The organism is Paenibacillus sp. FSL R5-0914, from assembly GCF_038004525.1.
Classification (GTDB): domain Bacteria; phylum Bacillota; class Bacilli; order Paenibacillales; family Paenibacillaceae; genus Paenibacillus_AQ.
Genome location: NZ_JBBORH010000003.1, coordinates 807,401 through 865,071, shown reverse-complemented (window position 1 = coordinate 865,071; position 57,671 = coordinate 807,401). Strand labels below are relative to the sequence as shown.

The 57,671-nt window shown below is 44.0% G+C and carries 47 protein-coding genes (1 of these 47 cut by a window edge); 9 read left to right on the top strand and 38 right to left on the bottom strand.

The features are described 5' to 3' along the window. The 9 genes from MKX60_RS27165 to alaS form a co-directional block, all read right to left on the bottom strand. Positions 1–1,315 carry the 5' portion of a methyl-accepting chemotaxis protein gene (locus tag MKX60_RS27165; RefSeq protein ID WP_076284267.1) on the bottom strand. 863 nt of this gene lie to the left of the window's left edge, so only the first 1,315 of its 2,178 coding nucleotides appear in the window; it begins with the start codon at positions 1,313–1,315; its stop codon lies beyond the left edge, outside the window. Positions 1,316–1,631: 316 nt separating this feature from the next. Further along, the gene (locus MKX60_RS27160) at positions 1,632–2,963 is read right to left on the bottom strand and encodes a peptidase U32 family protein (protein WP_339801835.1); all 1,332 of its coding nucleotides are present in this window, start codon (positions 2,961–2,963) and stop codon (positions 1,632–1,634) included. A 97-nt stretch (positions 2,964–3,060) separates the two neighbouring features. Continuing rightward, entirely contained in the window at positions 3,061–3,993 is a 933-nt protein-coding gene (locus tag MKX60_RS27155) for a peptidase U32 family protein (RefSeq protein ID WP_341061521.1), read from the bottom strand. 56 nt (positions 3,994–4,049) lie between these two features. Then, on the bottom strand, positions 4,050–5,099 hold the full coding sequence (gene mltG / locus MKX60_RS27150) for an endolytic transglycosylase MltG (RefSeq protein ID WP_341061519.1): 1,050 nt from the start codon (positions 5,097–5,099) through the stop codon (positions 4,050–4,052). A 176-nt stretch (positions 5,100–5,275) separates the two neighbouring features. Continuing rightward, the gene (locus MKX60_RS27145) at positions 5,276–5,584 is read right to left on the bottom strand and encodes a DUF1292 domain-containing protein (protein ID WP_076300046.1); all 309 of its coding nucleotides are present in this window, start codon (positions 5,582–5,584) and stop codon (positions 5,276–5,278) included. Next, a complete protein-coding gene (locus MKX60_RS27140; RefSeq protein ID WP_038569507.1) occupies positions 5,577–5,885 on the bottom strand; it encodes a DUF1292 domain-containing protein in 309 nt (102 codons plus the stop codon). Before MKX60_RS27140 ends, MKX60_RS27145 begins: the two co-directional genes overlap by 8 nt. 13 nt (positions 5,886–5,898) lie before the next feature. Further along, positions 5,899–6,315, bottom strand: a complete 417-nt coding sequence (gene ruvX, locus MKX60_RS27135; RefSeq protein WP_042193474.1) for a Holliday junction resolvase RuvX — start codon at positions 6,313–6,315, stop codon at positions 5,899–5,901. Next, on the bottom strand, positions 6,315–6,590 hold the full coding sequence (locus MKX60_RS27130; RefSeq protein WP_042125473.1) for an IreB family regulatory phosphoprotein: 276 nt from the start codon (positions 6,588–6,590) through the stop codon (positions 6,315–6,317). Before MKX60_RS27130 ends, ruvX begins: the two co-directional genes overlap by 1 nt. Positions 6,591–6,906: 316 nt before the next feature. Next, a complete protein-coding gene (alaS, locus tag MKX60_RS27125; protein ID WP_076284271.1) occupies positions 6,907–9,540 on the bottom strand; it encodes an alanine--tRNA ligase in 2,634 nt (877 codons plus the stop codon). A gap of 567 nt (positions 9,541–10,107) precedes the next feature. Here alaS and MKX60_RS27120 point away from each other — a divergent pair. Then, positions 10,108–10,971, top strand: coding sequence for a CPBP family intramembrane glutamic endopeptidase (locus MKX60_RS27120; RefSeq protein ID WP_341061518.1), 864 nt, complete (start codon positions 10,108–10,110; stop codon positions 10,969–10,971). 210 nt (positions 10,972–11,181) lie between these two features. Here the strand turns inward: MKX60_RS27120 and MKX60_RS27115 are convergent, their stop codons facing one another. From MKX60_RS27115 to MKX60_RS27090, 6 genes are all read right to left on the bottom strand, one after another. Beyond that, positions 11,182–12,567: an MATE family efflux transporter gene (locus MKX60_RS27115; protein ID WP_076284273.1), complete on the bottom strand. Its 1,386-nt coding sequence runs from the start codon at positions 12,565–12,567 to the stop codon at positions 11,182–11,184. A 1,279-nt stretch (positions 12,568–13,846) separates the two neighbouring features. Next, a complete protein-coding gene (locus tag MKX60_RS27110; RefSeq protein WP_076300049.1) occupies positions 13,847–14,764 on the bottom strand; it encodes a DUF5692 family protein in 918 nt (305 codons plus the stop codon). Positions 14,765–15,141: 377 nt separating this feature from the next. Beyond that, a complete protein-coding gene (locus MKX60_RS27105; protein WP_076300050.1) occupies positions 15,142–16,404 on the bottom strand; it encodes an FAD-dependent oxidoreductase in 1,263 nt (420 codons plus the stop codon). A gap of 3 nt (positions 16,405–16,407) precedes the next feature. Next, positions 16,408–17,445: a helix-turn-helix domain-containing protein gene (locus tag MKX60_RS27100; RefSeq protein ID WP_076284276.1), complete on the bottom strand. Its 1,038-nt coding sequence runs from the start codon at positions 17,443–17,445 to the stop codon at positions 16,408–16,410. A gap of 117 nt (positions 17,446–17,562) precedes the next feature. Next, a complete protein-coding gene (locus MKX60_RS27095; RefSeq protein WP_256721616.1) occupies positions 17,563–18,330 on the bottom strand; it encodes a metallophosphoesterase family protein in 768 nt (255 codons plus the stop codon). A 149-nt stretch (positions 18,331–18,479) separates the two neighbouring features. After that, positions 18,480–19,001, bottom strand: coding sequence for a MarR family winged helix-turn-helix transcriptional regulator (locus MKX60_RS27090; RefSeq protein WP_076284277.1), 522 nt, complete (start codon positions 18,999–19,001; stop codon positions 18,480–18,482). Positions 19,002–19,218: 217 nt separating this feature from the next. On the opposite strand from MKX60_RS27090, the gene MKX60_RS27085 reads away from it, so the two are divergent. Continuing rightward, complete coding sequence (locus tag MKX60_RS27085) at positions 19,219–20,850, top strand: MDR family MFS transporter (protein WP_076284278.1); 1,632 nt, start codon at positions 19,219–19,221, stop codon at positions 20,848–20,850. Positions 20,851–20,924: 74 nt separating this feature from the next. Here the strand turns inward: MKX60_RS27085 and MKX60_RS27080 are convergent, their stop codons facing one another. After that, the gene (locus MKX60_RS27080; RefSeq protein ID WP_042186061.1) at positions 20,925–21,392 is read right to left on the bottom strand and encodes a MarR family winged helix-turn-helix transcriptional regulator; all 468 of its coding nucleotides are present in this window, start codon (positions 21,390–21,392) and stop codon (positions 20,925–20,927) included. Positions 21,393–21,608: 216 nt separating this feature from the next. Here MKX60_RS27080 and MKX60_RS27075 point away from each other — a divergent pair, with 216 nt between their 5' ends. Then, positions 21,609–23,105, top strand: a complete 1,497-nt coding sequence (locus tag MKX60_RS27075) for an amidase (RefSeq protein WP_341061515.1) — start codon at positions 21,609–21,611, stop codon at positions 23,103–23,105. A gap of 1,378 nt (positions 23,106–24,483) precedes the next feature. Here the strand turns inward: MKX60_RS27075 and MKX60_RS27070 are convergent. Continuing rightward, the gene (locus MKX60_RS27070) at positions 24,484–24,696 is read right to left on the bottom strand and encodes a hypothetical protein (protein WP_076284280.1); all 213 of its coding nucleotides are present in this window, start codon (positions 24,694–24,696) and stop codon (positions 24,484–24,486) included. A 341-nt stretch (positions 24,697–25,037) separates the two neighbouring features. Between MKX60_RS27070 and MKX60_RS27065 the strand changes: the two genes are divergently transcribed. Beyond that, positions 25,038–25,238: a hypothetical protein gene (locus MKX60_RS27065; RefSeq protein WP_341061514.1), complete on the top strand. Its 201-nt coding sequence runs from the start codon at positions 25,038–25,040 to the stop codon at positions 25,236–25,238. A gap of 123 nt (positions 25,239–25,361) precedes the next feature. Here the strand turns inward: MKX60_RS27065 and MKX60_RS27060 are convergent, their stop codons facing one another. The 5 genes from MKX60_RS27060 to MKX60_RS27040 all read right to left on the bottom strand — a co-directional run bounded on the left by MKX60_RS27060 (position 25,362) and on the right by MKX60_RS27040 (position 29,762). Next, positions 25,362–26,246, bottom strand: coding sequence for a DUF4179 domain-containing protein (locus MKX60_RS27060; protein ID WP_341061726.1), 885 nt, complete (start codon positions 26,244–26,246; stop codon positions 25,362–25,364). 105 nt (positions 26,247–26,351) lie between these two features. Further along, complete coding sequence (locus tag MKX60_RS27055) at positions 26,352–27,491, bottom strand: DUF4179 domain-containing protein (RefSeq protein ID WP_341061513.1); 1,140 nt, start codon at positions 27,489–27,491, stop codon at positions 26,352–26,354. Beyond that, positions 27,457–28,050: an RNA polymerase sigma factor gene (locus MKX60_RS27050; protein ID WP_042186048.1), complete on the bottom strand. Its 594-nt coding sequence runs from the start codon at positions 28,048–28,050 to the stop codon at positions 27,457–27,459. The genes MKX60_RS27055 and MKX60_RS27050 overlap by 35 nt, the downstream gene beginning before the upstream one ends. Before the next feature lie 296 nt (positions 28,051–28,346). After that, positions 28,347–28,847 carry a transposase gene (locus tag MKX60_RS27045; protein ID WP_076284284.1) on the bottom strand — a complete coding sequence of 167 codons (501 nt, stop codon included), beginning with the start codon at positions 28,845–28,847 and terminating at the stop codon, positions 28,347–28,349. Positions 28,848–29,162: 315 nt separating this feature from the next. Then, the gene (locus MKX60_RS27040) at positions 29,163–29,762 is read right to left on the bottom strand and encodes a TetR/AcrR family transcriptional regulator (RefSeq protein WP_076284285.1); all 600 of its coding nucleotides are present in this window, start codon (positions 29,760–29,762) and stop codon (positions 29,163–29,165) included. A gap of 166 nt (positions 29,763–29,928) precedes the next feature. Between MKX60_RS27040 and MKX60_RS27035 the strand changes: the two genes are divergently transcribed. Continuing rightward, a complete protein-coding gene (locus tag MKX60_RS27035) occupies positions 29,929–30,816 on the top strand; it encodes an ABC transporter ATP-binding protein (RefSeq protein ID WP_076284286.1) in 888 nt (295 codons plus the stop codon). After that, complete coding sequence (locus MKX60_RS27030; RefSeq protein ID WP_341061512.1) at positions 30,813–31,625, top strand: ABC transporter permease subunit; 813 nt, start codon at positions 30,813–30,815, stop codon at positions 31,623–31,625. The genes MKX60_RS27035 and MKX60_RS27030 overlap by 4 nt, the downstream gene beginning before the upstream one ends. A gap of 95 nt (positions 31,626–31,720) precedes the next feature. Here the strand turns inward: MKX60_RS27030 and MKX60_RS27025 are convergent, their stop codons facing one another. The 4 genes from MKX60_RS27025 to MKX60_RS27010 all read right to left on the bottom strand — a co-directional run bounded on the left by MKX60_RS27025 (position 31,721) and on the right by MKX60_RS27010 (position 35,955). Then, entirely contained in the window at positions 31,721–32,683 is a 963-nt protein-coding gene (locus MKX60_RS27025) for a glycoside hydrolase family 43 protein (protein ID WP_076284288.1), read from the bottom strand. A gap of 103 nt (positions 32,684–32,786) precedes the next feature. Then, positions 32,787–33,698, bottom strand: coding sequence for a carbohydrate ABC transporter permease (locus tag MKX60_RS27020; RefSeq protein WP_042186041.1), 912 nt, complete (start codon positions 33,696–33,698; stop codon positions 32,787–32,789). A 54-nt stretch (positions 33,699–33,752) separates the two neighbouring features. Then, positions 33,753–34,631, bottom strand: a complete 879-nt coding sequence (locus MKX60_RS27015) for a carbohydrate ABC transporter permease (RefSeq protein WP_042186039.1) — start codon at positions 34,629–34,631, stop codon at positions 33,753–33,755. 79 nt (positions 34,632–34,710) lie between these two features. Continuing rightward, on the bottom strand, positions 34,711–35,955 hold the full coding sequence (locus tag MKX60_RS27010; RefSeq protein WP_042186037.1) for an extracellular solute-binding protein: 1,245 nt from the start codon (positions 35,953–35,955) through the stop codon (positions 34,711–34,713). A 275-nt stretch (positions 35,956–36,230) separates the two neighbouring features. On the opposite strand from MKX60_RS27010, the gene MKX60_RS27005 reads away from it, so the two are divergent. From MKX60_RS27005 to MKX60_RS26995, 3 genes are all read left to right on the top strand, one after another. Continuing rightward, the gene (locus MKX60_RS27005) at positions 36,231–37,136 is read left to right on the top strand and encodes an ArsR/SmtB family transcription factor (protein WP_042186035.1); all 906 of its coding nucleotides are present in this window, start codon (positions 36,231–36,233) and stop codon (positions 37,134–37,136) included. A gap of 460 nt (positions 37,137–37,596) precedes the next feature. Then, the gene (locus MKX60_RS27000) at positions 37,597–42,360 is read left to right on the top strand and encodes a LamG-like jellyroll fold domain-containing protein (protein WP_341061511.1); all 4,764 of its coding nucleotides are present in this window, start codon (positions 37,597–37,599) and stop codon (positions 42,358–42,360) included. A gap of 172 nt (positions 42,361–42,532) precedes the next feature. Then, positions 42,533–43,447 (top strand): ArsR/SmtB family transcription factor, encoded by a 915-nt coding sequence (locus MKX60_RS26995; RefSeq protein ID WP_042186033.1) that lies wholly within the window; start codon positions 42,533–42,535, stop codon positions 43,445–43,447. A gap of 44 nt (positions 43,448–43,491) precedes the next feature. On the opposite strand, the gene MKX60_RS26990 is transcribed toward MKX60_RS26995, so the two are convergent. The 12 genes from MKX60_RS26990 to MKX60_RS26935 all read right to left on the bottom strand — a co-directional run bounded on the left by MKX60_RS26990 (position 43,492) and on the right by MKX60_RS26935 (position 57,637). After that, on the bottom strand, positions 43,492–43,779 hold the full coding sequence (locus MKX60_RS26990; RefSeq protein ID WP_042186032.1) for a hypothetical protein: 288 nt from the start codon (positions 43,777–43,779) through the stop codon (positions 43,492–43,494). Positions 43,780–43,791: 12 nt separating this feature from the next. Beyond that, positions 43,792–45,288, bottom strand: a complete 1,497-nt coding sequence (locus MKX60_RS26985; protein WP_341061510.1) for an alpha-N-arabinofuranosidase — start codon at positions 45,286–45,288, stop codon at positions 43,792–43,794. A gap of 107 nt (positions 45,289–45,395) precedes the next feature. Next, positions 45,396–46,103 carry a DUF421 domain-containing protein gene (locus MKX60_RS26980; protein WP_341061508.1) on the bottom strand — a complete coding sequence of 236 codons (708 nt, stop codon included), beginning with the start codon at positions 46,101–46,103 and terminating at the stop codon, positions 45,396–45,398. A 525-nt stretch (positions 46,104–46,628) separates the two neighbouring features. After that, entirely contained in the window at positions 46,629–48,146 is a 1,518-nt protein-coding gene (locus MKX60_RS26975; protein WP_341061507.1) for a sensor histidine kinase, read from the bottom strand. Next, positions 48,077–48,763: a response regulator transcription factor gene (locus MKX60_RS26970; protein WP_076284294.1), complete on the bottom strand. Its 687-nt coding sequence runs from the start codon at positions 48,761–48,763 to the stop codon at positions 48,077–48,079. Before MKX60_RS26970 ends, MKX60_RS26975 begins: the two co-directional genes overlap by 70 nt. 138 nt (positions 48,764–48,901) lie before the next feature. Then, positions 48,902–50,257: an erythromycin esterase family protein gene (locus MKX60_RS26965; protein ID WP_076284295.1), complete on the bottom strand. Its 1,356-nt coding sequence runs from the start codon at positions 50,255–50,257 to the stop codon at positions 48,902–48,904. A gap of 108 nt (positions 50,258–50,365) precedes the next feature. Further along, positions 50,366–50,809 (bottom strand): signal peptidase II, encoded by a 444-nt coding sequence (lspA, locus tag MKX60_RS26960; RefSeq protein ID WP_256721618.1) that lies wholly within the window; start codon positions 50,807–50,809, stop codon positions 50,366–50,368. A gap of 253 nt (positions 50,810–51,062) precedes the next feature. Continuing rightward, entirely contained in the window at positions 51,063–52,895 is a 1,833-nt protein-coding gene (locus MKX60_RS26955; protein ID WP_076284297.1) for a glycoside hydrolase family 35 protein, read from the bottom strand. Between the two features lie 24 nt (positions 52,896–52,919). After that, positions 52,920–54,197, bottom strand: coding sequence for an alpha-L-fucosidase (locus MKX60_RS26950; RefSeq protein ID WP_256721619.1), 1,278 nt, complete (start codon positions 54,195–54,197; stop codon positions 52,920–52,922). A gap of 117 nt (positions 54,198–54,314) precedes the next feature. Beyond that, the gene (locus MKX60_RS26945) at positions 54,315–55,712 is read right to left on the bottom strand and encodes an ABC transporter substrate-binding protein (protein WP_341061506.1); all 1,398 of its coding nucleotides are present in this window, start codon (positions 55,710–55,712) and stop codon (positions 54,315–54,317) included. Between the two features lie 143 nt (positions 55,713–55,855). Next, positions 55,856–56,692, bottom strand: a complete 837-nt coding sequence (locus MKX60_RS26940) for a carbohydrate ABC transporter permease (protein WP_042186014.1) — start codon at positions 56,690–56,692, stop codon at positions 55,856–55,858. 15 nt (positions 56,693–56,707) lie between these two features. Beyond that, entirely contained in the window at positions 56,708–57,637 is a 930-nt protein-coding gene (locus MKX60_RS26935) for a carbohydrate ABC transporter permease (protein ID WP_042125419.1), read from the bottom strand. Positions 57,638–57,671: the final 34 nt, after the last annotated feature.

Below are 57,671 nucleotides of genomic sequence, written 5' to 3'. Positions count from 1 at the left end.
AAGCTTCTCCAAGCTCGCCAGCGGTCTCTAGCACATCTCGTGCAGTTTCTCTAGTTTGCGATACAAGCTCAGTAATACGCTCCATCATCAAGTTAAAGGAGGCTGATAGTTGTCCAATCTCATCCTTAGACACATATTCTGTACGTACACTTAAATCTCCGCTTGCACCTTGAACCATAAGATCCTTCAATCGTGCCAGAGGGCGAGCAATCATACGAACCATCCAAATCCCAATAAATATCGCAAGCAATGCCGCACCGGCAGCCGTAATGAACGTCGTCAACAGAATCGGACGGGCTTCCTTCACTAGTTCTTCTGTAGGAACTACACCTGCGAGCTTCCAATCTGCCCGCATCATCGGATTAAAGACCGCCAGAATTTCTTTTCCGTTTGGATCTTTAGCTTCTAGGCTATTATTATTTTTCTTACTCTCTTTGATAAAAGAAAACTCCGATGACTTTCCATCGTCTAGCGGATTAGAAGAAGCCACTACTGTACCTTGCGGAGACACAAGTTGAATACGGGAGCCGTCTCCCAGCTTCACACTTGCGAAAGATTCTTCCAGCAGTGTATTCTTCAACACAAGCATAATCATGTATCCTTTATCTGCTCCCAGACTTTTAAGAGATCTTACCAAAGCAATATCTTTTTCTTCCGCTCCTTGAAGAGAGGTTGAAAACCAAATATTTTTAGAGTCGTTATTGTTAGCGTCTGAATAATAAGAATTATATTCTTTAGAATCGGCCACAATTTTCTTGAACCATTCTTGTTCTCGTAATCCATCAAAATAAATGCCACCACTGCCAGATGTAACAATTTCCTGTTCAAGTGACTCGGGAATCAATGCGACACTGAGAATATTAGAATCTGTTGTAGTCTGATTGGACAATTTCTTACTTATTGAGCTTGTTGCTTCAAATTTCTCGTAAGCAGTTTGTGCAGTAGCCATTGATCTAAGATCCGTTTGCAACTGCACATCAAAAAAGAGCTGCAATACCGTATTCTCATATTGCTTCAAGGTAATATCCAGCTTCTCAGCAGTCTGAACAATAGTCTGGCGGTAGGCTTCGGATACGTTATTCTTTATCGTTGTTTTTGCCTTCGAATAAGATATAAGTCCAAGTGACATAACTACGATTACAGTGGAACATAAGAATATTAGAAATAACTTCACACCGACGGATTGGATAGGATTAACTCTCTTGATTTGGCTTCCCCAACCCAACATCATTTTCTTAGCATCTAACTTTGATGTCTTTCCTGTACCTACTTCATTGCTCTGTACATTTACGGATTTTTTATTGTTCTTCTTCATCTCTCTAACCTTCTCTCTTTATGCTTTTCACTAATACTATCTTGATCAGGATCCCCATCATGATCATCTACCCGCTAATATTAGAGGACATATGAAAGCGCTAACCATATTATATATCGGTTTATTAGGCCTTTTTTCTTAGCTTTACTATACTTTTTTTATAACTTTTAACCTATGTATTCTGAAACAAAAAAACTCCCTTCGTTCTACCCTCCTTTTGGATTTATTTGTTAGTTACTAATATATATATCTTATTGTTAGCTTTGTCAAAAGAAAAACAGGGATGCTCTTATAGAAAGAACATCCCTGTATCTTATTAAGATTTTCTCTTACGCATCATATCAAAGTATGCTACCGGCTGATCTACCTTCATGCGGACACGTTGCAGAGGATGACGAGCTGCGTCAAGCGGGTTGCCTGCTTCATCCCACAATTCCGCTACAGTCTGCTTAAAGAATGTATCATTGGGTCCGAAGAATTCGACTTCCTGCCCTGGCTTGAAGTGATTGCGTTGCTGAATGAGCGCCATTCCACTCTCAGCATCGTATTCTAGTACAAGTCCGGCAAAATCATACGGAGCCGCTTTTTCTTCAGGCTCATAGATATGATCTTCATGATCCGGAGTATCATAGAAGAACCCTGTGTTAAGCGGACGATTCGCCGCTTTATTCAGCTCATCCAGCCACTCTTGCTTCAACTCGTACCCTTCCGGATCAGCCATGTAAGCATCAATAGCTTTACGATAAGCGTTAACTACAGTAGCTACATAGTGAATCGACTTCATTCGTCCCTCGATCTTGAAGCTGTCAATGCCTACTTCAATGAGTTCAGGGATACTTTCCAGCATGCACAAATCCTTAGATCCCATGGAGAAAGGATTATCTCCTTGCTGATGCAGTGGAATCTGAGTTACACCCGGAAGCAAAGGGGCCGGAGATTGTGCTACAGCTTGATCTTCTTCAGATACCCAAGTGCCTTCAGGACGCGCATCCTCGAACAAATCATATTTCCAGCGGCAAGACTGACAGCAGCCTCCGCGATTGGAGTCACGATCTGTAAAGTGATTGGATAATACGCATCGACCGGAGTACGAAGAGCACATCGCACCATGGATAAAGCTCTCGATTTCAATGTCAACATGCTTCTTAATCTCAGCGATCTCTTCCAGGCTTGTCTCACGTCCGAGTACTACACGTGGCAGACCCTCTTCTTTCCAGAAGGATACCGCTTGCCAGTTCAGTGTAGACTGCTGAGTACTCAAATGTACCTCTAATCCAGGTACTAAACGGCGTGCTGTATCTACAATGACCGGATCAGCAACGATAATAGCAGCAATGCCAACTTCATATAAGTTACGCAGATATTCTTCAATCCCTGCGACATCTTCATTGTGAGCATAAATGTTCGTTGCAACAAATACCTTAGCGCCGTATTTCTTGGCGAATTCAACACCTTCACGCATTTCCTCAAAGCTGAAATTGTCTGCTCCTGAACGCAAACCGTATTTCTGCCCTCCGATATAAACAGCATCCGCACCATAGTGTACTGCGAATTTTAATTTCTCCAAATTACCGGCCGGAGCTAGGAGCTCCGGTTTGTCCAGACGGTAACGTTTACCCTTGTATTGCGGCTTTGTCATGGTTCCCATTCCTGTTCTCCCCTCCATCGCCCCACAAAGTGATGTCTGTGCATGCTTACTGCATCTAGTCTTTGCGGGGAACTAAAAAACTTTCATTAAATTAAACTTAATATACTTGCTCTTTATAGAAAAATCCGAAGCTTAGCTCCCGTTCTGGATCCTGCAACGTTCTGATAGCTTCCATCCAATCCTCTTGGAAAGAATATGCTTCTGGATCAGCTACATAAAGATCAATAGCTTTGCGATAAGTCTTAACAACCGCCATATTATACGCTGTTGATTTCAACAATCCTTCAATCTTAAAACTCTGTACGCCTGCAGCCATAAGGATATGAAGATCCTCCAAAATACAAATATCTTCCGAACTCATAATATGTGTACCGTTCTCGTCTTCATAGATTGGGAACTTTTGGTCATCTCGTTCTGCCTCGATCAAAAATAGACCACGTTCCTTACCAAGACTGCCGCCCTCGCTTGGACGTCCTTGATGCGACATATAGCTTTCTACAAGCTTACGCTTGGAATGGTATATATTAGTCATGCCGTGAACCTGAACCTGTGCCTCTACCTCTAAAAGCGGAACCATTTCCGTCATTTCATCCATATTCAGCTCACGGGCAAGAACGACGCGAGAAGCACCTTTACGCCCCCAATAATTCGCGGTTGCGTAATTGGTAGAGGTCATTTCCGCATTCCAATGCAGATTCATGCCCGGTGCTTCCTTCTTCACTGTGGTTAACACAGCAGGATCACCGAACTCAACACCGTCAACACCAAGTTCACCTATCGCATTCACATAGGCAGGGAGCTCTTCGAGAAGAAGGTTGGACATGAGTCCACCTAGTCCAGCATATACTTTGCAGCCACGCGCATGTGCCATTTCTACAACAGCAGCTGTATCCTCCAGAGAGAAATGTCCGGCAAGACGCATGCCAAAACGGTCATCCCCGATGAGCAATGCATCTGCTCCGGCATCCAGCAAAGCAGCAGCTTCCTCTAAGGATGCTGCTGTCGCCAACAATTCCGGTTTGTTAATCATGTTGTACCTCCTACTTGTACAGTTATTTCAACCGCACCACTCTTCATTTTAATATTTTATTTCGATTCTTGCTTACTTTTTTCAATATTGGCTAAATGTTCCTTGTAGGTCTTAGCAAACAAATGGCCCTGTGTACCATCTTTCTTAGTCACATAGAAGTAGTATTCAGATGCCTCAGGTTCAAGTGCCGCCTGAATGGAGGCCAGCCCCGGATTACTAATAGGTCCCGGAGGAAGCCCAATATTTCTATACGTATTATAAGGACTGTCAACTTCCAAATCTTTATATAACAGTCTTTCCTTCTGTTTGTCGAGCAAATATTGAACCGTAGCATCAATCTCCAGCTTCTGCTCTTTCTTTAAGCGGTTATAAATCACGCCAGCAACTAGTGGTCGTTCACTATCTACCACAACCTCACGCTCGACTAACGAGGCCACTGTCAACAGCTCATGAAGTGTCATTCCACGTGCTTCTAGCTTTTGCTTCCAATTCGGAATCGTGTCCAGTTTCCTCTGGAACTGATCCAATAATGCCTCTACAACTTCCTGCGGCGTACTATCCTTGGCTAGTTCATACGTTTCAGGGAACAAATACCCTTCAAGCCGATGACGAAGGTTCTTATTCTGTGGGATACCTAGAACATCAATTCCCTTCAAGCCCGCACCGGTATCCATCATTTCGAGAAAAATAGCAGCATCCTGATTCCAAGCCTCAGCAAGCTTCTTGGCAATCTGCTCAGCAGTATATCCTTCCGGAATCGTAAAAGTTACGGTCTGTTCCTTAACAACATCACCCGCGTTTAACCTCTCGATGAGCTCGTCATAGGTGTCTCCTGGACTAGCAACATAAGTACCAGCTTTGAAGCTGGAACCTTCTTTGGTCCATTTCAAATATCCCTTAAAAAAAAGACTGTTCCGAATAATGCCATTTTGTTCGAGCAGATCAGCAATTTCAGCGCTGCCCATGCCCTTCTCTATCGTAAATGTTACGGCAGGTCCTGCAGGTTCTACCGGCTGCATCCCGTTCCAAATGTACCAAGCGCCTCCGCCTCCTGCTGCTACCAGCAAAAGAATAACAATAAGCACAGTACGGATTGCGGATTTCAAGTCAGGTTCCTCACTTTCCGACTATAAAGTATAAAAGTGTACTACTTAAAATTCAATACATATTTCATGATCATGATTGTTCTTTTAATTATATTGATCGTATTCCAAGCAAAAAGAGCGCGGAATTCTCCGCCCTCTTCCGTACTCATCATAAATGTAACGTACATGTTTAAAGCTTATTCTGCATCGTCCACTGGAAAAGTCATCTCATCATATAGCTCAGAGATGTCTTCCCACTCTTCATCGTCCACGATGTTCTCTAGTTCCGGAAGTCCGTTAGGAGAGACAACGATACGCAGAATTTCATATTCCACGTCTTTACCGGTGCCTTTCAGCACCGCATAGCCAATACCACCGACTTCAAATTCGGCGATAATATCGTAAATGGAAGACTTGCCCTGCTCATCTTCCAGTTCTACTGTTTCTCCATAGGCTTCCTTAAGCCGCGAAGTCCATACCGCTTGATCAGCGGATACATCAGTCATTCTCAGATCCTCCGTCCAACTCGTCAACCAGTGTGTTGAAAGTCTCTTCGACAATCGCCCACTCCTCGTCATTATCGATCATGAACAATTGAAGATCGTCGCCTTCTTCCACATAACGGAACGCATAAACCTCATCGGTTTCCTCGTCCTCGGAATCAAGCGGAACCACCATCATGTACTTAGCGTCCGAGCCATCAACCTCAAACTTCATAATGACCTCGAATTCCTCTTCATTACCTTCCTCATCAGGAATATAGATAATTTCCGGTTCTTCCTCTTGGCCAATCTGTTCGTTTGTCATATCCTCGCACCCCTCACCTTTTACTGTTAGCATCCAAAAAATTTTGCAAAATCAGGGCTGCAGCCATTTTGTCCACAATCCCTTTGCGTTTCTTCCGGCTGACGTCCCCTTCAATCAGCACCCGCTCTGCGGATACCGTCGTCAGACGCTCATCCCAAAGGTGTACGGGCATTGCAAATTGCTCCCGTAGCTTGTCAGCGAACTCTATGCAGATTTCGCCCCGGGGTCCTACTGAGCCGTTCATATTCTTCGGTAGACCAACTACAATCTCTCCAATTTCGTGCTCCGTAACAAGTTCACGAATACGTTCGAACTCATTACCAGTACCGCGGCGCTCAATCGTTTCAAGAGCTTGTGCCGTCCATCCAAAAACATCGCTTGTGGCTACACCGATTCTACGGTCGCCGTAATCCAATCCTAACTTCTTCATCATCTGGGATTATCCACCTTGTGATTGACGAGGTAGAATCTAACCAACTCTTCAATCAGCTCATCACGTTCTTTTCTCCGGACCAAACTTCTCGCATTGTTATGACGCGGAATGTAAGCTGGGTCTCCGGAAAGTAGATACCCTACGATCTGATTGATCGGATGATACTCTTTCTCCACCAGTGCATCGTATACAGCGAGCAATATTTCCTGGGGAGAAGCTTCCTTTTCGTCGCCCTTCACATTGAATTTGACCGTTTTGTCCATGGAGTCCATTTGTGACACCTTCCTTCTGCAAAATCACCCTAAAAGGGCGGCTTCGCAAAGTTGCTACTGTGCAGCTCACTTGCTTCCTTTATCATAACATATTCATAGCCCAACGAGGAAATCCTGCGCGTGGAATAACGCTTTTTTTGGCATTTCCTCTACAAAAATAATGATATTTTTGGCTTTTAAGCTATTGTCAAGCACAACTATTCATGAAAATCTAACCACCTGTTAATAAAGAGTAGCGGTACTGATGTCAAACTCTCAGTACCGCTATGTTTTTTCGTAATACGTTTAAATTAAGAAATAGTTTCGTAATTTTTATTTATGCTAGGGAAGCCACTAATTCTTCTGCTTTAGCCAGTGCCTCGCCAAGCTTGGAGGCATCTTTACCACCAGCTTGTGCCATATCTGGACGTCCGCCACCGCCGCCACCGCATACTGCTGCGACTTCTTTAACGATCTTACCAGCGTGGAAGCCCTTATTCACCAGATCCTGTGGTACAGTTACAACAAAGTTCACCTTATCGTCCATGGCAGCACCCAGAACAAGTACAGCATCCGGGAGCTTGGATTTCAATTCATCTGCAGTAGAACGCAGAGCGTCCATATTTCCTGCTTGAACAGCAACAGCAAGAAGCTGTGTACCTGCACCAACCGTCTTCACACTGCTTGTTAGTTCAGCGGCAAATGTTGCGCTCAGCTTAGATTGCAAGGATTCATTCTCACGCGAAAGCTCACGCACTTGGTTATGCAATGCTTCAATCCGTTTTGGAACGTCGTTCAGAGAAGACTTCAGTAGACCCGCAGATTGCTTGAGCAGATCCAGTTGGCTCTCAGTGAACTGATAAGCGTAACGTCCAGTCACTGCTTCAATACGGCGCACTCCGGAACCAATACCACTTTCGCTAAGCAGCTTGAAAATTCCAATTTGAGACGTGTTGGATACATGGCATCCACCACAAAGCTCAAGGCTGTAATCGCCGACTTGAACGACACGGACAATATTGCCATATTTTTCACCAAATAATGCCATAGCGCCCATAGCCTTAGCTTCGTCAATTGGCTTATTCTCAATGACCACATCAAGGCCACGCCAAATTTGTGCATTCACACGATGCTCGATGTCGCTTAGTTCTTCCGGTGTAATCGCTCCGAAGTGGGAGAAGTCAAACCGTAAACGAGCACCTTCTACTAGAGATCCTGCTTGGTTGACATGACCGCCAAGAACCTCTTTGAGCGCTTTATGCAGTAGATGAGTAGCTGTATGGTTCTTCACGATATCTTCACGCTGTGCACGATCCACTTCAGCGCGAACCGATTCGCCTACTTTCAATTCTCCAGCTTCCACAGTTACCAAATGTACATGTTGACCATGTGGAGCCTTGAACAATCCTTTTACCTTAGCTGTAACTGAACCGCCAGTAAGCAGACCTGTGTCACTTACTTGTCCACCACTTTCAGCATAGAACGGTGTTGCCTCAAGAATTACTTGGCACTCTACGCCTTCGCCAGCGGTATCGACCAATTCATCACCCACAACAATTGCCATGATTTTCGACTCTGTTACCGAGTCATTATATCCAACAAATTCACTTTTAACCGTCAGATCCGCTAATGCGCCACCTTGGATCTTCATGCTGCCACCGTCATGACGTGCAGCTCTTGCACGATCACGCTGTTCTTGCATAGCGACATCGAAGCCTTCACGGTCTACAGTTAATCCTTGCTCTGCTGCGAAATCTTCAGTCAGGTCAAATGGGAATCCGTAAGTGTCATATAGCTTAAATGCATCAGCTCCAGCAATCGTGCTGTGCCCATCTGCTTTTGCTTTAGCGCTGATCTCACCCAAGATAGCCAATCCATCAGACAATGTCTCATGGAAACGTTCTTCTTCTGTACGGATAATCTTGGCGATATATTCCCGATTCTCGACAACGGATGGATAATACACACCCATAATCTCACCAACGGTTTCCGTCAACTCATGCAGGAACGGACGATCCAGACCCAGGGTCTTTCCGTAACGAACAGCACGGCGTAGCAAACGGCGGATAATATAACCACGACCTTCATTAGAAGGAAGTACTCCATCCCCTACGGCAAAAGTAACGGTACGCACATGGTCAGCGATAACTTTAAGCGCGATATCCTGCTCAACATTATCTTTATAAGTTACACCAGCAAGCTCAGCTGTTTTTTGAATAATCGGTTGGAACAAATCGGTATCGAAGTTGGAATCTACATCTTGAAGAATGGATGCAAAACGCTCCAGTCCAGCACCGGTATCAATGTTCTTGTTCGGAAGCGGCGTATAGCTGCCATCCTTGTTATGGTTGAATTGTGAGAACACAAGGTTCCATACTTCGAGCCAACGTTCGTTTTCTCCACCTGGATACATTTCTGGATCACTCATGTCGCTGCCATAAGCTTCGCCGCGGTCATAAAAGATTTCCGAACAAGGACCACAAGGGCCTTCGCCGATATCCCAGAAGTTCTCATCTCCCAGCTTAATGATGCGTTCTGCTGGCAAGCCCACTTTTTCATTCCACAGCTTGAATGCCTCTTCATCCTCAGCATACACAGTGACGGAGATACGTTCTGGATCGAAGCCGATCCACTCCTTGCCAGTCAAGAATTCCCAAGCCCATGTGATAGCTTCTTCTTTAAAATAATCGCCGATAGAGAAGTTACCTAACATTTCGAAGAATGTATGGTGACGGCGTGTCTTCCCTACATTCTCGATATCATTGGTACGAATACATTTCTGCGAGTTCGTCAGGCGCGGATTCTCAGGAATCTCACGGCCATCGAAGTATGCTTTCAGCGGTGCCATACCTGCGTTGATCCACAACAGCGAAGGATCGTTATGCGGTACGAGAGATGCACTAGGTTCAATCTTGTGACCTTTACTTTCAAAAAACTTAAGCCATTTGGAACGAATTTCACTTGCTTTCATTGTTTACAGCTCCCGTCTCATCTTTTTAATTCGGCTCATGCGCCAGATTGTACAAATTTTCTAAAAAATAAAAACAAAAAAACGCCCCTGAATAATTCAGGGACGATTAATATCGCGGTACCACCCTGGTTATCGCCTTGACCCAATTTACGGGAAAGTTAAAGGGCGATCGCCTTGTCGCGGCTGATAACGGGTGCCCCCGGTGAGTTTGTGATCTCACACTCCGAAATTAGCTTTCCACCGGCCTGTCTTCAAGGTTCTCCCAGCCATTACGAAATGCTTTCGTAAAGGAACCTGTTCTCTGATCAAGCCATCCTCCGGCGTACTTCATTTTCATCAACGTTTTATCCGATTTACATTTTAACATTTCAAGTATAGCCAGTGCCCCTTCATCTGTCAATCTAAGGAGAAGTTAAGGATAACGTGAGAATATATGATTTTTGTAATGGTGAACTCGGGCACTTAAAGAATATAGTAAATCTCAGATATCATTTGGAAAATTATGTATTAAAAATAATGCTCTAGAATACGCAATGCTCGGGTAAAACCTAAGGAGGATTACAAATCATGCTGCGCAATAAAGTAACTGAGGAGCTATCGATTGTTAAAGTTAAGCCTACATCAATACGCTTTATCGTCAGTCTCATTTTTATTCATATTCTCTTCACTCTAACGGTTAACCTTGTCCTTTTTGCAAATGGAACTTTAAGCGTTATTGCCAAAAGCACAAACGGATGGATCAACGAAACGTTAGCTGCAAATCTGTTCGGTCTTGTGTTAGAAGTGGTTATTTTCTTATGTACAATAGCTAAATTATCGCTGAGGGATTTGGGGTTAAAAAGGAATACATTATTAGCAGGACTTATCGGCACTTTTCTATTTTGGCTCGCAATTAACATTGTTGATTTAGGTATGACATTACTGACTCACTCAAGTTTAACATTCAATAATGATATTTTCACGAATTCGAACGTCGTCTTTGGTGAATTCCTGGGTCAGGTTTTCGGAAATGCTTTACTGGAAGAAGTTTTGTTTCGGGGCTTTCTGCTAGTTCAAATCTATCTCTTATTAAAAAAAGTCAATAACAATACTTCACGCATCGGTTATGCAATGCTTATCTCACAATCCATCTTTGCCGCTATACATATCCCAAATCGGATCTATTCAGGATTAGTCGGAATGGATTTTGTTTATGATTTTATCGTACTAGTAATTCTAGGGGTCATATTCTCATTACTCTATGTCTTAACCAAGAATCTATTTTTCGTGATTGGCGTCCATTCCTTAATGAATGTTCAGATTATGTTTTGGAATAGTAGTTTTACTCATACAGCAACGTTAATCTGTGTGTTATTACTGACTTGTCTTTTAATTTGTTTCAAAAGGAAGGAATTCCGAGCGCAGAAATCAGAGGGGGCAGTGCCAAGCTGAATAAATGGGATCGGAGAATTCTCTAGAATCGCGACTGACCCAATTGTAAACATAATCAGCTAAAGCAAGCAGTCGATAACCAAAACGGAGGGCAGCAATTCTCTAGTAAATATGAGAAAAGCTGCCCTGTGCTGTATTTTTACGTTTTTAATATAAAAGAGCTACGTTTCCGTCAGCTGGCGTAGGCAGTACGTATCCTTAACAACAATTCTAAATCAGCTTGTGTGCAAACCACTTTTCGCCCCTGAATCGCCAAAGAAAAATACCCCCGCGAACGGCCCACTCGCAGTTCATCGCCAGCCAGACACCCATGACGCCGTAGCCCAGTACGATCCCAAGGATGTATCCAAAAATCACCCGAAACAGCCACATCGTCAGCATTGAGGTAATTGAGGTGAAGCGGGAATCTCCCGCTGCCCGCAGTGCGGACGGCAAAATAAAGCTGACGGCCCACAGCGGAACTTGGGCAATGGAATTCACCAGCAGCACCACAAACAGATCATCAATGATCTCGGAAGGTGGGGAAAAGATCGATACCAGCGGGTGGAATAGCGGCATCAGAATCAAGGCGATCAACGCCAAAGAGCCGGACCCGATCCAGAGAAAGGACTTGATGAACTTTCTGGCTTCAGAGACATTCCCCCGCCCGATACATTGGCCGACCACCGTTACAATAGTTAGCGACAGCGCGCTGGCTGGAATTTGAAACACCAGAGCCAGCGAGCCGGCAATGGCATTGGTCGCAATGGCATAAGTGCCTAGGCTGACAATAAACACCTGAGTGAGCAGTTTCCCCCCGTTGAAGAACATCTGCTCCGCTGCGAACGGCACGCCGATGAACATGATTCTCCGCAGCATGGTCAGAGGAATTCGGAATAGGTCACGAAAACGCACCCGCAGGGCCGTATCCACCTTGAACAGATACACCAGGGCACAAACCATACCTGCATACCGCGCGATATTAATCGCAAGCGTCATCCCCAGCACACCCATGTGCAACAGGTTAATGAAGACCACGTTCAGAATAACATACAGCAAGTTCATGATGAGCGACAGCATCAAAGAAGCCCGTGTCTTGCCCACTCCTCGCAGAGCTCCGCATACCGCCTGAACCACCGCGATGCCCAGATATGAGATGCTGCTGCCGATCAGGTAGATGCGGGCATTGTCCAGCACTTCGGGTGAGGCGGTTCCGAACAAAAGGTTCAATATAGGAGTATGTAAGCCCATCAGGAGCAGACCGATTCCCAAAGCGATCAGCGACACCGAAGCGACCGAAGCGGCCGTAGCCTGGGACACCATCCGGTCGTTTCCGCTCCCTTTGTACTGCGCGACTACCACTGTCCCCCCGGTTGCAACCGCCACGAACACATTGATCAGAAAAATATTCAGCGAATCCACCATATTCACTGCACTGACCGCCGCCATCCCGGACGAGCTGATCATTGCGGTATTTACCAGATTAAGTCCAATAATGAAGGCCTGGTCAATCAGAATTGGAATAAATAAAGCTATAATTTGCCGATAATCCATCCCCTCCCCAGAAAGATATTTCTCCAGCAATCTTTTCTTCTGAAGACTAGCCCGAAGCTGCATAACATATCACATTCTTTTCTGTAAAATGGAAAAAACTCTTCATCCGAAGAGCTCTTCAACAAATTATACCCATTATACCGTGGGCACTTTACATTCAGTTTACTATAGATACACTTTTAAGTCTTTAATCAGGAGTCAAAAAACAGTAACTGCCCTTCACATATTTGGAGAACATAAACTTCATCAGAATTATGCAGCTTCAGACCATAGAATCATTCGTTCATCAAAAGTATTGGCAAAAGTCTTTAAGCGGATTGCGTTATGCCTGATGATTATGATCGATCTTTGCATTTACGCAAGAAAAACGCCTGACGGCTTCCTTGGAGGTAGAGTAGAGTTACAAGCTGAGTACATCCGTAATTCCATAATCGTATCTATATACACCTTCGTAGTGAGGTTCCGAGAGACGGACCATATTGCACTTATTCCCTAAAACAAGCCCATTCCCGGGTGACTTGGGGCGGATAACGGCGCTGGCTCGTTTACGTTACCGTAGGCACATTGTATTCTGTTTTTCGCATACATTAGGCTCGTTTACATTAGCGTCGGCACATTGTATTCGGTTTTTCGCATACATTTGGCTCGTTTACGTTACTGGCGGCACATTGTATTCGATTTTCCACATACATTTGGCTCGCTTACGTTACCGTCGGCACATTGTATTCGATTTTTCGCATACATTTGGCTCGTTTACGTTACCGTCGGCACATTGTATTTGGTTTTTCGCATACATTTGGCTTACGTTACCATCAGCACATTGTATTTGGTTTTTCGCATACATTTGGCTCGTTTACGTTAATGGCGGCACATTGTATTCGATTTTTCGCATACATTTGTCTCGCTTACGTTACCGTAGGCACATTGTATTTGGTTTTTCGCATACATTTGTCTCGTTTACGTTACCATCGGCACATTGTATTCGTTTTTTCGCATACATTTGGCTCGTTTACGTTACCGTCGGCACATTGTATTTGGTTTTTCGCATACATTCGGCTCGCTTACGTTACCGTCGGCACATTGTATTCGGTTTTTCGCATACATTTGTCCGTAAGCTCGACTAAAACATGCATTTCGAAGGATATAAGGTCCGCTCGGGCCGTTATACATCCCAAAGGCGTGTGCTCAATTAAAAACAGGGCTCCCCATGGCCACCAGTTGAATATTGGTCATCCTATAAATTCGTTTCACATTTCTCCGCAATCTCGAAATTTTATAAATTCTATTCCATAAAAAAAACCGCGCTAGGCGCGGATTCTTAAAGAAACTATTAAGCCTTCTATTATTTTGCACTCTCGGCAATCGTCTTATAAGCCGCTAAATCTGTATACACTTCCACTTTAAGCGGATTGCGTTTATGTTTGGTAATTTTATAAAAGTGATAGACAAACACTGCAATATTAGCTGCTAAAGATAATGCACTCACAACCCAAAGTGCCGTTTCGCTGTGAGAAGATTGTACGGAGAACTTTGAATCGCCAACAAACGCCGGGAACGACATTGTAAACATCATCCAAATCGCCAAGGTTTGTGCACGGTGCTGCAGCCACGCTCCTTTTTTGAAGAAGAATGCTGGAATTGTACAAGAGATCAGAAGAGCTGCACCTGCATAGAAGGAATGGTCAGAAACTGCGTTATATACATAGGCAAAGTTCCAAATGTCATAAGCAATGATCCAGAACCACAGCTGGTCCGGCCACAACATATCCTTACTCTTGTCATTACTAATAACAATACCCATCCAACCAGAAATCGTAATAATGTTCAGAATACCTGCGATCCCGTTCATAATGTTCCAAGGACCACCTACCATCATTACGCCATCCACCATGCCTTGCAAGCTGTACACTTGGAAATCACGGATAACTGCTTCAAGAATGTTAACTGCAAGGATAATCGCCGGGAACATTAATATATATTTATTTTTGTCCCATCCTTTAACATAACGGATAGCCATAAACCCTATACATCCTGCCAAGGCAGAATATACTTTTACCCAGTGAAACCATGTTCCAGTACTGGAGCCTTCGCCTGCCGTATTCGGCCAGACCGCTATGGTAAGAACAATAGGGACAATGATAAACAGAATGATTGAGAACCACTTGCTTCTTCGAGCTATTTCGTTGAAAATCATTAATCCTGCAAGTACCACTAACCACATTAGAGCAGAGTACCAAGGAATCGATTCGAATAAAAACATAATGTATTCCTCCTTCATATTTTGTATATAAGCTATGTCTTGAGTCCAATATATCCCATTCTCCTTCGAACGATCAAACTGCTCAAAACGTTGATTTATCAATGTTTTCATAGTCTCATTTCGAGTTGAATTTACACATCAATAGGACTGGAATTCATCCAAGGTCCTACCCCAAGTAAGGGAATCTATTAGAAACTATGTCTACAGAACTACAGACTGTAAACCTAACTCGAACGTAAAATAAACCCACAAAGTGGAGTTTTGCTTTAATGCTTACTCAGTTACTTTGTGAGAGGCCCAAAATATATACTTTATGCAATATAAAAAAACCTTGCCGACAAATTTCTTTGTGGACAAGGCTTACTACTCACGCATTTTTAAAAAAATCTTTCAACTAAGTATTTCGAATATACGATACAGTTCTCCAGTGTAGGAAAATTCATGATTTCTCCAGCATAATAGATCTTATCTCTTCCCTGCATCTGATCAAGCCGTTCATAGAAGCCTTCACGAATCGCATTAGAATCTACATGGGGGAACTGCTTCCAGCGCTTCATCATATACAGACGGATATTCTCGCCGCCAAGCTCGCGAAGTTTATTTTCTACCTTTTCCCTCATCTCGAGATCTGTCATCTCATCATTCTCCGCTACATAAACCGTAACTAGATCCGTTGTTCCCATATCTGCCCACCTGTAATACCATGCCATCATATGTCCCTTGCGTTCAGGATTCATATTGCAGGGGATATATCCAGAAAGCTCCGGCAACCCCTTCACTCTGTAAGCATATACCCGAAACCGTTCATAGATTATACACTCAAACAATGCTCTATCTACCGAAGATAAGTGAATCATATCGCCCAGATGCTCTAAGGAAGCAGTATAAATAACCTTGTCAAAATAAAAGATATCCTGGTTTGTTTCCACCCGAACTTGACCATTTCCCTCTTGCTCCATATGTAGCACTTCACAAGTCAGACGCAGATCCTCTACTTGGTCGGCCATTCTTCTAATGAGTTCAGTAACTCCCTTAGGCCAGGTTATCATGTGAGTGATCTCAATAAAGGATAATAAATTATCATAAGTAAGAAATTTCAATACATAGGCGGCCGGCACATCCTGAATACTCCCAAAACCAAAAGTATTGAAGTAATGCATATATACCTGCCCAATTACAGATAGCTCATTCTCCGTACACCAATCTGAAAAGGGCTGACATAGATCTGCCGGTAAGTGTAGAAAACCCGGTTCTTGTAGTGACTTATAACGTTTCAAAATTTCCGGCAACCGTTTGAATTCTTGGGTAAACATCTGAATTTGGTCCATAGGAATCTGAGTAGTTTTTCGCCCATTTGTATCAAAAAATCCCCGTTCCAAGAGTGGCCCCTTATCCATAAGATCAAACTCCCTCATGAGTTCAATCGTATGTTTATAAGTTGGCAAGCCGATTAGAGTTCCCATTTCATAGGTTTTCCCTTTATATTCAATCGAATGACACTTGCCACCTACTCGGTCTGACTTCTCAAGGAGAGTGATATGGTTATATCCTTTTTTCGCGAGCTGGTAAGCAGCTGTAACCCCAGAAATCCCTGCACCGATGATCCCTATTCTGTCTTCATACTTCATATTAGTCATCATCCGTTATCTCCTTGTAAATAACCATAATGGCAAGGTCTCACGCTGACCTGCATACTCAAGTGCGACATCCGATGGTATTTTACCTTGATTAGGTCCGTCTGTGATCACCCTGCTGAAGTTATAGATCCTCAAATATTCGTGTAAGCGCTTTTCTAAGGTCTCAAAGGAATCAATCGTATCATCCAACCAAGCCTGCTGATAGAACTCTTTCGTCAACACCGCTGCAAATTGCTGTAAGGGTTGAAATACTTCTGTCTGATCTGCAGTAATAGCTACTTGATTTATGTTGTTCTTATGTAAAAAATCGCTGTATTTATGTTTACCTCTATCCCAGTTCGTAGTAAATTCACGACTCTTGTTCGTAACCAGATTATTAATTTGGAATTCTAAGGTCTTCATCAATGGGATGACCTTCAAATCCATAAAATCGATAAAATGAATGGCGGACTTCCGATTATATAGCTTAACTAAGCCTAATCTGGAATAGGCATCGTAGACCACGTATTGATACACCTTTCCTACCCTTGGGAACACTCCCATATAGCTAATACTCTGTTGGCACATATACCCGGGATGAGCATTTTCCGGATTTTTCATCCTATAGTCCAGAGGTTTGGGTTTCTCTTTACACCCTCTGCTGTTAGCCGCTTGCGCGCCGTCCCGCTTCTTTGCTTTAACTTCTTTGGCGTAAGCCTCCCGTTCTATTCTCTTACTAAGTCCATTTCGACGCAGCACATTATAAATACCTGACTCCCCTATGTTCACACCCTCATCCTGCAGTTCGTAAAAGATTCGCTTGGGTCCATCTTCAGGGAATTTGGCAACGTATTGTAAGATCAATCTTTCCGTTCGCTTATCCACTTTATTAGGCATTACCGGCTTTCGTTCCTTCTCTGCCAGTCCATCCATCCCCTGCTCTTGGTAAGCTTTACACCACTGATAATAGATCGTCCGGGATATGCCAAACTCCTTGCAGGTTTCGCTCACATTGTTGCTGATAGTCCCTTGCATGAGGATATGATATTTGTTGTTTGCATTCATCTATTACACCCCCTATTCTCTTTATTTTATACATAGTTGGCGTTAAATACAGTGCTATTCTACAAAGGATAGGTGAAAAACTTATACTTTCTATTATTATAAAAAAAGAGAGACAGCTCAAGGCTTCTCCCCATTCCGAACAAAATGTGTGATGTATGCCCCACCGGAAATCTCCAAACAGTTCAGACGTTGACCATAGGCACATCCACCATCCACACCAATCTTATCGCCCAGCGGACTAAACCAGATGTCTTCCGAATCATGTAGATCCATCGTCGAGGTATGACCGAAAATAACCGTTTTGTCAGTGCTAACTACAGGATTCGTATAAAATGGCTCTCTGATCCAGATAAAATCGTACGGCTCCTGCTGCTTCCAATCCTCTATTAATGGATTAATGCCCGCGTGGACAAAGATATGGTCTTCCGTCTCATGATAAAGTGGCAATGAACTTAGAAAGTCCAAATGATGTTTGTATTTCTGTCTAATTTCTTCTTTCAACAGCATATAATCATGCCAGCCAAAATCCGCTTTAAAAAAGTCAGAATCCGCCTCACAATAGCTCATCAATGTATACAAACCACCGTTGTTTAGCCAATGCGTATCCAGTTTATCATCCTCGCTGGTGAGCGCGTCATAGGCCATTTTATCATGATTGCCTTTTAGAACAGTAACGCCCCATTCCCGCTTTAAGGCCATAACTTGATCCACAATTCCTTTACTATTGAGACCTCTATCCACATAATCCCCCATCAGAATGAGCTTGTCCTCGGATGGCCGATAGTTTATTTTTTTTAATAATGCGTTGAATTCGGAATAGCTTCCGTGAATGTCGCTAATCGCTAATATTCTGATTGTAATTCCTCCTTGCTCTGGATGCTGCAAGCTAAAACGCCTTCGGCGTCCTTTAAAGGACGGTGAGCGTTTATGCGAGAATTATAGGGATAAAGTATATCGTGAAACTTATACTTTCTTATAATTTAAAAAAGACGTTCCGGGCAGAGGCACCGAAATATCTTTTTTTGTAATGGTCGCTATACGGAATCCATAACGAGCGGATCTTCATCGGATTGAGTAAAAAGCTGGCGGCTTCTGACTTCATGCACCGCTTCTTGAAAACGATCACACAGAAAAATCAATTGGTCGATCTCCTTCTTACCTACCTTTTCCGTAACTTCACTTAGAATACCTGAAAAAGTAGCCATCTGGGAGTCATAAATCTGCTCCCCTTTATTCGTCAGACCAATATATACAACCCGCCGATCGGTATCGGACGTTGTTCGCACCACATAACCCTTCTCTTCCAAACTGTTAACCATTTGTGTCGCAGTAGGTCTGCTAATTTGGAGCAGGTCGCTTAATCTAGAAATCATGACTCCCTGCTGCTCTTCGACTTCGTCTGAAAGCTTCTTTCGCTTCATTAAATTGTTTATGACATACATCATCATAAATTCTCTATAAGAAATAGCTTCCTTCGAGGACGGACGAGAGGTCAAACGTTTAATATTTTCAAAGGCAATGATTAGCTTCTGCTCTTGACTATTTTGAGTATCCATAGGGCACCTCCAATTTAACTCAATCTAATTAGATTACTTACCTATTTCCAAAAAATCAAGTCCAAATCACATTCTGTTTCCATAAAAATTAAATAATTAAACAGTTGTGCTAAATGATGAATTTGTGTATTATACATAAATGATAGTTTGGCTACCTAATTATTAAGACATGAAATCCCAAACTACAATATATAGAACTTAAAGGAGAGGAACAGCTCTGGAGCATCTTTCGCAAAAGAAAAAAGTTACAATTATGATTGCTTTAATGGCGGCTATGTTTTTCGCAGCAATCAACCAGACCATTGTGGGTACTGCAATGCCCCGAATTATTGCGATGTTAGGAGGCATTGAACATTATACTTGGGTAATTACCATCTATATGCTCACCTCTACAATCGCTACCGTACTTGTCGGCAAATTATCCGATATCTATGGAAGAAAACCATTCCTCTTAGCGGGGATCGTTATTTTTATTATAGGCGCTTTCCTGTCCGGATTGTCGACAAATATTTTCCAAATGATCACTTATCGCGGGATTCAAGGTCTTGGCGGCGGGATTCTAATGTCGGCTACCGTAACCGCTGTAGGTGATTTGTTCGCTCCTAGAGAGAGAGCCAAGTGGACTGGAATTATGATGGCCATATTTGGATTCTCTAGTGTAATTGGTCCTACCCTTGGGGGCTTCATGGTGGATCACATGGCTTGGAAATGGATCTTCTGGATCTTCTTGCCTTTCGGTATCGTGGCTTTCTTTATGATTTGGAAAATGTTCCCTAAAACTGCACGCTCCACTTCAGAATCCATTGACTACTTAGGCTCTATTTTCCTTTCCCTTACCATTGTTGCACTCTTGCTCGGCTTTTCATGGGCGGGTACAAAATATGAATGGGGTTCCCCAGAGATTCTCAGCTTGTTCGGGGCATCTATTCTCGGAGTTATTATTTTAATTCTGATTGAACGAAAAGCTAAAAGTCCAGTATTGCCATTATCCTTATTTAAGAATTCCATCGTAACCATCTCCATGGTTGTCGGCTTCCTGATGAATGCTGGTATGATGGGCGCAATGATCTATCTGCCATTCTTTGTCCAAGGTGTAGAAGGTGTCTCCCCGACCAACTCCGGATTCATTAATATGCCGATGTCATTAGCAATGATTGTACTTAGTACGCTTGTGGGAAGATGGATCTCCAAATCAGGTAAATACAAGCGTTATGCCCTGATGGGTATGCCATTTATGGTTGTAGCCATGATCATAATGGCCTTTATGAGCAACATTGCGATGGCCGTAGTCAGCATGATTGTCTTCGGGATTGGTTTAGGACTATCGATGCCTGTATTTACCTTAACCGTGCAAAATGCTGTAGCTCCCTCCATGCTAGGAGTTGCTACTGCTACAAATACTTTGTTCCGTAATTTAGGTGGAACCATCGGTATCGCTATTATGGGTACCATCATGAACACTTCATTAACGAATAAACTAGAGGCAGCAGTGTCCTCTGGCAAGGGTCCAGATTTAACCAAACTTGACCCTGAATCCGCTAAACAACTTTCCGCATTTATGAATCCGCAAATGCTGCTAGATCAACCTAAGCTGAAGGAACTGCACGCAACGCTGCCAGAGCAGATCCAGCCACTCTTCAATCAATTGATTGAGATGCTGCGAAACGCACTAAGCGATTCCCTGACGGTTGTATTCTTAAGCGGCACGGCACTGTTAGTCATTGCAGCATTGCTTGTCCTGTTCCTTAAAGAGATTCCGTTACGAAGTGGTGAGAAAAAAACAGAGGTAACTGCAGAGGGAAAAAGCGAAGGCAAAAACCTTGAAAAGTCAGTACCTGCCGCACATTAATCACAAATAATATACATTAGAGATGTCCGTAAACAGCTTTGGCTGTGCGGCATCTCTTTTTTATGTGAAGGAGATTAGGATTCGGTTGGTTGATCGTTCAATTCTTCGAAATAATCGTAGACTTCGTTTAACAGCTCCATTAACGAATCTGTCTTTTCTCTACCCATATAATCAATCATGCCTTTAAAGGTATTTCGGGATTTCGTCACGGCCATTTCGGCCAAATGCTCTCCTTTTTCCGTAAGCGTGATCTCACTGATTCGGCGATCCTGGGCATCGGCAGAACGCACTACATATCCCTGTGCAATCAGACTATTGACCATCTGTGTAACCGTAGGAGAAGTGACTTTAAGAAACTTGCTGATATCTGATACGGTCTGGCCCTTCTTCCCTTCCCGTTCCTTGCCGAGCTTTAAAGAAACCAACATCCGAACTTCACTTGGCTTCAATCCCCAGACTGTAGTTTTACGCCAATTCATCCTGGCAAATTGCTGGAAAGCTTCCATTAGTCCATCAACATTCTGATATTTATCTTCGTTCATCAGTACACCCCATAAGATCCATTTAACACTAAGTATAGCCTAATCGGGCTTAAAAAAGAATTGATAGATGTCAGATATCCATTTTCAAATCATTACTATCGAGATGTATAATGGGATCAGAAGAAAGGGCTTGGTCGTCCTTTACTGACGATAAATGATACATTGTTATATATAAAATACAGGCAATTCACGCCTATTCGAAAGAGGTTATCTATCATGTCCTTTTCTTATTCTACATATGACGCTCTAGGGCTTGCTTCGCTTGTCAAAGCACGTGAAGTCTCCCCTCGTGAGCTTGTCGAAGCCGCATTCGCTCGGCTCGATGAAGTTAATCCAGTTCTTAATGCGGTTGTACGTACTCGTAGAGAAGCTGCTCTTAAGGAAGCTGACGATATGCCTGTTCATGATAGCACTCGCCCGTTTGCTGGCGTTCCTTTTCTGCTCAAGGATATCTCCCAAGCTATCGCTGGAGAACCTCTTACTTCGGGTGCTTTGCTTATGAAAGACAATATTGCCAGACGTGACTCAAACTACGTAGCACGAATCAGAAACGGCGGATTCATTCCGCTTGGACATACGAATACACCAGAATTCGGCCTCAAAAACATTACCGAGAACGTCCTTCATGGCCCGGCACGTAATCCGTGGAATCCCGAATATTCCCCCGGCGGTTCAAGTGGTGGTGCAGCTGCGGCGGTAGCTTCTGGTATTGTTCCGGCAGCGGGTGCTAGTGATGGTGGCGGCTCGATCCGTATCCCTGCCTCGTTCACCGGCTTGTTCGGACTGAAGCCCACCCGTGGACGTACTCCAGTTGGACCAGGTGTCGGTCGTCAATGGCAAGGCGCTTCTATTGACTTTGCATTGACAAGGTCCGTACGCGATAGTGCTGCGATGCTGGATCTACTACAGGTTGTGCAGCCAGAGGCTGCTTTTCAAACACCTCTATATCCGGGCGTCTACTTAGACGATCTATTCATGCCAACACAGCGAAAACTACGCATAGCGTTCACAACAGCTTCTCCAGTAGGCACTCCTGTAACGAATGAAGCAGTCATTGCTGTGCTCAAAACTGTAAAATGGCTCGAAGCTGAGGGGTATGAAGTTGAAGAAAAGCTAAGTCCAGTAAATGGTGTTAGGCTGATGGAGAATTACTATACGATGAATACTGGCGAAGTGGCAGCGATGTTCGTATCGCTGGAAAAAATGATGGGACGTTCCATTACTTCCAGTGAAGTCGATATCGTTACTTGGGTCCTTGGGGAAGCCGGAAGAAAAGTCTCTGCGGCAGAATTTGTGCATAGTCTGGATGAATGGGATATTGCAGCCGCTCAAATGGCAGGTCTGCTTAACCGCTACGATCTGTATATCACACCAACAAATGCGGATTCAGCTCCTAAGATTGGCGAGTTAACGCATAGCTCTGCTGAAATCGAAAAACTGCTGCATGTACATGAGTTGCCGAAAGAGGAACAAGAGCGAATGATTTACGCTATGTTTAAACCAAGCCTAACCTACACACCGTTCACCCAGCTCGCCAATTTGACGGGTCAGCCAGCTATGAGCGTTCCCGTCCATATGTCGCAAGAGGGTCTACCGTTGGGGGTACAGGTAATGGCTGCTAAAGGCCGGGAAGATTTACTGCTTCAGCTTGCAGCCCATCTTGAACAATCCGAGCTGTGGGTAGGGATGACAGGGAATCCGCTCTTTCCATGATGAAATTCATGAAGTGGTGGCTAAGTCAATTGAGGATCATAGTTCTATTACTTAACTATGTTCGATCCTATTGAGAATATAATGATCGTAGGAAGATCGATAAAGATTTGAATCAAATCAAAATGAGATGGCCAAACAATGACTATGATTGGATCAAAATAGATAATAGTATTAGCGCTAATGTATAGCAGATATATATTAATAAATTAATGATTCTGGTACCTATAACTTGATTATCTAATAATATTTTCGAAAGATAATAGTATAACAATGTATATTTTAATAGATGAATACTTATATTATTATATGAATAGAGATAAAATTGCTAGAAAGAAGCCCGTACTCTTTATTAGTGCAGGCTTCTTTCTGTACTATTTGAAAAACTGCGTGAAATAAAAACATTCAGTCTAATCAAGCAGCTCTTACATGAGGTGCTCACTCTGTTCCTTTCTTTTCATCCTACTTTAAGTTCAGCAGACGGTTTGTCGACTAGGCTAGTAAATAAATTTCATCCCTTCAAATAGAAAACGCGCTGGGCGCAGGTTCTATGGGACTATGTTTTTGTCCTCTTCACGGCATCTAGCAACCGCACTAACTGAAACCAAAGATTGTCTTCGTCCAATTTCCTCCAAAGGGCAGAAAGAATTCGCTTGGCATGATCGACTGATTTTCGAGATGCGCGATCGGCTTGAACACGTTCGTCACTTCATCTACAAGGTTTTTGCTATATCATTTCAGGGGTTTCCTTTGCATATGATTTCGATACAAAGAGCTCACACCCCTTGTTGTTATACGTTGTACTGAAGCAGATCTGTACGAATGGCCACTATGAAGCAGCAGGCCGGAGTAGAATTTACTACTCCCCCAGGCGGAATAGTTAACGATGCTGTTAACCTTTATAATGTAAATAACTATATCTCGGCGAGTTTAACTGTTTTACTCAGCAGCTTCCAGTATCGTATTAATCACTTTCACACATAGCAATTAGTATAATCTGATATCAATCACATGCTCGCTGTTAGCTTATCAGCCTAAACAAGCATTCTCTTCGCCTTCCATGTGTTTAAACCATTAAACCCATAACGCGAAACTACCATCGCAATAATCATACTAGATTCTTTTAGGCAATTAAATATATTGATGCGAACGGCTACATATAGTCTAATCCGATGCTACGTACCTCTTGCTTCTCCTAAAGTCGAGCGAGAAATCTAACCAAGGCATCCCCCCATAAAAAAACAGCGGAAGTTAAGGACTTTAATTTCATGTCCAACTCCTACTGTTTATGATTAGAGTACAATAAATCCATTTCCATCAGTTCCTGACTCTCTAGAATCAAAAATCCCGAAAACAAACCGGATGCCATCTATACTCCAAACTATTTTCCACTTCTTAATTCCGAGATTTGCTCTCGAAGATCAGACACCTTATCACGCAGTTCTGTCTCTTTATCCATCATTTTCCGCTGCGTCTCAAATATGGCACGCTCTTTATCAATCTCAGCATTTAACTGCTGCTTTTCAATCTCGCGTATAAAGTTCTGTTCCTTCTTTTCAGCCTCACCCTTAATCTGTTGTAACTCTCTCTTCATCTCTTGCATTTCCTCTTGCATTTCCTCTTGAAATTTATCCTTCTTTCTTACGACCCTCTTTCATATCCTGTAGTTTGACTTAAGGGTACTATTTTCCGTCCCACAAACAATCCTGGACTTCAACTCTCCCTGTGGCCTCCGCTGCTATTTGAACCAGCAGGCACTCCTGCAGACGGCAGGAATGGCCACGGGTGAGCACTGCAGCGAGCAGCCTGACGTATGCCCGTTCGCGGTATCCACATCCGGAAGCCGCCGGCTGCTACCGATCGCTGAGCCGGCACCGTGCCGGGTAGTCCGGGAACTGCGGCAGGCACTCCTGCAGACGGCGGGTATGGCCACCGGTGAGCACTGTAGTGAGCTGCCAGGCGTTCGCCGGTCCTGGTGCATCCGCCTCCGGAAGAGCGCCGGATGCTGCGGATCAAAAACCCGATCACCTGGTTGTGCTGCAACTTGCAGCAGCAGCAGCATCTGCGGCGGATCCGCGAGCCAGCACTGAGCCAGGGAGCCCGAAAATAACTGCAGGCAGGAATGGCCACGGGTGAGCACTGCAGCGAGCAGCCCAGCGTTCGCCGACCACCCAGAGATTGACCTATATTGGAATCCCTCAAGCATAAAAAAGGAACCCGCGCTGGTATCAGCGTGAATTCCCCTCACCTGTAAGATTGTTATTTAGCAACTGCAATCTTCATTTCCAAGTCCTTGTAATAGGTCTTGATCCATTTTTTTCCTGAGTCTTTCAGGATGTCTCCTTTAGCGTCTATGGTGTACGTAAATGGCCTAATTGTGATGGTTTTCGGCACTGCTTTGAAGGAGGCTGCATAGAACAGGTCTTCTTTAATGTTTGCTGTGATCGGTCGCTTGATGTCGATGTCGCTGACGGTTGCCTGAATTAGATTTCCTTTCTCATCGGCAATGTCATACAACATCTTGCTTGAACGCCCTTTGGATTTGGCTGCTCCAGGAACTTTCCCGCTGCTGTGCAGCTTGAGTTCCATCATTAACGGCGTCATCTGGAAATAGTCCACGGTATAGCTAAAATCCCCGCTTTTTTGAGTTGTACCCGGCTGCAAGGTTGCAAGACTATTCAGCTTTTTCACCGGGACGGTAAAGGTAAATGGCTCCTTGACGCTCTTGGTGTACACCTCTATCGTCATTTTGAATTCATCCGCGAGCTGCGGTTTGCCATCTTTGGGGATGTTGAAAGAGAGCAAAGCTGCCCTTTCATCTTCCGGCATAGACGTCACATAGGGAAGATATAACATCCTTTTCCCATTAACAGACAAAACCGGGATCTGCGCGATATCAATAATGATCCCCTTACCCACAGTGCCTCCCTCCTGCCGGAATGCCATGTCAAGACGGTTCCCGTCAAACATTACTTTGGATATACTGAGCGTTACGCCCTCGTGGGTAATCGCTAGATTGGAACTGGTAGATTGCCCGGAGGTCTCGGCACTAACGGTTGAAGGGAACCCGCTGCCTGTGACTGCCATTACCAACGTTACTGCCAATGCTGCTCCAGCGAATTTTTTTCTCAATTCAGGTTTCATAGAATTCAATGGATTAGCTCCTGTCCTATTTTTTATGAAAAGAAAAAGGGAGCTATCCCCAGGTCATTATTGATGACCTGCGGGACTGTCCCCTTCTCTAATGGATTAAGGCTTAACAGGAATGGTCAATTCCAGATCTTTCAGATATGTTTTCTCACCCACACTGTTCTTTCCTTGGCCGACAACGCTCCAATCCTTTTTGTTCACAGTAAGAGTAAATGGCTTGATTGTAATCGTTTTAGGTGTGCCAGCAAAAGGAGAAAACAGTTGATCAATCTGATATTCAGTCTTGGGTTCGCTGTTGAAATACTCGAATCTGCTCGGATTCACGACATTTCCTTGGTCGTCTACAAGCTCGTAATAGACCATACTGGCGCTGTAATCACCGGTTTGCCCCGGAGATTGTGGTACTTGGCCCTTACTATCCAGAACGAAACGGGTGGACACCGGCGAAATATCCAGTTGCTTAACGGTATAACTGAACTGTCCGTCAGATTTGGAGGCCTCTGGTTTCACAACAATCGATTTATTCTCCACGTTCACAGGAATCTTGAATTCAAAAGCTTCTTTCACCTGTGTGACATTCGCCTGAATGGTCAGCTCGAATTGGTCAGGCAAATTTAGACCCTTAGTCACTTCAACTACATAAGCATTCTTCTGCCTAGGCGAGTCGCCAAAGCTGCCTCCGCCATATTCAATGGCTTGTCCGTTAGCGAGGATCGTTGGCATTTTAATATAACCTTTAAGCTGATCCTTTTCCTCAACATCTTTTTCAAAAAGGTATGGAGAGCCTGTATTCGGCAAATCTACGCCTTCACGTTCCAAAACGAAGGACAACCGGGTTCCATCATAAAGTAAATTAGCTACCTTCAGCGTGATTCCTTCATGGGTTACACTCAGGTTAGGTTCTGTTACGATTCCTTGTTTAATGGCAGTATCCAAAGCTTCGTTGCTGGTTCCCTCAAAGAGAATTCCAACAATAGGAATTTGCTTTAACGTTGAAGCCATTGCCGGTGATACAAATCCCGTACCCACCACACCTGCACCTAGGATGGCTGCTGCTGCGGCCACTACTGCTGTTCTTTTCATTAAATTAGGTTTGGATGATGTTCTTTTCAATTCACTCGCTCCAATCGTATTCATAATTTGATAACTCATACTTTTCTTTGGTAAAGACGATTCACGAATCATTTGTTCGATGGCATTCATTTCAGCGAATTCCGTTTGTTCCGGCGAATGTCCCATGTGCTATCTCTCCTTTTCGGCTTTTACATTCCATCAGTTTGCGGCGCAATCGTTCATATTTTTTCCGTATGGTTGCGGACTTGAGGCCCATGATTTCGCCTATTTCCTCAAAGGTGTACTGCTCTACTGCCTTAAGGAGTAAAATATGACGCTCTTCAGTTGTGAGAAAAGTCAAAAGCTCATAAACCTCTGACTCATGACGGGAGATTTGCAGCACAGGCTGCTGCTCTTTATAATGATCGATCAGCTTAAGCCAGCGGCTCTGTCTCTTCTTCAAATTGATTAGATGATGGTATGCCATCTTATACAGCCAGGCTGAGAAGGATACTTGCCTGCTGTACTGGTGAAGATTTTGATAGGCGCGAATAAAGATCTCCTGTACGGCATCTTCCGTCTCCGCATGATTTTTCAGGATATAATAGCAGTAGGTATACATTTGCCGTTCAAACTGGATGATGATCGCACTGTATGCCTCTTTGTCTCCTGCTCTGACCTGTTCTACAACCGCTTCAATAGCATTCCATTTTCCTTCCTCTTCCCCGGGGATGGTTGGCTGCAAGAGCTCACCTCCTTTCTTGTTTACCTATATAACAATCTCGTAATGCTATTTTGTGACACTATTTTTTAATATGCAGTTAGATTAGGGACTACAAACGCAGTGAGATTAATTACATATACGAACAAAATCACCCTAACGGGTGAATAACTTTTTAGCCAGCGGTTATTTGTCCGCTGGCTAGAAAGTTATTCACCAAGGTTCCGTTACAGAGACAAACTCTGGGGATTCTCCAGACTCCAGGTCGTAGGCACACTCTCCCACTATAAATTCAGGGACAGGATCTACCGTCCCACATTCTACGCAAACATAATCGATCCATACCTCTGGTTCTTCCTCCCACGGCTCAACATCCGGTGATTGTAGCATGGACAGAGCATCGGGTCTCGCCCATAGCTCTCCAGCATCCGCTGACGGTAGTTCTTCTTCTTTCGTTCTTTCACAGGAAAGGTCATCTCGATTTGTTTATGGATCATGTACCACCACAGATTAATCACCTTCTGTGACTCTTTGTTTTTCCCCCGGCTGTATAGACTATAGCGACCCACCATCCGAAAATGCTTCGGTGGAATGTGCTGCACGAGATCGTAGATAAACTTCATCACCGGCGACACCACATCCACCCGTTTCCCCGTTCGGTGATCTTCGTACCAGTAATGCACCTTGTGGTGGTCGTAGCTGACCACCCGGTACTCTGCAATCGCCGGTCGCGCTAAATAACCCCCTATGTATTTCGCTGCTCCTCGGGCATCCTTCATCCGCTGCTCTGCATTCACATAGAAACCCTGCCGAGAAGTCACTAGAAGTAAATGCTTTCAAATCGTCAGTTGTTCCTTCTTCAATAGTGCCCGAAGCTTTTCCATTAAAAATGGCAAACTCCTTAGTATCTTGGTTAGTATACAATGGATCTACTATTTTATTTATTCGCATTTGAAAAAATCTTTTGATAAATCACTGTTAGCGTAATCTACGATCATTTTTCGGAATTTTAAAATATGATAATTATTTAATTTCGTTGTAAACATAGCTTTCTGCAACTTCATTGTTTTTTTAAACCAATACTGATCTAAATGCATTGGGTAAGTGCTCCAACTATTAATGCAACAAAGCTCACGCTACTCCTGCTCTCGCCCGCAAATGCCATAGAAGAAGAGATGGATGGCTTCCTCCAGGAAGCCATCTATATCTTCTTGTTTGCTGGCTTCATCTAGCATTTCTCCCGAACTTCGCATATACATTCCTATAAATGAAAGTATCCCTTTGGTGGACACTTTTTTTGAAATTTCTCCTCGTGCTTTGCCATCCTCCACCATCTTGACCATCAATGGTAAAACGTCATTTGTGTAACGTTCTTCAATATAATGAAACATTTCCTGGTCCTCAATCATAAGCTCCTTCACAGTCGTGGGAGACAATGAACTGTAGGTTTCTCTCTCCATCGTCATAATATATTCAATAATCTCTTTTAGAGAATGCTCTCCATGAATGTAATCTTCAAATTCGCGAATGGCCTTCTCTATAAAATCCTTAAAGGCCTCACCAAGCAGTGCTTCCTTGCTGCCAAAATAATTATAAATCGTCACCTGTGAGACGCCTGCCTCTTTCGCAATGTCTGCGATCCGGAGACGTTTGGGCTCACTGCTCTTGAGCATCTCCATCGTAGTCTTCATAATTTTGAGTTTTATTTGAGCGGCTCTTTTCTCAAATCCATTCATGCTATCCACCCTTAACTTCATTATATAGTGCGCTTATTTAAATTTAATGAAATATTTATTATCAATTATTTCATAATTCCATTGACTTCACTATTCACTAGGAATAATATAACATATGAAATATCCAATTAGTAATAGTTCATTATTTTGCAGCGGGGGTGGCGGCATGCTTGTAGTTGAAGGCTTAACCAAACGTTTTTCGAATGGCAAAGGAATCGAAGATGTTACGTTTACCGTTAATAAAGGTGAGGTATTTGGGTTTCTGGGGCCTAATGGCGCGGGTAAATCTACGACCATAAGACATATCATGGGATTTATGATGCCGGATCAAGGTAATGCGAGCATCCATGGACTTGATGTATGGAAAGCACAAGGCACAGTCCAAAAGCATATTGGCTATCTACCCGGTGAAATCAACTTTTTTGACGGGATGACAGGCATTTCTTTCCTTAAATTCATGTCTGGCATGCAAGGGATTAAGAACACTACTAAACGTGACCGCCTCATTGAACGACTGCAATTTGATGCCGCAACTCCGATCCGCAAAATGTCAAAGGGAATGAAACAAAAAGTCGGTATTGTCGCAGCTTTCATGCACAATCCTGAAGTTATTATTCTGGATGAACCCACCTCGGGACTCGACCCGCTTATGCAAAAGGTATTTATAGATCTCGTATTGGAGGAAAAAGCAGCCGGAACCACATTTCTAATGTCCTCTCACAGCTTTCAAGAAATTGAGCGCACCTGTGATCGAGCTGCAATCATTAAAGACGGACGTATAGTCACTGTAAAAAATATCCACGAATTACAATCGATGCAGCGGAAGCTGTTTGAGGTTGTTTTCGCGAGTCGCGAAGATGCAGAACAATTCGCCGCCTCCGGCCTGCAAGTGGAAGCTCGTGAAGGGAATATGGTCCGCATTGCCGTTCAGGGTAATTACGATCGATTCATTCAGGAGACCGGGAAATATAATATCCGCAGTATGGATGTGTTCACGCAGAATCTAGAGGACATTTTCATGGACTATTATGACCGTGAGGGGGCCGTGCAATGAATCTTCCACTCTATAAAGAAATGATGAGGGTGAACCTCAAAGGCATTATGAATTACGCCTTCGGTTCTGCCTTCTATATTCTGTTTATGATCTGGCTATATCCAGGGATCGCCGGAAGCACAAAAGCCATTGATGACCTCATTAAAGCTATGCCGGAAGGTGTAGGTAAAGCCTTTGGATTAAACAGCGGATTTACCAGTGCTGAGGCTTTTATCTCAGGAGAATATTATGGACTTATTCTGGTACTGATTCTATCCATTGTGTGTGTACAAATGTCGACGCAGCTCATGGCTCGACTTGTGGATCGTGGCTCAATGGCTTATCTTCTGATAGCACCAACTACGCGGAGAAAAGTAGCTACCACGCAGGCGCTTGTACTCACAACAGCGTTGCTCCTGATTATGGGTGTAACCACACTCGCCGGATTATTAGGTAAAGCATGGTTCCTCGGCAGTGAATATGAATTTAATAGCGGCCGATTCACTCAGCTGAATAGCGTAGCGTTTTTATTGTTTTTTGCCGTGGGGGGACTTGCTTTTCTCGTATCCTCGGTTTGTAATGATGAGAAAAAAGCGCTTGGAATTTCCGGCGCTATCACCTTCGGATTCTTCACTCTGGATCTGCTAGGCAAAATAAGCGATAAACTGGAGGGATTACGTTACATGACCTTGTTCTCCTTCTATCAGCCTGGTAAAATCGTTCAAGGAAACGTGGAGATTATTCAGGTTTCTAGTTGGTTACTGTTGATCGGTATTCTCGCTTTTGCCATAGGGATCGAACTGTTCAGACGACGGGATCTTCCATTATAAGATTAAGGGACGCTCCAATAGCATGTGGCCACTGGAGCGTCCCTCTTTCATATAGAAGAATATAATAAGCTTCTTCACACTAGAGAAGCATTATTTTAAGATTTCGTATCCGGTCTAGGGACACCAAAGTTTGGCGTTCCATCCTCATTCCACTGGATCACTTGCACACGCGCGTGCCGATTAGGATCATATAATGGGTCTCCCACAATTTCCTTATAGCTTCTAGCATGGAACACTAGGATATCCTGTTTGCCATCTTCTGAGACTGTAAAGCTATTATGTCCCGGTCCATATTGACCGTTTTCTTCAGAAGTTGTAAACACAGGTTCTGGTGTTTTGACCCATGATTTCGGATCCATTAAATCACTATCCTCATCAGCGGTTAACAACCCCATACAGTAGTTATGATCTGTTGCACTTGCCGAGAAAGTCATGAAAATACGTCCATTTCGCTTAAGAACTGCCGCACCTTCATTCACCAGGAAGCCGATTTTTTCCCAATCATATTCAGGCGTGGTGATGCACACCTGCTCTCCTTTTAACGTCCAAGGGTTTTCCATTTCAGAGATATACATATTAGAATTACCAGGGATATCGGGATCCTTTTGTGCCCATACGTAGTATCTAACCCCTCTGTGTTCAAAAGTGGTTGCATCCAGGGCAAAGGATTCCCATTTCGTTTTGATTTGACCCTTTTCCACCCACTCACCTTCTAATGGATTTACGGATGAGTTTTCTATGGCAAACATACGATGATCAAATAAGCCATCTTTCGTATCGGAGGTATGTGCAGCTGCAAAATACACGTACCATTTTCCATCAATATAATGAATCTCAGGCGCCCAAATATTGGCACTCATTAAGCCTGTTTCATGCTTAACCCAAATGGTCTTACCCTCAGCCTCAGCTAATCCCTGAATGGATTCAGAACGACGAAGCTCGATTCTATCAAACTCCGGAACCGAAGCTATGAAATAATAATAACCATCAGTATGTCTATAGATCCATGGATCTGCCCTTTGCTCAATAAGCGGATTTTTCGCATTGAATTCTCTCATGATGACAACTCCTATATCTCTCTTTATTTTTAATTTTATGGGTCACCAAAACACACCCTTCCTTATAAGAAGGCAAGGTGTATTTAAGCTATGTTCATTTGATCTACCCTTTAATACCTGAATTCAAGTTAATAGATTGAACGAAGTATTTTTGAGCAAATATAAATAACAGTAGGGTTGGAACGATCGCCAAGATTGCCGACCCCATTAATTGCCCGATCATACGATAGTTTCCGTAGATATCTTGTAGCAAGAGCAACCCAGCTGTGACTGGCATTTTGTCTACATCTGTGTACACGATAACCGGCCAGAGGAAGTCATTCCAAGATCCCGTAAAGGAGAACAATCCGCAAACAATCAGAATCGGCTTAACTAACGGCAATATAATTTGCGCGAAAATTCTAAAGTCACTAGCACCATCAACTTTTGCAGACTCATCTAATTCTTTTGGGATACCGTTCATAAACTGTCTGACCAAGAAGATATTCCCCATACCCGCAAGACCGGGAATGATCATTGCCCAAGAAGTGTTTACCCAGCCCAAGGAATCGATAATTTTATAAGAAGGAATTAAGTTAACTACACCCGGGAAAAAGGAGATCCCTAGCAAAGTAAAGAACAGTGTGTCTCTTCCTTTAAAGTTAATACGGGTATAACCAAAGCCTGTAATCGAAATCACAATAACCACCAGGATTGTGTGGGTTGTAGCGATAAACAATGAATTGCCTAGCCAACGTAGAATTGGGGCTGTAGAAGTATTGTTCAGAATCGTAACATAGTTCTCAAAGACCCATGTTTCAGGAAATAGTCTAAAGCCTGAAGAAACCACTTCCGTTTGTGATCTAAAAGACGTGGAAATCCCGAATATTACTGGAATAATCCAAATCACACAAAGGATAAGCAAAAAAGCATATGATACATATTTTGAAATGCTAACATTGGATGATCCTTTTACTTTGCCTGTTCTATTTACAACTGGACGATTATCTAGGCCATTTACCGCCTGATTTGACATTATAGTACACCTACCTTTTCCATTTCCTTGTTAATCAATTAGTTCTCTAGAACCTTATGTAGCATTTCGGTTCATTACATAATATTGCAGCGCTGAGATCACCAAGATTACTAATCCCAATAACACTGCCATCGCCGATGCCATCCCTGCAATGGATTCACCGTTTCCGAAAGCTAATTGACGAATATACATCATGAGTACGTGTGTACTTTGTCGAGGCCCGCCATCAGTCATCATTAACGGTTGGCCGAATACATTGAAGGCTCCGGCAGTTGTCATAACAAAGGTATAGATTAATGGAAAACGAATAGATGGCAAGGTGATACTTGTGAATCTTTTAATTGAACCCGCACCATCGAGCTCGGCTGATTCATATAATTCTTGCGCAACGCCACTTAATGAAGCACGATAAATAATCATGTTGCCCCCAATACCGCCCCATAGTGTGATTACAATGATGATAATCCACGCATACGGCTGATTTGCAGGCCAAGCAATTTGTGATCCGAATAGATTACCAGTAATCCCTAATTGCTTATTAAAGATCAAAAGCCAGATTAGTGCAGCCGCAGAAATCGAAATCAAGCCCGGAATATAGAGAATAGATTGAATTAAGCTCTTCATTTTAACTTTTTTATGTTCTAGTGCAACAGCAACCATTAATGGGATAACTATTAATAATGGAACAGAGAGACCCACAAAGATCAAAGTATTTTTTAGACCTCTGAAAAATTGAGTATGAAACGTTGATTTGCCATCAAATAGAATGGCCTTATAGTTATCAAAGCCTACCCATACCGGGTCACTCATTAAATTCCACTTTGTAAATGAAGCATAAATCCCATAAATCGTTGGCAATAAAATGAAGACAGCAAACAAAATGACGTGCGGACCTACAAAGAAGGCAGGTGCCCAGTTTATTTTCTTTTTCATAGGATTTCATTTCTCCTTTTGCACAAAGTAATGCACCACAGTACGGCACATTACTTCGTACAATCTATTCTATTTCGCTTTATTTCGCTGCACTGCTGCTTTCTGCGATCTTATCTTCTACAAACTTCTGCATGGTTGCCAAGGTCTCATCTAGATCAACGTTACCGCGAACGATATCTGCGCAATAAGTATCTACTGCTTCTGCAATGTATGGGTAGTACTCATATGTGTAAATGTAAAGGGATTCAATTTCTTTTTCATTAGAAGTAAAGAAGGATTGCATGTAGTTTTGGTATTCCGGACTTTGGTTAACTACGTTACTTGCGACGTTTTGACCAGCTTTTGCCCATTCCATTGAGTTTGTACGCACATATTCTAAGAAGTTAGCAATCCCTACTTCTTTTTCATCTGTTCTCTTATCGTTCTTAAGCATAGCGAACAAGTGAGAAGAAGATCTATTCGTGAATTTATCAGCGGTTGGAGAATAAATGTTAGTCACACCAAAGTTCAAACCTTCAACTCCAGCATGTGCGGTAGAACTCCAAGTTCCGTCTGTGGAGAAGAGTACGTTTTGGGATTGGAACATCAAGTAACCGTCTTCACCAAATGGAGTCATCAAACCAGCATCAGCAATTTTCTTAACATCTTCAAAGGCTTGTTTAAATACTGGGGAGTTAACAGCCGGTTTGCCGTCCACCTGAATATCTCCGCCCAAGTTTTGAATTTGAGCCAGGATAACCCATCCGAGCAAGGCATCATTAACTACATAGTCGCCTTCATCCAATTTACCTTGTAAGGAAAGCATTTCATCAATCGTAACAACGTTATCATCCAAGAAAGATTCAGCATTATATTTCTTGAGCAAATCTTTATTGTAATACATTACGTTACTGTGGATATCAAGAGGTACTGTGTATTGTGTTCCGTCGATGTTACCAGTGTTCCAAGCTTGTGGTAAGTAATTTTCAGCTTTTAGTTCAGGTTGTGCCGGTAATACAGTATCTTGCATGGGTTCTAAGACACCTTGCTTAACAAACCCAGGAACACGGTCAGCGTGGATAATTGCTAAATCAGGAACACCTTTGCTGGAAGCCAAAACGGTAGAAATTTTCGTGTACATATCAGCTGTAATAACGTGCTTCACTTTAATCTCTGGATTCGTTGCATTGTACTCTTTAACGATTTGATCCATATAAGCACCATCATCACCGGTCAGCGGTGTCCAGAACGTAATCGTCTTACTATCATCTTTACCACCACATCCTGCTAACACTGTCGTTAACATTAGAACCGTTGCTAATACTACTCCAAATTTCTTTTTCATTACTCTCTCCCCCTGCAGCTGTAATGTTAAGATAATCATTCACATTAACTTTGTCGGAAACGATTAACTTAAACTTAGTATACAGTCGCTTTGAAAGCGTAGTCAATAACTTTTAAATAAACTTAATAGATTTTTTTAAAACTTAGTTAACCTTTTAGTTCATTAAGACGAGATGAAAGCGATATATTATTTACTTCAGTTACCTTTCGTGTTACTTTATATAGAGATTAATAAACTTTACAGTATATGAAATTACTTTGAAAGAAGTGGATAAAATGCAATTGGAAATAGACAAGTCCTCTCTCGTTGTTTATGAAGCCTTGGCAAGTGAAGTACGAATAAAAATCATTCAGTTACTCTCCAAAAATAAGATGAACATCAAAGATTTGGCAGAAGAACTTAAAATAAGCAGTCCCATCGTAACAAAACACATTAAAAAGTTAGAAGATGCAGGAATCATAAAAACAGAAAAAGTTCCTGGTAAATCCGGAATGCAAAAAATCTCAATTCTTAGAGTCGACCATATTGAGATTAACTTCCCTAAAAAAATCTTTCATTCCTTTGCCTCCTATGAGACATCGGTGCCGATTGGTCATTATACGGATTATGATCTGAAGCCTACATGCGGACTTGCCACAGAGAAAGAGTTTATCGGCAGAGTAGACGAACCTAAATATTTCATGGATTCTAAAAGAGTCGATGCAGAGATTCTATGGTTTACCCAAGGTTATGTTCAATACAACATTGCCAATTTTCTGAAAAAAGATGAAACCTTGCAGCAATTTGAAATTAGCCTAGAGCTTTCTTCCGAATTTCCATTTGCCAATGACGTATGGCCTTCAGACATCACCTTTTCATTGAACGGCTTGGAATTAGGTACTTGGACAAGCCCTGGGGATTTTGCTGATGCAAGAGGTAAATTCACACCTGAGTGGTGGCCGCACAATATTAACCAGTATGGATTACTAAAAACGATTAGAATTACTAATCACAATGGAACATACATTGACGGTGACCCCATGTCTTCCGTTTCGATTGAGGATTTAGATACGACCTGTGACCGATGGACTTTCCGGATCGAAGTGAAGGAAGATGCAAAACACGTCGGAGGCGCGACAATTTTCGGAAAAAAATTCGGAAATCATGATCAAGATATCATGTTCAAAATGTATTACCTTTAAAATCTTCTAGTACGCACATGTATCAAGGTTGGTTCTTTCATGGGGGCGAACAACTAATTAGTATTTATTCTTCCTTAGCCCCCCTATCTGTACTGTGATATGAACCAGTTATCACTTTCCCCTATCCATCTCTTTATCGCCCACATCTCCCACCTTCTTTCACTTTCCACAACTCCAGTAGTAATCTGCAGTACTTTTCATACGCTATCCAAACCCAACTACCTTTTGTTAATAAAAATATAAATAGATTCATCGTTTCATAAATTTATATTTGACTATATGCTAATATCATGCTTAAAATGAGATCAACATAAAACGTTTTCCACGATATGGTTTGTATAAACATAAAACAAATCCATTTTGATTTGTGAAAAACGTTTTTTCAGTAGCTCTATTGTAAGCGTTTTACATTTTTCGTACCGCCGCAATCTCTAATCAATAGAATCGGAGGATCATGAATTTGAGGAAAACAACTCGTAAGCTAACCGCTTCACTTCTTGCACTCACGCTGCTAGTACCTGCACCATTCATTTCAGCAGCTTCTGCAAGCGATTCCAAAACAATCCCACCATCCACGCAACAACAGGCTGTCGATTATTCAGGCCACTGGGCACAGAAAGATTTTCAATCCTGGGTGGATAAGGGCTTGATTTCAGGCTATGGAAATGGAATTTACAAACCTAATCAAGAGATCACCCGCGCGGAATGGGTCACATTGATCAATCGGGTCTTTAATTTGCAGGAAAAATCAGAAATTGCCTTCACGGATGTACTGGAGTCAGGTGCTTATTACAGCGATATCCAGAAAGCTTCGGCTGCAGGATATGTATCAGGATATAGCGATGGCACCTTCCGACCAACACAGGTAGTAAGTCGTCAAGAAGCCGCGGTTATGCTGCACAGACTATTCCAGCTCAATTGTTCTGCAAATACCTCTGCACCAAAAGATGTTGAAGATTTACCCTCATGGAGCCAAGAAGCTGTATTATCTTTATTTGGTGAAGGTTATTTGAATGGTTATAGTGACGGCAGCTTTAAAGGCGCAAAAGCCGTAACAAGAGCGGAAGCACTGCGTATGATTGAGAAGTTGGCCGGGGAAATCACTTCTAAGAGCGGGAGTTATACGGGGATTACCACTCAGAATATGGTAATTAGTAACCTGGGTGTTGAGTTGAACAACTCCACCATCTCCGGAAACCTGTATCTTACCGAAGGTATTGCAGAAGGTGATATCACGCTGAATAACGTCACTGTTAAAGGAACAATATTCGTATCCGGCGGCGGCGAAAATAGTATCGTACTTAGTAACTCTAATGCAGGTAACATGGTTGTAGATAAGCGTAATGGGAAACTCCGCGTCGTTACTAAAGGAACGAGTGCCGTACCAAGTGTACGTGTACATTCCGGTGTAATGCTTGAGGAAGATACCACTTTGACGGGAGCAGGCTTCGGCCGGGTCGTTATAGAGAATACACTCCCGAACGATTCAATCATCAGGCTGAGAGGAAACTTTGATTCTGCTGAGGTACGAGCGTTAGGAGTGCCTACACTACATCTAGCTGCAGGCAATATTACTGAAGTTACATTGAACCAATTAGCCAAGCTGCGTGTAGATGCTGGTGCAGCAATCAAGAATCTAATCCTTGGCATAAACGATATGATTACTATCCAAGGCACCGGGAAGGTTAGCTTTGACAATAAATACAGTAATCTAATCAAATTTGAAATACCTACTCCGACAGCTACGGCAACGTCTGGTTCTGGTAGTTCAGGTTCTGGTAGTTCAGGTTCTGGTGGATCGGACGGCGGCGCTGTTGCTACACCTACTACTACTCCGGTTCCTACAGCTACAGTGACTCCTACTGCTACGCCGAGTCCGGGAGCAACGGCACCAGCACTCACCAATGTTTCTGTACATGATCCTTCGGTGGCTGTAGACAAAGGAACGTATTATGTGTTCGGGTCTCATATCGATGCGGCCAAATCGGATGATCTGCTGAACTGGACTCGTTTCACAAATGGTTATACAACACCGGGCAACGTACTCTTTGGTGATCTTTCCGCGAATCTGGCAGAATCCTTTAAATGGGCTGGAGAGAACGATTCTGACAGTAAAGGCGGATTCTCCATATGGGCTCCAGACGTTTTCTGGAATGAGGATTATAAGAATGTGGACGGAACCACTGGCGCTTACATGATGTATTACAGTGCTTCTTCCACTTACATCCGCTCAGCGATTGGCTTTGCCACTTCGCAAAATATTGAAGGTCCTTATACCTATGGAAATACCGTAATTTATTCCGGCTTCACCAAGGAAGAAGATTACGATACTAACAGCAAAATTAACAAAAAATGGACAAACACAAATATTCAAAAGCTTATTGATAACGGAACACTAGAAGATGCCAACCCAGATTGGTTTGACGCAGGCGGTTCATATAAGAACAAAACGTATACAAACGCAATTGACCCGACGTTATTCTACGATAAAGACGGCAAGCTGTGGATGACTTATGGATCATGGTCAGGCGGTATATTTATTCTAGAAATCGATCCAGCTACCGGCGATCCAAAATATCCTGGTAAAGATGGAACGACTGCTGATGGACGTCTAATCGACCGGTATTTCGGTACCCATATTTCTGGCGGTATGACCAAATCGGGCGAAGGTCCGTATATCGTTTACGACAAGAATACAGATTACTACTTCTTATATGTAACTTATGGAGGACTAGCGTCCGACGGTGGTTACAATATGCGTCAGTTCCGTTCAACGAATCCGGATGGTCCTTATGTGGATGCTGCCGGACAAAGTGCAGTGCTGGCAACGAGCAATGACCATTCGGCCATTGGCAACAAAGTTCTTGGTAATTTCATGTTCACGAACGTGAATAGTGATCCAGACTTCCAAACTTACGGCTATGTTGCATCAGGCCATAATTCAGTCAATTATGATGAAGAGACGGGTAAAATATTCAACTTCTTCCACACTCGCTTCCCGCAGCGTGGTGAAACACATGAGCTTCGTGTGCATCAAATGTTCACCAACGAAGATGGATGGCCGCTCACTTCTCCTCATCGTTACACTGGTGAAACTATCGCAGCTGTTATGCAGGAAGATGTTATTGGAGCTTACCAGTTCGTGAATCACGGGAAAGATACTTCTGCTAAAATTAAATCCACAACAGCTATCGAACTGCGAAGTGATGGAACCATTACAGGGTCCGTAACCGGGTCTTGGGAGCTAAAAGGAGAGTGTTACGCCGACCTGCTCATCAATGAAATAGAAAACGGAGCTACTGTACAAAATCTCTACAAAGGTGTATTCGTAAAACAATGGGATTCCACTCGTCAGAGCAATGTTATGACTTTCACAGCCATGTCCAATAAGGGTGTTACCGTCTGGGGCAGCCAAATTGAACTGCTGAGCACAGATCAAATTGTATCCAATGTTAAAGATAGTTTAAGCTTGGGCAACACAAGTAAAGTATACAAAGATCTTACGCTCCCAACTGAGGCCGTAAGAGGAACAGTCATTACGTGGTCGTCTTCCAATGAAGCCGTAGTAGGAAACGATGGTTCAGTTGTTCGTCCTGAAAAAGGACTCGGAAACGCAACGATTGTACTTACTGCTACGATTGCGCTGGGTGAGTCTACTGCAACTAAGACCTTTACTATCATTGTAATGGAACTGACTGGAAATATACTGGAAGACGGTTTGGTGGCAGCGTATGATTTTGAAGGAGATCTTTCAGAGAACGGAGATCGTACTGATAAGGGTACAATTACCGGCAATCGGATTAACAATACTGGTGGGAACATCACCTATGAGACAGGTGAAGTTGGTCTTGCAGCTAAATTCGACGGTAGCTCCGGTATTCGCCTACCAAATGGTTTGATTAAAGGCAACACCTACACAATAGGCATGTGGCTTAACCCACAAGAACTGACTCAATTCACTACAGCCTTCTTTGGTGCTACAACAGATACGAATTGGATTAGTCTCTTGCCTTATGGAAACGGTGGAGCTACTACCCGGATGTGGTTTGGTAGCCAAACCTTCCACGATGCAGAAGCAGGCATGCAGATTCCAGTTAACCAATGGTCGCATATAGCTTTCACTTACGATGCCGGGACTGTGAAGCTGTATGTGAACGGAGTATTGAAGTACACTGGAAAAGGATTTACGGATGTATTTAACAGTGCAGATGCAGTATTCGCCCTGGGTGTAAACTACTGGGATATCCCATACAAAGGTTTGATTGATAACCTGCGTATCTACGAAAGTGCACTTTCCGCTGAAGCTGTAGACTTGCTGGTAAACGGTGAGCCTGACAGTAATATTAAAGTAAGTACGATAACCATCCGTGATGCTGAAATGGATGTGGCTGTGGGGAATACCTTTACCCCTCAAGTAAAAGTACTTCCTACCAATGCCGGAAATAAGAAACTTACTTGGAGTTCTAGTGATCCTAGCGCCGTTACAGTTGATGCTACAACCGGAACCGTAACCGCACTAACGGTAGGTGGCGAAGCAGTGATTACAGCCACTGCGGCTGATGGCAGTGGTGTCTCAGCAGACTATAAGGTAAACGTTACGGATGGAAAAGTAGCCTATTATGCTTTTGATGGAAACCTTGATGACTCCCTCCAATTGGTCGGTACTGGACAGGTTACGGGAATAAAAATCGAGGCTCCAACTGTAGGTAACATCACTTACGGTAACGGTATCACTAATCAAGCAGCAGTATTTGACGGTGTTTCCGGGATCCGGTTACCTAATGGATTAATTGACAGCAATACCTATACCGTATCTATGTGGTTAAACCCTGAGCAGCTTACTGATGCAACAACAACCTTCTTCGGTGCTGCTTCGATAAACAGCTGGATTAGCTTCGTTCCACAGAACGGCGGAGGTAAAACACTGCTATGGTCTGGCGAGGCGTGGTATGATGCTGTTTCCGCTATGAAGATTCCAGAGAATAAATGGACGCATGTAGCATTTGCGGTCAACAACGGTACCGTGAAGGTATACCTCGACGGAGTTGAGCAATTCTCCGGTGAGGGCTTCCCGAATGTGTTTAAGAACAAGAATGGTGTGTTCGCTCTTGGCGTAAACTATTGGGACGTACCTTATAAGGGAATGATTGATGAACTGAAGATTTATAGCAGAGCACTCAAATCAGACGAAATACTGACCGAATATAACTCAAATGTAAATTAAGAGAATCATCATTTGGAAAGAGAGCGGAGCCTCAGGCTCCGTTCTTTTTATCTTAAATCACGCGATCAAAGTGAATGAGCGTCCAGAAAATTTCTCACCTTCGTATTGTAAAACAAGCATTTAAATAATATAATCATTAACTATACGTCTTGAACTAAATTGGAGGCCATCTATGAAACTTGACCTGTCGGAAGAATCTCTTCCCGTCTACGAAGCTTTAGCCAGTTCAGTTCGTCTGCACCTGCTGCGCTTGCTTGCCGAGAACCCAATGAATGTCAAGGAATTGGCCGCAGCGGTAAATTTGAGCAGCGCCATTATGACAATGCATGTGCGTAAGCTAGAAGCTGCAGGACTTATCCAGACACATATGGCACCTGGACGAAGTGGTCTGCAAAAGATCTGTACGCTGGCTGCTGAAAGTGCCGAGATCACCTTTCCAGGCAGACAAATTAATGAGCGCAAAAGCTACCGCAAGGAGATTCCTGTTGGGCATTATTCCGACTTCATGATCGAGCCTACCTGCGGTCTTGCCACTACAGAGCAAGTGATTGGCAGCTTTGATGATCCCCGTTATTTCTGGGATCTCGAGCGTATGAATGCTGGTATTCTCTGGTTCGGCAAAGGGTATATCGAATATAAAATTCCTAACTTCCTTCTCTCCAGTCAACAGCCCGAGGAGCTAATCATTACGATGGAGATTGCCTCCGAAGCGCCTTCCATTAATAATAATTGGCCCTCCGACATCACTTTCACACTGAACGGAGTACAGCTTGGATTCTGGACAAGTCCGGGTGACTACGGAGATAGACGTGGTAAATACACGCCAGCTTGGTGGCCAGCACTCACGAATCAATACGGCCTTCTTAAGCAGCTGCGCATTACATCTAAAGGCACGTTTATGGACGGCCTGAAACTGTCCGACGTTACGCTGGATCAAGTGAACATTCGCAACAAGCAATGGACTTTCAAGCTTTCCGTCGATGAAGAGGCCGAGCATATTGGCGGCATTACCCTTTTTGGCAAAGGCTTTGGCAACTATAATGATGATCTAATCGTTGAGCTGTTCTACACAGATACCCATGAATAAAGCCGCATTCATCTCCCATTAGAGAGTCGAATGCGGCTCTTATTTTACCTTATTTCATGTTCAATGAAGGGTCCCCATAATCCGCCACCAGGCAGTGGACAGCCACGTTCCTTAAGCTTAGCTACAACAGGAATAATGCATCCACAAGCTACGCAAGTCACACTCTCATGCAGCTTAGGACAAGTCCCGCAAAGAGAAATCCGTTCAGCATAAACCTCATCTGGAACACAAAGCTCTGTCTTAAACATGGATGATGACAAGATTCGCTCTATCTGTGCATCGGTAACCTTATAATCGTCGCGACACCCCTTGCATGCAGATGTTGTTGACATGATAACACCACCTTATGCCTTCGGCGTAATCTCCAGCACAGTTACTGACATTGGAGCCAGCTCTACATTAAGAAGATCACCTTCAAGTGTAAAGGCTGTAAAAGCTTGCGGTACGACAGCATCTGGCTGAATAAATGTATTATGAGCATCTATCTTGTTACCTGTGAGCGTAGTGCCTGTCACTTCAACCTTCTGCCCGGAAAGGCCACGTAGCTCGAGGGGTACAGTAGCTGATGCAGCGTGATTCAAGTTGCAAAGACTGACATGAATGATCCCAGCGTCTGTTACGGAAGCTGAAGCAGATACTTCAGGAATCTCGCTGCCCTCAAAGCTGTAAGTCCCACTATCGATTGTTAAATCCAACAATTCAGCATCCTGATGGACTTTAAACATATTGAATACATGATAGGTAGGCGTTAGCAGCATTTTTTCTCCTTCGGTTAAAATCACTGCTTGAAGCACGTTAATGGTCTGCGCAATATTTGCCATCCGTACCCGGTCACTGTGTTTATGGAAAATATTCAGGGTTACGCCAGCTACAAGGGCATCCCGAATTGTATTTTGTTGATATAGGAATCCTGGATTCGTACCCGGCTCAACATCATACCAAGTTCCCCATTCGTCAACGATAAGGCCTACTCTTTTATCTGGGTCATATTTGTCCATAATAACACCATGTTTAGTAATCAGCTCATCCATGCGAAGGGCCTTCTCTAAAGTACTAAACCATTCACTAGTTTCAAAGCCTGTTGCTGCCCCTTTATTCTCCCATGCTGGACCAGGAATCGTATAATAATGAAGAGTAATCGAGTCCATAAAGCGTGTAGCTTCACGCATTAGAACTTCCATCCAGTGATAATCATCCACGTTAGGACCACAAGCGATCCGGTGAATACGATTCTCCCCGTAATTACGTACATACGTCTGATATTGGCGATAAAGATCTGCATAATATTCTGGACGCATATTCCCGCCGCAGCCCCAATTCTCATTACCAACGCCAAAATAAGTGACAGCCCAAGGCTCTTGATGACCGTTCTGCTGGCGAAGCTCAGACATCGGTGAGACACCGCCAAAGGTTAAATACTCTACCCATTCGGACATCTCTTGAACCGTACCACTTCCCACATTACCATTGATATAAGGTTCACATTCCAGCATCTCACATAATTCCATAAATTCATGTGTACCAAAATGGTTGTTCTCAACCGTGCCGCCCCAATGCGTATTGATCATACGTTTACGAGCTTCGCGATCACCAATACCATCTTTCCAATGATATTCATCTGCAAAACATCCACCCGGCCAGCGAAGTACTGGAATTTGTATTTCTTTAAGCGCTTTCACAACATCATTACGAATACCGTTAGTGTTAGGAATCGGTGAATCTTCTCCGACCCAAATGCCTTCATAAATACAACGTCCTAGATGCTCAGAGAAGTGTCCATAAATATTTTTGTTTATCGTACCTTTGCGAATGTCTGTGTTAAGGATTGCGCGATCTGCCATGAATAAACTCCGCCCTTCAACATTTATATTTTTATTAACTAATTAATAATTATACAAACATTATAGAGCGGTCCTCAGCGATCCGTCAATCTCCAATATGAATGAATCTATTCTTTATCAATCGGTTTGTTTATCCCGTCTTCATAATAATCAAAAACGAGCTGCCGCTGCGTTCCTCTTACCCCGTAAAATACGTCGGAGATCCGTTTCCCCTTCCGTCTTAATTCGCTCTCCAGCCATTCTTTGGTCAGTCCATTATTCTCAAGATTCTCTTCAATGAGGACGCCATCCATAATTAACTCAACGGGAAAGCTCTGAGGGACGGAAAGAAGCTTCAAATCTTTTCGGGTAACATATTGATACTCTTGTTTCTTTAAGACGGATACCATTCCGTTATCTTCTAATACGGCATACTCTACTACCTCTAGATTAAAAATTTCTTTTTCCCTCAGTGCCTGATCCAAGGAGTCTAGCGAATACCTTACCTTTTTCATATTCCCTTCAAGAATTTTCCCGTTTTCAATAAGTACCGTAGGTGATCCGGAGATCCAGCTTCTCATTCTACGACTCTTTATAGCGATGATAGATAGTAGAAAAGACGTAGCAGTGATAACAATGAGCGCCATGATCATATATGACGACTTCAGGTCTTTATTAAAAGCCAGGTTTGCCGCAAGCGATCCTAATATAATGCCTGTCACGAAATCATGAAACGTCAAATTAGAAATCGTTTGTTTACCCAATATCTTAGCTATCACAAGCAGCATGATCATAGCGACCACAGTACGAAGAACAATATCCATATGCGCCTGCATCTCTAATGCTCCTTTCTATTCAATCCCCTATTATTCACAAACCAAGGTGAAATGAAACGTCATTACAATCGGTTTAATTTTAAGAGGTCATCCGGAGACTTCTATAAACGTCAAAAGGGCTCTGGAATGGTTCTACTGAACCGTCCCAAAGCCCTAGCTACGAATGCTTATTTTTCAGTCTTGATTGCAAGCAGATTGTGCAGAATCATTGCGCTTTCAGCTCGAGTTGCTGAGCCTCCCGGGTCGAATTGCCTGTCACTTCGACCCGGGATAAGTCCAAGGGCTTGAGATTGACCGAACTATAATTGACTGCAGCTTTCGATTCTCCATTGACATACGCATCTTCAGAAACATACAGCTTCGTCTGGTTCCGAATCGGAAGGCTCGGTGCAGTACCATCCCGATCATTACCGCCATGTGACCGTACAGTTCATCTATCGACGGGATCATTTCAAGACAAGCGCGTTCCATAAATTTATCGAATTATTGCAGCAAAAACCCTGAAGACTCGTATGATGAGTTTCTTCAGGCTTTTTTACATGGCACCGTTATGATCACCTGTGCACCGCCTTCGACACGGTTTCCTGCTTCGATATGCCCTCCGTGCTTTGTAATGAGCAACTGTGCTGTATACAATCCAAGCCCGGAATGACCTTTGTCTAGAGATCTAGACGGATCCCCCGTGTAGAATTTATCGAACATCCGCCGCAAATCAAGAGCGCTGAACCCCTTCCCCGTATCCTTCATGTCAAAGGTAATCTGCGTCTCCTCTAAGATGACCGTCCACTCGATCCTTCCCTCCACTGGCGTAAATCGCAAGCTATTGGTAATCACGTTATCGAATACTTGCTCCAACCGTGATGTATCCACAAGAAACTGCTGTTCTTGGTCGCATCGCCTATTCACATAAGAGAAGTCAAAAGCAATCCACTTCTCACGGCATAACAATGCGTATTCATCTTTTTTCCGCTCACAGAAGGCGAGTAAATCCGCTCTCGTATACTGGAGGACAAAATCAGGCGTGTCGATTTTATTCATGAACAGCAATTCCGTCAGCATTTTGTCCGCACGCTGCGTACTGTTCTGAATGGTTAACAAGTACTTCTCCAGCCGTTCGGGACGGCGTGCACCGCTCTCGATTAAATTGTCTACATGACCTTGAATGATCGTCAGCGGCGTCCGCAAATCATGGGCAATCGCAGAGATCATGTCGCGTCTCTCCTGCTCCAGCTTCCACTCCCACTTCAAGGATTGCTCCAGCGCGATCCGCATCTCTTCGAAGGCATCGGAGAGCTCGATCAGCTCCTTCGACCCACCTGCTCCTGCGACGGAGAAATTCAGGTCATTCTGCTGGATTCGTCTAGCTCCCCCGATGATCCGTGCGATCGACGGTTCGAGCCGTTTACCCAATTTTCTCGCGAAAATAAAAGAGAACAAGACGATGAAGAAGAACGGTGCGATCAAACTGCACAAAATAAGCATAACGAGCAGCCCGTTTCCAGGGTTGTTGGAGGATACACTTAAACTGTATCGTAGCACCAGCATCCCCTTTAATTTTTTCTGCGAATCCAGGATCGGGTGGTAATTGATATATTTCCCGCCCTGTTTCTCGCTACGGTTCAGCTTGCTTAGCACATCCTCCGGGCTGTTGACGAAAGTCTGCCCCTTCCAGCCGTAGACGATTTGCCCCTTCAGATTCACGATTTGATACTGCATGCCTTTCGTCAGAATAACATGTTCCAACGCATTCTGCTTTGAAGGAGATAATAAGGCGTCTTTTTGCTGATCTACATAACCTAGAATCTGGGGAATTTGCTGCTCATAATAGTTGGCTGGTAGAATGCTCTTGTCCGTTTGATTAATCAAAACATAAAGCGTACTGCCCCAAACCAGCATCGAGCCGATGAAGCTATAGAAAAGAACGAGTGTAAATGCACCCATAAACTGTCTGCGCAGCGGTTTTCGACTTGCCTTTACTTCCTTTCGAATCTGTACCCTACCCCCCATACCGTTGTAACAAAGGTCTTCTCCGGTGCTGCGCACGCCAGCTTCGCCCGGATATTTTTGATATGTTCGGTAATTGTGGCTGCTTCTCCCTCCGCATCGAATCCCCAGATCTTCTCATAGATTTGTTCCCGCGAGAATACTTGATTCGGATGCATGAAGAGAAGCCGGAACAATTCGAACTCCCGGCTGGTCAGCGGAATCGGAAGGTTCTGGTAGAATACCTGATGGCTGTCCAGATCCATCGTGAGATCGCCATGGTGCAGCAGCTTCGGTTGATGATCAAGATGGCTCCGCTGCTCCCGACGAAGATGCGCTCTTATTCTCGCCTTCAATTCTTGCATGCTAAAAGGCTTCACGATATAGTCATCGCCACCGACGGCGAGTCCTTGGATCCGATCCGCTTCATTGGAGCGCGCGCTTAAGAACAGAATCGGACACGAGACCCGGTCACGTATCGCTTGGCATACTTCGAGCCCATCGAGATGCGGCATCATAATATCCAGGATGATTAAGTCGGGCGTCTCTCCCAGTCGATCGAACACTTCCTTGCCGTCATAAGCCACTGATACCTCATACCCATCATCCTGAAGCGCATCGCGCATAAATCCGACGATTTCTCGCTCATCATCGGCGATTAATATCTTTTCTCTCATCTCTTGAATTTCCTTTCGCGTCTATCAATCTAGCAGCTTTATCCCCTCATTGTACCTTTTTGTGCGCCAAAAATCCCCTGCAGCGGCACACACGGTGTTCACGACAGGGGAACAATTAAATTTTCAGGTATAACCGAGTTAGAGCTTCGTTGTCGGTTCTTTGACTTTATCGAAGACGATGATCCCGTCATATTGCTCTTTTGGAATGAATCGCATCGACATCGGCATAATGATCTCGGACGTCATGCCATCCTCGGCTGCATAGATCGGTTTGAACATCCAAGCATTATTTTTGTTCGGAGACTTGTGCTTGGATAGATCCGCAAACGCAATCTTATAACCGCTCTGCATCATCAGTTGTTCCAGACTCCCCTTCGGCATCGGCTGAATATCAAAGATCTTCTGTGTCGTAATCGTGCTCGCCTTACCGCTGTTCATGTACAGACCCAACACGTAGACCTTATCCTTTAGCTTCTTATGTAGCAATTCTCCCATACTTGTAAAGCTGTTAATCCATTTCCCTTGTTCTTTCGTTTCGATTTTGGACGTATTCTTCGCCAGATGATCGTTATGCGCCCATAAAATCACTTTTTTGCCGGGATACATCACCTTCATTAACCACTCCACGTTGTCAGCCATGATTCGATCACGGAATTCATAGCTTTCCTTCGTATCGTACATCCCCATCTCGATGAATTTGACCCGATCCTCCAACGTCTTGACAGCGATATCCACCATCCGCGGGTTCGCAGGGTAGGCGGCTGCAAGTTGTTCTTTGTTCTCTTGGATGAATTGGATCAACGCCTTGTATTTCGGTTCGTACGTATTCTTCACCTTCTTGATTTCTGCTTTCGCCTCCGGATGACTATCGTCCATGCCATATTGGTTGAGCACCTTATAGAAATCCGTCATCGCTTGCATTTCGAAGTTGAAATAATTCTCGCCCTGATCCTTGTCTACCTTGGCAATCCAACCGGCAATAAATTGCGTTAAGTACCCTGATGTGAACTGCATGTCATAACCTGCTAGATATAAGGGATCGTTCGTCCCTTGCTTCTTCTTGATGTAATCGAATAAATTCAGAGTCTCCTTGGAATGCCAGATGGGAAAAATTGAACGTTCCATCATTTGTTGCGATGTCCATGTTCCTGCATTATCGTACGTCATGAATGAATCCCCAAGGCCCGACTCAAATGCAATCACGTCAAAATCCAGCTCTTCGTGTAAATATTTGATCAACCTTGTCTTCATGCTGCTGTATTCTGCGACACGGTGAAAGTTCTCGCCAAGGCTAATGACCGTCTTATCTTTCAAGATCGGCTTCAGAAACGCTAAATCTTTATAGTCCGATGACGTCAAAGATTTAATCTCTTGAATATTCTCCTTCGACCCCGTAATTTTCTGCGCGGTCGCCGAGGCGCTCACTGGCGATAGTAATAGTGAAAATGCTAGGCCCAGGGAAATGATACCTGTTAATCGTTTCGTTGCTTGCATGTTGAATGTTCTCCTCCTTCGAAATCTGTTATTACGTCGTTCTCTTACCATGCAGAGACATCGTAACAGGAACTTCTAAGGAATCTATAAAGATAAGAGAATAATTCCTCAATGCGCGTGCCAGAACCGCTTCTTCACGAATCTCACTGCCATATTTAAGACGAGCATGATCATCCCGATGTTGATCGCATAATCCGCTAAATTGAGAATGCCTCTCCCCGATCGAGACATGATAAAATCCGTGACCTGCCCGAACACCAGTCGATCAATCCCGTTGCCAACCGCACCGCCGACCAAGAAACCAGCGATCATATCCGCCAATCGGCCTTTCCAGGCACCCATGCTGCGATAATAGAACACACCGATGACGAACAAGATGGCGATCACCCCGAATAACCACGCATAACCTTGGAATAAACTGAAAGCCATCCCGCTATTCTCATAATGTGTAATCTCCCATCGTCCGAAGAACAAGCTATCTCCGATATCCAGGTTCATCCGAATCCAAATTTTCGAGACCTGATCGATCAAGATCACGACCATCGCGATCATACAAAACCACATAGCGACACCCACTTTCTTCTCAGCCTATGAACAACCATGTAACTCCCTTGTGCTCATCATACTACAAAACCATGTGGCATCGAAAAATAAAGGCACGCCCGAAGGAGTGCCTTTCAGGTATCCTTATATTGACTGCTCGTCTTCATTTTTTTGTAAAATAATGAAAGAAAACGCAGGTTTCTTGTGTCTAATAGCTGAGAGGATAGGGGAATGATTTCTATGACGGCAACGCTAAAAATGTCTACAAGTTATCTTCCTGCACAAAATTCAACACGGCATCATCGACGGCCGAAGTTCTTCCCAGATCAGGGCAATTTACAAGCTCAATTTCGCAAGTCTCCGCACAGCCGTGCAGTTCCAAAAGAACCAGTTCATTACGACCTTTGCGCAGCAATGGACCGGGGATGTATAGGGCCCTTTGCGGTCCTGCGTTCCAGTAGCGGCCCAGATTAAATCCGTTGATCCAGGCAACCCCTTTATTCCATCCATCGAACCGTAGAAAAGTATCGCCAATTTCCTCCGCCTCAAAGCAGCCCCGATAGAATCCGGGCAAACCTGAAGGTGCCGCAGCTTCTTGCTTCTCCACCGTCTGCTCCTTGTACTCAAGTGAAGCCAGCGTTCCCGGTTCTAACGGAAGTGTACGGATCGTCCAGTTATATTGCAGCTGGTTATCGATTCGAACACCGTCCAGAATTCCTTTCGGATCACGAATGAGCGGCCCATAATTAATCCGACCCATATTCTCGACGAGAATATCCAGCTGCGCTCCTCCGGCAGGAATGGAAAGTTCAAGTGGCTGCGGATTCCAGCGTTCAATGACCCCAAGTACCTGTCCATCCAGGAAGACCTGCGCCCGATCACGCACACCCTCGATGTAAAGCTTCTGCCTGGTCCGTGGTCCCTGCACATAAGTGCTGTACAATATAAAACCATAGGATTGTCCGAGCTTTTCCATCGGCTGTACACACACACTTTTCACCGGCTCCGATAACTTCTCCAGATTGGAAGCTGTGAATAGTTCCGCTCTTTCCATCAAGGCAACTTTCCCGTAGGAGATCTTCGGAATCGGCTCAGGGAGCGGACAAGTCGGTGCAAATCCATGTTTGCCTAGTACCGACCGAACAGCTTCAAATTTCGCCGTCGTATCTCCCCATTCCGTGAGCGGGGCATCATAATCATAGCTTGTAGTCGTCGGCTCGTAGGCGACGATATGATTCGCCCCATTATAGAAGCCAAAATTGGTCCCGCCGTGGAACATGTACATATTGAGTGAGGAGCCATGCGTCAGGATATCATCCAGAACGCCAGCTACATCTTCGGCATCGCGCACATGATGATCCTCCATCCAATGATCAAACCAGCCGTTCCAATATTCCATCACCATCAGCGGCTCTTCAGATCGGTACTCCCGGTATTTACGGAAGGATTCCTCTGCACAGGAGCCAAAATTAACTGTAGCATGCACATCTTCCAGAGTTCCACCGAGCAACATTTCATCGGTTGGTCCGTCGGAGGTAAAGAGCAACACATCGACCCCTCTGCTGAGGAGTCCATTACGCATATATCTCAGGTAACTACTGTCATTGCCATAGCTGCCATATTCATTCTCTACCTGGACGGCCAGAATCGGCCCGCCATGTGTGGACAGTAGCGGAACCAGCCGAGGAATCAGCTCATCGTAATACCGGTCCACCTTGCTTAAATAAAGAGGATCACAGCAGCGAAGCTGAAGTTCACTGTAAGCCAGCAGCCAGGCCGGCAGACCACCGAATTCCCATTCCGCACAGATGAATGGACTCGGTCTGACAATAACATGAAGCCCAAGCTCTCCGGCCAATTCAATAAAAGAGACCACATCGGCCATGCCATCAAATACGAACTCTCCTTCCTTGGGTTCATGCATATTCCAGGCGATATAGGTCTCCACGGTATTGAATCCGCAGGCTTTCAATTTCAGCAGCCGGTCTTTCCAGTATTCAGGCACAACCCGAAAATAATGAATGGCTCCCGATACGATCCGGTAAGGCTGTCCGTCCAGCAAATAGTGTCCGTCGTTCCAAGTGAGTAGGCTCATTATCGACGACCTCCTTTTTAGCATTTATTCTAACGATTCCCCACAGTGGTAGACGGCAAGCCGTCTAATCTTAGGGCTTGCGGCAGCTACTGGCACCCGTAGTCGTATCTTCTCTGCGCATACCGGAGGGAAGGCATCGATTTTCTTATGGCCAATCGCGCTGCCACGTTTCAACTCCAGCCACGCTCCGTCACTGAATGCTTCCAGTACATATTCGCTCACTCTCTCGCCATAAGCGATGTCTTCCATTATCTCAGCGTGGTCAATCACAGTAGCTGCAGCAGGCAATTCCAGCTCAATAAGATCTCCAGTGCCTGCCGTTACGGCTAGTGCCTTGCCGAATCTACGCCCTATTTCCTTGCCAAATTCCAGCAGTCGCTGCACATCGGCCTCCGGAAGCAGCCCGCGGTTGTCAGGGGCCACATTGAGCAGCAAAGTCGCCCCATGTCCGACCGAACGATAATAAATATCCATTAGCTGCTCCAGAGACAGCAGCAGATGCTCTTCCTGAGGATGCCAGAACCAGCGGTCTTTACGGATGGGCACATCGCATTCCGCAGGCACCCAGCTCGGTGTTCCGGGAAGCCAGTTCAATGAAGCTTCACTGAACATGCTACCCCGAGCGGAATCCGCAGTGTTCCAGCATGGATAAGGAGCAAGGCCATCCTCATTGCCAACCCAGCGAATCGTTGGTGCCCCCATATTAAACACCATAGCACTTGGCTGATATTGTTTGATCAGATCCATAATTCGCCGCCAATCGTAATTACGGCCCTCAGATCCTGCACCGTCGAACCAAATCTCCGTAAGTGGGCCATAGCCCGTAAGTAGCTCCTGCAATTGCAGACAATAGAAATCATCATACGCTTGCGGATCCGCATAACATGGCTCATGTCTGTCCCATGGAGACAAATAAATGCCGAAGCCTAGTCCAAATTCACGGCAAGCCTCCTCGCACTCCTTGACAACATCGCCTCGCCCTTCTTTCCATGGGCTGGAGGCAACAGAATAAGTACTCGTTGCAGTCGGCCACAGGCAGAAGCCGTCATGATGCTTAGCGGTCAGTATAAAATAACGGAATCCAGCTTCTTTAGCTGCACTAACCCATTGGCGGGCATCCAGATGAACTGGGTTAAAGACCGTAGGTGAATCGCTACCTTCTCCCCACTCCTGATCGCAAAACGTGTTCATTCCAAAATGGCAGAACATCCCCAGCTCCAGATCCTGCCACTCCATCTGTTCCTTAGAAGGCAAAGCTACTTGCTCTTCGGACTTGTTCTTTGAAGAAATGCTTTCCATCATTTTTATACTCTCCCGTATATTTGTGTAAGCCCAATGTATAAATAAGGGCTTTGGAAAGCCGGTTGATGACCTTCCAAAGCCCCGTCCCCAACTTGGGATACCTCGCTTATTGCCTATTTACTTGATGACACCTTTTTCGTTGATAATTTTCGTTGCTTCATCAACCATCCATTGCTGCACCTTATCAATCGATTCATTTCCAAGCATGAATCTGCTGAAGCCGTCATCGATAATTTTGGTCAATTCGGAAGTTGCCGTCGTCATCACCTGCGCACCGTCAAGGAACTGAATTTCTTTATCGAAAAGTGTGTATTTGAGTGAATCCATATCATACATATCTTCTTTGCCAGCGACCAATTTAGTCAGCAAGGTCTCATTGTCAGCTTTTTTATATCCGGAGAATTCCAGTCTGTTATCACTAACAGCCGTCGACATAAATCTCATCAATTTGAAGGAAGCCTCTTTGTTCTTTGAAGTTGCGCCCATCGCCAGCATGTTGCCGCTGGTGAAGTATTTGCCTTCATAGTCTTTCGGTTCCGATCCTGCAGGAGGCACCGGTACCGGAGCAAAGGCTGTCTTGAATTCATGCGGATACTGCTCGGTGTTACCTGGATCAGCAATCGTCCAGTTGCCAGCCAAGATCATAGCAGCTTCTTCATTGAAGAATTCGGTACGATAGTTAAGCTTAGCGGCAAGAGCATCTGCATAAGATTTCGCAGATTTATCAGCAGACTCCATATCTTTACGCAGCTGGAAGAAATACTTATAAGTCGGATCCGCGAAGATCGTCGTCCCGTCATCATATACGAACGGGTCTTTCATCATCGTTTGAGCTGGAGCGTTCATGTACAATTCCCAGGTGTGGAAATATGTGCCGTAACGTTTGTCCACGCCTTCGCCTTTGGTCAGTTTTTTGGCATAGTCGCGGTAGTCATCCCATGTCCAGCCAAAAGTAGGTACAGGCAGACCCGCTTCGTCCAGTGCATCTTTATTCAGCATCACGTAGTTGCTGCTCTTCGTATATTGCAACCCATAATAGTTGTTGTCGACCTTAGCATTCACATAATATTCATCCTCAGGAACGAGGTTATCTTTCTCATAGAATTCATTCAGCGGGGCAAGCGCTCCCCGAGTCGCCCGTTCAAGCACGCCTCCCAAGCTTGGCACCTGAACAACATCAATCGCTTCACCGGAAGATATCAGGAAGTCGAGTTTCTTCAGCATCTCCACAGAATCACCGGGAACGAGTGTCACATGCTCTACTTTGATGCCTGGATTCTGATCCATAAATTCCTGCAGCATAGCATCGGTACCAGCCGACTGGGCTTCATTATCCCAGTTGTAATACTTGATGGCGACTTGCTTGTCCACCTTGGTGTTCCCGGCATTCGTACCAGCTTCAGCATTCCCATTCTTTTCCGAGTTTCCGGAATTACCACAGGCGCTTAGCGTTAAGGAAACCGCCAGCATGGAGCCCAGTACAACGGATAATCTTTTTTTGCTCTTTGTTTTCATTTTACTTCCCCCCGCACTGAATTTTAAGTATAGTGCCTTGTTCATTTCTTATTATAGGCATCCGCTTTAGTCGCCAAGTGCACAATTTTGCTGTTGTAGGATCACATTTTTGACTTTTACTATCTATCGTGTACACCCGCAGGTCAGCCCTTTACGCCGCCAAGGGAGATTCCGTTAATGACTTGCTTTTGCAGGGCAATGAACACGATGACGAGCGGGATGATCGCCGAAACAGCTGCCGTCATCATAATCGCATAGTTGTTCGAATAATCGTCCCGGAACAGTGTCATACCGAGTGGGATAGTGTACAAATTCTTATTTAGTAAGAAGATCAGCGGATTCTGGTAATCATTCCAGGTCCAGATAAATTTGATGATCGCCACCGTAGCGAGCACCGGCTTGCAGAGCGGAATAATGATAGACCAGAATATCCGTAAATGGCCTGCACCGTCAATTCGCGCCGCTTCAATGTATTCGTCGCTGACACCAATCATAAATTGCCGCAGCAGGAACGTGAAGTAGATGGAGAACATACTCATTAAAATAATTGCAGCATGAGTATCATAAAGACCGAACCAGCGAATCAGCAGAAAGCGCGGAATCAGTGTGGCCTGGTCAGGTATAATCATGAATGACAGCAGCGCCAGAAACACCATATTTCGTCCTTTGAACTTGATTTTGGTCAAGGCGTACGCCGACATAGATGAAATGATAAGTGTAATTAAGGTTGTAATAATCGCAACTTTAAAGGAATTTAAATAGAAATGAGAAAAAGGTACTCGTCCCATCCAAACCATCTTGAAATTATACGCTACATTGATCTTCTCGGGAATCCATTGGATCGGGAAGCGCATAACATCTTTCTCATATTTAAAGGCTGCGGAAATCATCCAGATCAGAGGAATAAGAAATACAATGGACAAAGCCCCCATGATGCAGGTAGTGATCACTCTGGACATATTTTTTCTAATCAGTTGCATGTTAATCTCCCCCCTTTATTCTTCATTTCTCATTTTCCAAGTAGCTGCGGTGATCAAGCCTATGACGGCGAATAGCAGCCAGGAAATTGCAGAAGCATAGCCCATGTTGTAGTATTTGAACCCTTCCTCATAGATCCTGAACACAAGCACGGTAGAAGAATTGTTCGGGCCACCTTCGGTCAAAAACGCGATGATGTCGAACACCTTAAACGAGCCAATCAGCATGGTTATAAGCAAGAAGAACGTGGTTGGACGCAGCATCGGAACCGTGATGGCAAAGAATTTCTTCAGTGCGCTAGCTCCATCTATTTCGGCGGCTTCGTAGATTTCATCGGAAATATTCGTCAAGCCGGCCATATAGATAATAATGGTGTAACCCAGACTCGCCCAAGAACTGATAATGGCAATCGATAACAGCGAGGTCTTTGGATCCACCAGCCATTTTGGAGGGCTGGAAATTCCAAGCTCCATCAAGAACTGATTGATCGGTCCAAGGGATGGATGGAACAATGCGCTCCATACAGCGGCAATTGCAATAATCGAAGAAATATAAGGGATAAAGAAGGCAACTTTGAAATAATTTTTAAGAAATACACTATTTTGAATCAATGCCGCCAGCACCAAAGCAATCGCAATCGGTATCGGCACGGTCATAATCATATAAATAGCATTGTTCTTCAAAGCTTGAATGATGCTCGGATCATGGAACATTTTGATATAGTTATCCAATCCGATAAACTCGATCCCTTGAACCCCCGACAATAGATCCCATTTCGAGAAGCTTAAATAAAGTGAGAATCCAAGTGCAAATACATTTAGAAAAAGCATTCCGACAATTTCCGGAGCTAGAAACAGCCACCCGGTCAAAGCCTCTTTCCGCTGCGGAGTCCAGAACTTCCGCTTCTCCTGCAGAATTTTTGGCACAGGTTGTTTTGCAGCCTCCACGTTGTATCACCTCGACAATTTGATTTGTCATTAT

Coding starts and splice junctions, on each gene's coding strand:
- MKX60_RS27145 (WP_076300046.1), bottom strand. CDS start 5,584: ATGACTGATGTATCCGCTGATCAAGCGGTATGGACTTCGCGGCTTAAG.
- lspA (WP_256721618.1), bottom strand. CDS start 50,809: ATGATCGCGATGGTCGTGATCTTGATCGATCAGGTCTCGAAAATTTGG.
- MKX60_RS27160 (WP_339801835.1), bottom strand. CDS start 2,963: ATGGGAACCATGACAAAGCCGCAATACAAGGGTAAACGTTACCGTCTG.
- MKX60_RS26965 (WP_076284295.1), bottom strand. CDS start 50,257: ATGCAAGCAACGAAACGATTAACAGGTATCATTTCCCTGGGCCTAGCA.
- MKX60_RS27055 (WP_341061513.1), bottom strand. CDS start 27,491: ATGGGACATTCGCCGGAACAAACGGAATTCGCTGAAATGAATGCCATC.
- MKX60_RS27035 (WP_076284286.1), top strand. CDS start 29,929: ATGCTTGTAGTTGAAGGCTTAACCAAACGTTTTTCGAATGGCAAAGGA.
- MKX60_RS27100 (WP_076284276.1), bottom strand. CDS start 17,445: ATGAATGCAAACAACAAATATCATATCCTCATGCAAGGGACTATCAGC.
- MKX60_RS27155 (WP_341061521.1), bottom strand. CDS start 3,993: ATGATTAACAAACCGGAATTGTTGGCGACAGCAGCATCCTTAGAGGAA.
- MKX60_RS27025 (WP_076284288.1), bottom strand. CDS start 32,683: ATGAGAGAATTCAATGCGAAAAATCCGCTTATTGAGCAAAGGGCAGAT.
- MKX60_RS27010 (WP_042186037.1), bottom strand. CDS start 35,955: ATGAAAAAGAAATTTGGAGTAGTATTAGCAACGGTTCTAATGTTAACG.
- alaS (WP_076284271.1), bottom strand. CDS start 9,540: ATGAAAGCAAGTGAAATTCGTTCCAAATGGCTTAAGTTTTTTGAAAGT.
- MKX60_RS26995 (WP_042186033.1), top strand. CDS start 42,533: ATGAAACTTGACCTGTCGGAAGAATCTCTTCCCGTCTACGAAGCTTTA.
- MKX60_RS27080 (WP_042186061.1), bottom strand. CDS start 21,392: ATGAACGAAGATAAATATCAGAATGTTGATGGACTAATGGAAGCTTTC.
- MKX60_RS26940 (WP_042186014.1), bottom strand. CDS start 56,692: ATGCAACTGATTAGAAAAAATATGTCCAGAGTGATCACTACCTGCATC.
- MKX60_RS27110 (WP_076300049.1), bottom strand. CDS start 14,764: ATGTTTTTATTCGAATCGATTCCTTGGTACTCTGCTCTAATGTGGTTA.
- MKX60_RS27015 (WP_042186039.1), bottom strand. CDS start 34,631: ATGAAAAAGAAAATAAACTGGGCACCTGCCTTCTTTGTAGGTCCGCAC.
- MKX60_RS27130 (WP_042125473.1), bottom strand. CDS start 6,590: ATGGACTCCATGGACAAAACGGTCAAATTCAATGTGAAGGGCGACGAA.
- MKX60_RS27030 (WP_341061512.1), top strand. CDS start 30,813: ATGAATCTTCCACTCTATAAAGAAATGATGAGGGTGAACCTCAAAGGC.
- MKX60_RS26950 (WP_256721619.1), bottom strand. CDS start 54,197: ATGATGGAAAGCATTTCTTCAAAGAACAAGTCCGAAGAGCAAGTAGCT.
- MKX60_RS27040 (WP_076284285.1), bottom strand. CDS start 29,762: ATGAATGGATTTGAGAAAAGAGCCGCTCAAATAAAACTCAAAATTATG.
- MKX60_RS27020 (WP_042186041.1), bottom strand. CDS start 33,698: ATGTCAAATCAGGCGGTAAATGGCCTAGATAATCGTCCAGTTGTAAAT.
- MKX60_RS26990 (WP_042186032.1), bottom strand. CDS start 43,779: ATGTCAACAACATCTGCATGCAAGGGGTGTCGCGACGATTATAAGGTT.
- MKX60_RS26945 (WP_341061506.1), bottom strand. CDS start 55,712: ATGAAAACAAAGAGCAAAAAAAGATTATCCGTTGTACTGGGCTCCATG.
- MKX60_RS27120 (WP_341061518.1), top strand. CDS start 10,108: ATGCTGCGCAATAAAGTAACTGAGGAGCTATCGATTGTTAAAGTTAAG.
- ruvX (WP_042193474.1), bottom strand. CDS start 6,315: ATGAAGAAGTTAGGATTGGATTACGGCGACCGTAGAATCGGTGTAGCC.
- MKX60_RS26985 (WP_341061510.1), bottom strand. CDS start 45,288: ATGGCAGATCGCGCAATCCTTAACACAGACATTCGCAAAGGTACGATA.
- MKX60_RS27005 (WP_042186035.1), top strand. CDS start 36,231: ATGCAATTGGAAATAGACAAGTCCTCTCTCGTTGTTTATGAAGCCTTG.
- MKX60_RS26955 (WP_076284297.1), bottom strand. CDS start 52,895: ATGAGCCTACTCACTTGGAACGACGGACACTATTTGCTGGACGGACAG.
- MKX60_RS27075 (WP_341061515.1), top strand. CDS start 21,609: ATGTCCTTTTCTTATTCTACATATGACGCTCTAGGGCTTGCTTCGCTT.
- MKX60_RS27140 (WP_038569507.1), bottom strand. CDS start 5,885: ATGACAAACGAACAGATTGGCCAAGAGGAAGAACCGGAAATTATCTAT.
- MKX60_RS27115 (WP_076284273.1), bottom strand. CDS start 12,567: ATGCAGCTTCGGGCTAGTCTTCAGAAGAAAAGATTGCTGGAGAAATAT.
- MKX60_RS27070 (WP_076284280.1), bottom strand. CDS start 24,696: ATGAAGAGAGAGTTACAACAGATTAAGGGTGAGGCTGAAAAGAAGGAA.
- MKX60_RS27105 (WP_076300050.1), bottom strand. CDS start 16,404: ATGATGACTAATATGAAGTATGAAGACAGAATAGGGATCATCGGTGCA.
- MKX60_RS26980 (WP_341061508.1), bottom strand. CDS start 46,103: ATGCAGGCGCATATGGATATTGTTCTTCGTACTGTGGTCGCTATGATC.
- MKX60_RS27060 (WP_341061726.1), bottom strand. CDS start 26,246: ATGAAACCTGAATTGAGAAAAAAATTCGCTGGAGCAGCATTGGCAGTA.
- MKX60_RS26970 (WP_076284294.1), bottom strand. CDS start 48,763: ATGAGAGAAAAGATATTAATCGCCGATGATGAGCGAGAAATCGTCGGA.
- MKX60_RS27090 (WP_076284277.1), bottom strand. CDS start 19,001: ATGGATACTCAAAATAGTCAAGAGCAGAAGCTAATCATTGCCTTTGAA.